A 55,776-nucleotide genomic window follows, 5' to 3' on the forward strand; every position below is an offset into this window, starting at 1 on the left:
CGCCATGTGCTGGACCGTCAGAAGCCCCCGTGGGGCCGGTACCGGCACCGTGATGCCTGCCCAGCGGGATCACCGGCGGTGTACCGCTCATCGGGTCGGTCGTGATCCGGCAGCGCAGCCCGAACACAGGGCCCGGTCGGCAGGGCGTCACACAACTCGGCGTCGGTGGCGTCGGGTCGCGCGGGCCGCAGATCGTCGCGGAGGGTCCCGGCGAAGACGCGTCGGCCTCCACCACTTGCCGCTCCTTGACCATGTCGGCGACCGCTTTGACCACATGGTCGAACGACGGCAAGGCCAACCTTCGTACTTTCTGCTGGTGTGAGCGGATCAGGCATGGACACCGCCCGCGGGGAAACCCGGAGGAGCATGACGAGTGACATGAGCAGACCAGGCGACGACGGCCCCGCCGGGCGTGACGAATCGCCGAAGGAGCGCGCCGACCGGCGCTGGGCGGAACTGCTCCAGGAACTACGTGTGGCACAGACCGGGATACAGCTCCTCTTCGGGTTCCTGCTCACCGTCGTCTTCCAGACGCGCTTCACCAAGCTGTCGGACACCGACACCAACATCTACGTGGCGACGGTCGTGCTCGGCGCCGTCACCACGGGCGCGCTCATCGCACCGGTGTCCTTCCACCGGATGGTCACGGGGCGGCAGTTGAAGCCCGAGGCGGTCGAATGGGCGTCCCGGCTCACCGTCCTGGGGCTGGTCCTCCTGCTGTGCACCATGGCCTCGGCGCTGCTGCTGATACTGCGCGTGGCGCTGCACAACGCCGTGGCGCTGTGGATCGTGGCGGGACTCGTCGTGTGGTTCGTACTCTGCTGGTTCGTCCTGCCGGCCTGGGCCCTGCACAGCGACAACAGGCGCTGACGCCCGGACCCGAAGCCAGGGGGCGGATCATTCCTCGGTGAAGACCCCGCGGGCCCGGCGGGTGATCTCCTCCGGAGTCAGGTCCTCCAGGTGCGTGAGGAAGACCCAGACGTGACCGAAGGGGTCCCGCAGCATCGCGGTGCGGTCGCCGTGGAACTGGTCGGCCGGAGGCGACAGCAGCTCCGCCCCGGCCGCGACGGCCCGCCGCGTCAGCGCGTCGACATCGGCGACGAAGACATGCAGCCCCACGGTGGTGCCGCCGAGTACGGTCGGCCCGCCGAACAACGGCCCCTCCGCGTCACCCAGCATGAAGACGGATCCCTCGATGCCGACCTCGGCATGCACGACGCGTCCCTCCGGGCCGTCGATGCGGAACAGTTCCTCGGCGCCGAACGCTCTGCCGTAGAAGTCGATCGCCGCGTGGGCGCCGTCGACCATGACATGGGCGATCACGGAGTGACGGTAGTGCTCGGGAACGGTGTGCGTGCTCGTGCTCGTGGTCATGCGAACTGCCTCCTCGTTCGGCCGCTGCCGGTGACCACGAACGTAGAAGCTGAACCACGGTTCAGGTCAAGCCCGTCCCCGCAGGATCACGCCGGGCGGTCCTGGAGCACGGAGAGCGTGTTGCCCGCCGGGTCGGTGAACCACGCGATGTACGGGCCGTCGAGCCGGAAGATGCCCCGGTCGTCGGTCTCCATGCGGGGGTAGCGCTCGAAGCTCACGCCCCGCCGGACCAGGTCGTCGACAGCCTGGTCGATGTCCTCCACGGGGAAGTTGAGGATCGTGTACGTGGCGGGGACATGATCCGGCTTCGGGTAGACGAGCACCTCCGCCCCGCTCCCGAGATGCAGCCGCAGCATGCCGTTCGCCTCCGTGACGTCCAGGCCCAGCGTCTCCTCGTAGAAGACACGGGCCCTCGGGATGTCGTCCACGGCGAAACCGCTGAACGCCTTGCTTCTGCCGAGCATGGCTGCTTCCTCTCGTGCGGCGGGGTCCTGGCACTCTTCCCGACCGTACAAGGAGGACCTCGCCCCGGCAGCCCGGCGATGCCGGGCGGAGGCCCGCCGTCCGGGCCGTCACACCGGGTGCGTAATACTCTCGCCATGATCACGCGTATTACCGCGGCCGGTCCCGCGGCAGCCCGCCGGAGGGCGGGCCGTTCCGCCCCCGCCGTCACCGTCCGGCGGGCCACCGCGCGCGACGCCAGGCGGCTGACCCGGCTCATCCAGGCGTCCCGCGCCTACGAGGGCCCGTACGCGCCCATGATCGCCGGCTACCGCGTGGGGCCCGACTACATCGAGACACACCGGGTCTTCCTCGCCGCCGGTCCGGACGACCGCCTGCTCGGCTTCTACGCCCTGCTGCTCGACCCGCCCGAGCTGGACCTGATGTTCGTCGCCGACGCCGCGCAGGGCCTCGGTGTCGGGCGGCGGCTGGTCGAGCACATGAAGGGGGAGGCGCGCGACGCCGGAGTCGCCGCCGTACGCGTGGTGTCGCATCCGCCCGCCGAGGGCTTCTACCGCCGCGTGGGCGCCGAACGCGTCGGGGCGGTGGCGGCGAACCCGCCCGCGGTGATGTGGGACCGCCCGGAGCTGGTCATCAGGGTCGGCCCCGCCGAGACCGCCGCGCCCTGACCGCGCGCCGGCCACGGCCGACCGGGAACGCCACCCGCACGGTTGGTCGGCTTCCGGAGGCCCTCCGATCCGCGGCCGGATGTGGTCGGACGGGATGCGGTCCGCACCATTGACCGAGCCCCACGAGAGACGCGACGCTGTCGCACATGGCTGAACGCCGGACATTCATATGAATGAGCGTTCGGTGATCGGCACCGTGTGTCACCGATAAGTCAATCCTGAATCACTCCTGACCCCCACATCTCAGGAAGGCAGGCAACGGCTCATGAAGGACTCACAGGAATCGGCGCAGGAGCCGACGGACGGCACGATCAACACCATCAACTGGCAGACCCCCGAGTTCACGGTCGTCGAGACCGCGCTGGAGGTCACCGCCTACGCCCTGACCGACCGGTAGACCCCGCCGCCATGCTGCCGCAGGTGCTCGGCACCGCGGCGGGCGGCGGGCTGCCCCAGTGGAACTGCGCGTGTCCCGGCCGCGCCGGGGCACGCGCCCACCCGGACGGTCGGACCCCGGACTGTCGGCGCCCTCGGCGCGATGCCCCCGGCGCCCCCGTACATCTACCGGGATCACCCCAAGGACCACGGAGCCGCACCCGGTCACCCTTAGAACTTTCTTTCCCGCGGCCCCCCATGGCCGCACCACGCGCACCTCCCGCCCCCCACTCCATCCGGAGGAATCCATGCACGGCAGCAACCCGACGAAGACCCCTGCCAGGACGGCGGCGGCCGCGGTCGCCGCGGCGGCGCTCGTCGCCGGACTCGTCCAGACGGCGAGCGCGGACGAGCCCCGCGCCGCCGCGGCCGGCGAGCCGACCGACATCACCACCATCTCGACCGGCTACTCGATCCCCTGGGGCATCCACTGGCTGCCCGACAACTCCTCGGCACTGGTCACCGAGCGCGACACCTTCAAGGTCTTCAAGGTGACACCGGACGGGCGGCGGACCGAGATCGGCTCCGTCCCCGAGTCCCAGACCACCGGGGGTGAGGGCGGCCTGATGGGCGTGGCCGTCGACCCGGACTGGGCGACCAATCACTTCGTGTACTTCATGCACACCTCGTCCGAGGGCAACCGCATCGCCCGGATGACCTACGACGGCACCCGACTCACCGGCTACACCGCCCTGTTGAAGGGCATCGCGAAGAACAGGTACCACAACGGCGGCCGGCTCGCCTTCGGCCCCGACGGCTATCTCTACGCATCGACCGGCGACGCGCAGAACACCGCCCTCGCCCAGGACAGGAACTCGCTCAACGGCAAGATCCTGCGGATGACGACGGACGGCGAACCGGCGCCCGGCAACCCGTTCGGCAACCACGTCTTCAGCCTGGGCCACCGCAACCCGCAGGGCATCGCCTTCGACCCGCAGGGCCGTCTCTGGGAGGCGGAACTGGGCGAGAACGCCCGCGACGAACTGAACCTCGTCAAGGCCGGGAACAACTACGGCTGGCCCGTCTGCGAGGGCAACTGCTCCACGGCCGGGATGACCAACCCGAAGGCCACCTGGACCACCGCCGAGGCGTCGCCCAGCGGGATCGCCATCGTCGACAGCGCCGTCTACATGGCGTCGCTGCGCGGCGAACGGCTCTGGCAGATCCCGATCAACGCGGGCAACGAGGACGTCGGCACACCGCGGGCGCACTACGTCGGCACGTACGGACGGCTGCGCGGTGTCACCAAGGTGCCCGGCACCGACGCGCTGTGGCTCTCCACGACGAACGCGGACGGCAACGGCGGTGAGCCGGCCGGGTCGGACAAGATCTTCCGCGTGACGATCGGCTGACCCGGCGCGCGCCCCGCTCACGAGCGAGTCGCGCACCTCCCCGGTACGGCCGCTGCCCCGCGTGGAACTCCCCTTCCACGCGGGGCAGTCGGCCCGCTCTCGCACGTGCGGTCGCGGCGGCGACGGCGAGCGCGGTCGCGTACTCCGAGCGGCTTACCACGGTTTGCCCCCGTCCCGGACGCTTCTGGGGGCCGCGGCCCTCGTAGGGGGGATTCCCGGGGGACCTTGGCGCGAATGCGGTGCGAACACGTCCGGTCACGGTGTGTACTGTGCGGGTCCGTCTCACTGCTTCTCCTGGACCCGCCCGTCCCCGATCCTCCCGAGGTTCGTCCGATGATCGAGATAACGGTTCCGGCCGCTGCCGGCCTGTCCGCCGGGACTCTGCTCGCTCTCGTCCTGGGAGGGTTCCTGCTCCGCTCACGGCGTGACCGGTCCGGCCTTCGCGAGGAGATCGCGTGCCTGCGGGAGCGGCTCGACGACACGCGGGCGAAGGCCGCGCGCGCGTCCGACGACCTCATCGCCGAGATCGCCCATCTGACCGAGAAACGCATCCCCGCGGTGGCGACCCGCGCCGCGCACCCGCACGCCCAGGTGCCCGGACCGCTCAGCTCCGACTTCGCCCGAACCCGGCCCGGCGCCGGTCTGGAAGGAGTGCTCGACGGCCTGCTGGGCGTCATGACGAAGGAGCGCAAACGGGTCGACGCCGCGGCCCGTGCGGGCATGCGCGGCACCACCCGGGAGATCCAGGCGGGGCTCTACCGGCTCCAGGACGTGCTCCGAGGACTGCAACAGCAGTACGACGAACCCGAGTTGGCGCAGACCCTGTTCGAACTCGACCACGAGAACGAGCAGTCGCTGCGACGCGCGCAGGTCGCCGCCGTGGTGTGCGGCGCCTGGGTGGGGCTGGCCCGTGAGGAGTCGCACCTGGTGGACGCGGTGACGGGCGGCCAGTCCCGGCTCGTGGGATACCACCGCGTCCGTGTCAACAACCATCTGGAGTCCGGGACCGCACTCGTCTCGCACGCCGTCGAGCCGGTCGCGATCATCGTCGCCGAGCTCCTCGACAACGCGCTGCGGCACTCCTCACGCGACTCCGACGTCACGGTGAACCTGGAACGCGCGCACCACGGGGTCGCCGTCACCATCGACGACGCCGGAGTGGGGATGTCCGCCGACGAACGCGCCTACGCGCAGCGGATGGTGGCGAGCAGCGAACCCATCCTGCTCTCCGACCTCGGCGACCCGCCCCGGATGGGACTCGCCGCGATCGGCCAGCTCACCCGGCAGTTCGACCTGTCGGTGGATCTGTCGACCCCGTCCCCGTACGGCGGTGTACGCGCGGTGCTGCTGGTCGACAACCATCTGCTCAGCCATGTCGACCCGGTGGTCAGACCGCCGGCCGCCGCCGCACCGCGCTCCACCCGCGAGGCCGATACGCCGGAACCGCCGGTCAGGCAGGAGACGAGGGGAAAGCTGCCCGTCAGGACCGGCGGGTCCGCGAGGACCCGCAAGGTGACCGGGTCCCCGGCGTTCACCGCCGCCGAGATCCTCACGCGAACCAACTTCTCCCGCGTCGAGGACTCTTACCCCGAAACCGTCCCCGACCCCGGCACCGCGCCCGACGACGACCTGCCGCAGCGCAGGCGACGCCATGCCCGGCCCGGCGCCGAAGCGGCGGTCCCGGCGGCCCGGCCCGTTCCGGAGCAGGCCCCGCCGCCCGCCCGTACTCCCGAAGACTCCGCAGCGGCGCTCGGCGCGCTCCAGACCGGCACCGCAGCGGCACGATCCTCCGCCGAACCCGAAGGGAACGACCCGCGATGAAAAGCCGCGACGCCGGCGAAACGGCGTGGGTGCTCGATCCGATCCTGGAAATCCCGCATGTGCGGGCAGCCGTCCTCCTGACCAGAGACGGTCTCGTCTCCGGTTACACCGAGGCGCTGAGCCAGGCATCCGCCGAACGTACGGCGGCGATCACCAGCACCGTGCAGGGCGCGTGCCGAACGGCCGCCGCCGCCTTCGCCGACAGGGACGACGCGGAGATCCGCCAGATCGTCATCGAGTCCGACCACGGCTACATCCTGGTCGCGCCGACCTCGCACGGCACCTGTGTGGCCGCGTACGGGGGGCCCGAGGTACGCCTCGACCTGCTCGCCCACCGCGTGCACTCGCAGGTCGCCAGACTCGGCGAGAAGGCGATGACGGCCGCACCGCGCGCGGGCGAGGGTGGCATCCCGGCATGACCGGCCGCAGAAGCGGCCGTCCACTCGTTCCCGCCTATCTGTCCACCGGCGGGGTGGCTCGGCCGCGCCATACAGAGCTTGAGCGGCTTTCGCTGCTGACCGGCGGGGCCGGGCCCGCTCCCGACGGACTGCCCGCCGCACGGCACGCGCTGTACGACGTGCTCGACGGCGGAACGCTCACCCTGGTGGAAGCCGCCGCCCTGCTGGAGCTGCCGGTCTCCGCCGTACGCGTACTCGCCGCCGAACTGGCGGAGCAGGGGCTGGTGAGCCTGCGTCCGCCGGTACCCCCGGCAGCCCTGCCCGCGTCCGACCTGTTGAAGAGAGTGGCCGATGGCCTCCGCGCCCTCAAGCAGTAGCACCAGCGCCGACGGGCTCCACCTGCCCGACACCACCCGCGAGTTGGTGAAGATCCTGGTGGCAGGCCCGTTCGGCGTAGGCAAGACGACGCTGATCGACTCGGTGTCCGAGATCCGTCCGCTGCACACCGAGGAACACCTCAGCGAGGCGTCCGTGGCCGTGGACGACCTCGCGGGGGTCCGGGAGAAGACCACCACGACCGTCGCGATCGACTTCGGGCGGATCAGCCTGGAAGCCGGCATCGTCCTGTATCTGTTCGGCACACCCGGCCAGGAGCGTTTCCGCTCGCTGTGGGCGGACATCGCCCACGGCGCGCTCGGCGCGCTCGTCCTGGTGGACACGCGCCGTATCGACGACTCCTTCGACGTGCTCGGGCTGGTCGAGGAGTCGGGGCTGCCGTACGCCGTCGCGCTCAACACCTTTCCCGACTCACGCCAGTACACCGTCGAGCAGTTGCGCGGCTCGCTGGATCTGGAGCCCGGCACACCGATGGTCGTCTGCGACGCGCGTGACACCAACTCCTCCGTCGACGCCCTGCTCGCACTGGTCCAGAATTTGTTGGCGGGCCAGGCCGCCGACGGTCCCGCCGGAGCCGGGGCCGTGCCTGAGGCCGTACCTGAGGCCGCGACCGAGGCCACGACCGAGACCGAAGCCCTCGCCGGCGCCGTCGAGAGCGGCGCCGCGCCCACCCCGGAAGCACGGTGACCCGGTGACCTCGTACCCCGCCCCCGCGCAGGCCTTCTCCCTCTCGGCGCCCGTGCGGCTCTGGGACGAGGGCTTCGCCGCCGATCCGCACAGCCGGTACGAGGCCCTCAGGGCACAGGGCCCCGTCGGCTGGGGTGAACTCGCCCCGGGCGAGCCCGCGTACATCGTCACCGACCGCCGGGCCGCCCTCGACATCCTCCACGACCCCGACACCTGGTCCCACGACTCCCGGGAGTGGGAGTCCACCGCCGCCCCCGACTCACCGATCCTCAGCATGCTGAAGTGGCGCCCCAATCCGCTCTTCAACGACGGTGCGGCGCACGCCCGTTACCGCACCGCGCTCATCGACGGGTTCGACCTGGTCGAGCCGCACGACCTGCGCGAGCGCGTGCACCGCGCCGTCGACCTGCTGGTGGGCCGGTTCGGCCCGGTGGGCAGCGCGGACCTCGTGGACGACTTCGCCCGCCCGCTGATGACGCTGATCTTCAACAACCTCTTCGGCCTCCCCGACAGCGAGAGCGTCCGGCTCCACAACTCGATCGGCCGGCTCATGGAGGGCGGTGACGAGGCCGCCGCCGGTGAGCTGGAGTACGGCCGGTACGTCACGGAACTCGTCACGGCCAAGACCCTCAAACGCGGTGACGACCTGACCAGCTGGCTGATCGACCACCCGGCGGACCTCACGTACGAGGAGGTCGTCTGGCAGGTCTTCATCACGATGGCCGCCGGCCACGAACCCACGGCGAACCTCGTCGCCAACGCGCTCTCCAGGATTCTCGGCAACCCCGTGTACTACTCCACCCTCACCAGCGGGTCGCGCCCCGTGATGGACGCGGTCGTCGAAGTGCTGCGCCACGAGACGCCGTTGGCGAACTACGGCATCCTCTACGCCCGGGAGTCGCTGAGCTTCCACGGGGTATGGGTGCGCAAGGCGGTGCCTGTCATCGTCAGTTACGGATCGCTCGGATACTTCTCCGAACAGGCCGCGGCCGGGGCGCCCCACCATCCGCACGACGCCTCGCATCTCTCCTGGGGGGCGGGAGCGCACAAGTGCCCACTCAAGCAGCAGGTGCTGCTCATCGCCACCGAGGCCATCGAACGCATCACCCAGTGGCTGCCCGACTTGGAGCCCGTCATGCCGCGCGACCAACTCGCCTGGCGGCCGGGCCCGTTCATCCGCTCCTTGAAGTCGCTGCCCGTCCGCTTCACCCCCCGTACACCGGACACCGCCGTCGCCACCCCATAACGACGTCCCGCGCGCGGCTGCGCGCACCGCCGTCGTTCATGGCGTCCGGCCGGCAGGAGATACTGATACTCCTGCACAGGGAGTGACGGAGCGTCAGGTCGTGGCGGAGGGCCGGGGAACGAAGTGATCGACGGGCTGAGCCAGGGGCTGGGCGGCGGTGGGATGGCGCTCCTCGCCGCCGTGGTGGCGCTCGCCGCGTTCGTCCAGGGAACGAGCGGCCTCGGCTTCGCCCTCATCGTCGCGCCCGTGGTCGGTATGGTCGACCCCGGTCTGCTGCCCGTGTTCCTGCTGGCCTCGATGATCCCGCTGAATCTGTACGTGGCGTGGCGCGAGCGCGCCAGCCTCGACATACGCGGAGCCCGCTGGATCTCGGCGGCCCGCCTCGCGGTCACCCCCGGGGGCCTGGCGCTGCTGTGGGCGGTTCCCGAACGCCACCTCGGCGTGGTCGTCGGCGCCGCGACGGTGCTGGCCGTGCTGGTGAGCCTGCTGGCACCCGTTTTCACCCCCGGCCGGGCGGCGTACGTCGGCGCGGGCGCGGTCACGGCCCTCACCGAGACGGCGACGGGCGTCGGCGGCCCGCCGCTGGCGCTGGTCTACCAGCACCGGCCGCCGGCCGAGCTGCGCTCGACGGTCGCGGTCTGTTTCCTCGTCGGCGAGGTCGCCTCCCTGGGGCTGCTGTTCGCCACCGGCCAGGGCAGCCCCGGTCAGGCGTCGCCCGCGCTGCTGCTCCTGCCGGCCCTCGCGCTCGGCGTCTGGCTCAGCCGCCTCGCGCACCACCGTGTGGACGCGGCGAAACTCCGGGTCATGGTCCTGGTGTTCGCGGCGGTGTCGGGTGCGGTGCTGATCGCCGGGCGGTAGCGCACGGCGACCGACAGGACGGTCCTGTCACACGTCACCGATGCCGGAGATGCTCTCGGTGTTGGCGCCCCCGCCGACGGGATCGGGCTGCCGCGCGGGGCCGGGCGACACGGCGAGCGTGAAGGAGTGACCGGCGGGGTCGGAGTACGTCCGCACGTCGCGCGGCCCGCTGTTGTTCTTGGCCTCCACCGGTCTGGCACCGAGGCCGACCGCCTCGCGCTCGGCCTCGTCCATGTCACCCCGGTTCACGAGGATGCGCACATGCGCCTGCTGGGAGTCGTCGGGCCGGGGCCAACTGGGCGGCGCGTAGCCGTGATCGCGGTGGATCGCCAGATGGACGCCGTTGTTGCCGACGACCTCCACATAGTCGGGGTCGCCCCACGGGCGGATCTCCGCGTCGAGCAGACCGGCGTAGAACTCGGCCAGTTCCATCGGTTCGGCACAGTCCAGGACAAGGACAGTCGTCTTCTCAACCATGCCCTCGCGTGTACCCGCTGCCATCGACGGCATACGGTCTCGCGGTGGGGGCGCCGGAATGCGCTGGCGGCGCCGGCCGTCGCCCCGGCATGCTGGGTCCATGCTGATCAGGGAAGCCACCCGTGAGGACTGGGCCGCCATCTGGCCGTTCTTCCAGCGGATCGTGGCGGCGGGCGACACGTTCACGTATCCGACCGACCTCGGTGAGCGGGACGCGAGCGAGTGGTGGCTGCTGGCCCCGCCGAACCGGACCGTCGTCGCGGTCGACGACGCGGGCACGGTCCTCGGCACCGCCAAGATGAACAACAACCACATGGGCAACGGCTCGCACATCGCGAGCGCCAGCTACATGGTCGATCCCGCGCACACCGGCCGGGGCGTGGGCCGGGCGCTGTGCGAGTACAGCCTGGAGTGGGCGCGTACGGCGGGATTCCGGGCGATGCAGTTCAACGCCGTCGTGGAGACCAACACGCACGCGGTGAAGCTCTACGAATCACTCGGCTTCACCGTGCTCGGCACGCTCCCGGAGGGCTTCCGCCATCCGGTGCGGGGCTATGTCGGCCTCCACATCATGCACCGCGCGCTCTGAGCCGCCTGTCGCCGGCTATGTGCCGGGGCGGCCCTGAAGGCGGGCGGCGCGTTCGCGGATCCGGGGGAGTGCCTCGTACAGAGCGCCGCCCGGACAGCGCGTCGAGTAGCCGTCCCGGTGGCCCGAGACCGTACGGAAGATCTGCCGGGTGCCCTTCTTGTACCGGCTGCCGTCGTTGGTGGACACCAGCCTCGTCGTGCCGCGCGGGTCCACCCCGTACAGTCCGAGCTTCCACGCGATCAGCCGGGCGAGAGAGTCGACCATGGCCTCGGGCACCGTGGCGCCGTCGCTGAAGTCGCCTATGGCGGCGATGCCGACCGTGCCCACGTTGAACCCCAGTGTGTGCGCGCCGACGACGGGGTTCTCGATGCCGCCCGCGCGGCCCTCGTAGATGACGCCGCCCCGGTCGACCAGGAAGTTGTAGCCGATGTCGTCCCACTGCCGGTTGTCGACGTGGTCGACGGCGAAGGTACGGATGAGATTGGGGACCTCGGGGCGCGTGTAGTCGTTGGGGCTGATGGTGTGGTGGATGAACACGGCACTGACCGCGTCGGCGGTACGTTCCGGCTTCCGCCGGGGCGGGGGTTTCTCCTGCCAGAACGTCCGCGGCTCGACGGCGGGCGCGGCGCTGCCCCAGCGGAGCGCCCGTTCCGGGCGTGCCTGCGGGCGCGATGGAGGGGCGGACCCGTCCTCGCCGGCTCTCCCGGCGGCGTCGGCGGCCAGGGTGAGGCCCGCGCCCGCTGCGGCGGCCCAGCCCATGCCACGAAGCAGCACGCGCCGGTCGATGCTCATGGGGATGAGCGTATGGCGACACGCCGCGATTCGCCTCCCCTCCCAGGCGCCTCACGCGTGTCTTTTAGGAGGTCGTGCGGGGTCCCTCCGGGCCGGTGACCGAAATCGAACAGTTCGCCCGGACGGAGGTCGTACCGGCCTCAAGAGCTCAGTCGTGCGAGGGGCGGCCGTCGAGCTGGTGATCGGCCAGGCTCAGCGCCTCGTCGATCACGCGCCGCAGATGGCCGTCGCGGAGGCTGTAGACGACCCGGCGGCCCTCCTTGCGGGTGACCACCAGACCGGCGAGCCGGAGCTTGGCGAGATGCTGGCTGACGGCGGGGCGGGCCGCGCCGCACATCTCGGTCAGCGTCGTCACGTCCGCCTCGCCGCCCGCCAGCCCGTGCAGGAGGACCAGCCGCGTGCGGTCGGCGAGGACGGCGAAGACCTCGGCGGCGAGTGTGAACTGCTCCTCGCCCGGGATGGGCGGGTGCGCATCATGCGCAGGTGACAGTTGCATGCGTGCGTTCATATGCACATAATGACGAACGGGGTACGCCGCTGTCCACCCCACCGCTCCTCCCTGCCCGGTCCCACCGCCCGAGCGTCGGAAGGCCACCGCCATGAACGACCCGCACGGACACGCCCACCCTGACGGGCACCCTCACGGAGCCGGGCACCACTCCCATGGGCACTCCCACGGGCACCCCCACGGCCCTCACCCGGCTGACGCCCGCGAGGCGGTGCGCGGCGGACGGCTCGCCCGCCGGCGGCAGAAGGCCGGTCACCTCCTCACCCCCCACTCCCACGAGTCGGCCGACAAGATCGACCCCGCCCTCGAATCGTCGGCGAAGGGCATGCGTGCCCTGTGGGTCTCGCTGGCCGTGCTCGGCGTGACCGCGCTCGCGCAGCTGGTGGTCGTCATCCTGTCCGGTTCGGTGGCGCTGCTCGGCGACACCGTCCACAACGCCGCCGACGCGCTCACCGCTCTGCCGCTCGCCGTCGCGTTCGTCCTGGGCCGGCGTGCCGCAACCCGCGGATTCACCTACGGGTACGGGCGGGCCGAGGACATCGCCGGCATCGTCATCGTGCTGACCATCGCCGCCTCGGCCGTGTTCGCCGCGTGGACCGCCGTCGACCGGCTGCTCGACCCGCAGCGCGTCAGCCATCTGCCGGCCGTCGCCGCCGCCGCCGTGGTCGGCTTCGCCGGCAACGAGTGGGTCGCCCGCTACCGCATCCGCGTGGGCCGCGAGATCGGTTCGGCGGCCCTTGTCGCCGACGGGCTGCACGCCCGTACCGACGGTTTCACCTCACTCGCCGTCCTCCTCGGCGCGGGCGGCGCCGCGATCGGCTGGCGGCTCGCCGACCCGATCGTCGGTCTGCTCATCACCGCCGCGATCGTCCTGGTCCTGCGCGACGCCGCCCGTGAGGTGTTCCGCCGCATCATGGACGCCGTCGATCCCGCGCTCGTGGACGCCGCCGAGCTGGCCCTGCTGGACGTCCCCGGCGTACAGGCGGTGGGGGAGCTGAGACTGCGCTGGATCGGTCACCGGCTGCGCGCCGAGGTCGCGGTCGTGGTGGACGGCGATCTGACTGTACGTCAGGCGCATGACGTCTCGGTGGCCGCCGAGCACGCGCTGCTGCACGCCGTACCCCGGCTGACCGCCGCCCTGGTCCACGCGGACCCCGCCGCCACGGCGGACGAAGCCGACCCGCACGCGGCGCTGACCCACCACGCGCCGAGCCGTGGCCACCGTCCCGCCCCTGCCCATGTCCCCTGACCCGCCGGCTCTTTGACGATCTGTCAGGGCCCTCATGCCCACGGGGAGATCTCTCCCTCCCTGGGCTCTTGCCGGTGGACTCTTGTCGGTTACATGACACCCTCACTAGCGTGTGCCGGGTTCCATCCCCCACACGAGGAGACCGGCATGAAGGACCGAGCGAGACCCACGTACCGACGTCGGATCACCGCGGCCCTTTCTCTACTCGCCTGCATGGGTGTGGCCGTCGCCACGCCACCGGCCGGAGCGGCCGACGGCCAGAAGTCCACGCGCGTAGCATCCTCGCCGGTCTCCTGGTCGGCGGATCTGTCACGCATCACCTCCGACGACGTCAACGTCCGCTACGCCAAAGGTGCGTTGAGCGTCCGGAGCACCGCTTTCCGTCCGGCGTCGGCGGAGGCCGGCCAAGGCTACGGCACCCAGGTGCTCGCCCCCGAGGAACTCGACGGTCCGGTCAACCGGGTCAGCGCCGAACCGGTCGCCGACACGCCCGCGGACGCCGGAGCCGAGGTGGTCGTCGACGTGCGCGGCCGCTCCGCCGGGGGCAGCTGGACCGAGTGGATTCCGGCGGACCGGGGCCCCGCTGTCCTGCCCCGCGCCGTCACCACCGTCCAGGCCCGGATCACCCTCTGGGACAAGGAGGGCGAGGTACGCGTCCGGGGCCTGCGGCTCTCCGCGGAGAAGGGCGCCGCGCCCCGCGCCGCCGCGGGCGCGAGCGCCGTCACCGCCCGGGTCTTCGCCACCCGTGAGGGTCTCGTCGGCCGTACGACCGCCAACGGCCATGTCATCCAGCCGAACGACCACTTCGTCGCGCTGCCCTCGCGACGGGGCCTGTCGCCCAACGGCAGCGGCCAGTACTCCGTGCAGGTCTGCGGGCCCGCCCGCTGCGAGACGGCGCCGGTGTGGGACGTGGGGCCCTGGAACACCAAGGACGACTACTGGAACCCCTCGCCGACCCGCGAGATGTTCAAGGACCTGCCCCAGGGCAAGCCCGAGGCGCAGGCCGCCTACGAGGACGGCTACAACGGTGGCCGGGACGGTTCCGGCCGTGTCGTACTCAACCCGGCCGGTATCGATCTCGCCGACGGCACCTTCTACAACGTCGGCCTGGACGACAACGGCTGGGTGACCGTCACCTACCTCTGGACCGGCGACCAGACGGGCACGTCGTTCCCCACGTGGGGCACGGACGTCCGCATCCGCCAGCAGGCGACCACCGCCTCGGCCGAGGTGGCGCGGCTCCCCGGTCCGACGACCGTCAACGTCAAGTGCCAGGTCCACGGCCAGCGGATCACCGTGGACGGCATCACCAATGACGGCTGGGCCTATCTGCCCGCCTTCGGTGGCTACATCTCCAACATCTTCATCGACGTGGTGGAGTCCTGGCTGCCCGGCGTACCGAACTGCTGAACCCGCGGGGGCACTTGGGGGCCGTACGACAACTGCCCCAAGTGCCCCCGCGCGTCGGGCGCTTCCTCCTAACCGACCACGGCCAGGCCCCGCTCCGTCGTGTTGAGCCGCCGGCCGCCGGTCTCGGTGACCGTCACGATGTCCTCGATACGGACGCCGAAGCGGCCCGGCAGATAGATGCCGGGCTCCACCGAGAAGCACATGCCGGGTACGAGGGGCAGCTCCTCGCCCTCGACCATGTAGGGCGGCTCATGGGTGGTGACGCCGATGCCGTGGCCGGTGCGGTGGATGAAGTACTCGCCGTATCCCGCGCTGTCGATCACCGCGCGGGCCACCCGGTCGACCTCCTGGCAGGCGATACCCGGCCGTACCGCGTCGCAGGCGGCCCGCTGCGCCGCGCGCACCACGTCGTGGACGCGCCGCTCCTCCTCGGTGGGCTCACCGACATGAACGGTACGGGAGGTGTCGGAGCCGTACCCCTGGCAGAGCCCGCCGAAGTCGAGCACGACCATGTCGCCGTTCTCGATGACCCGTTCACCGGCCTCATGGTGCGGGTTGGCCCCGTTGGGGCCCGAGCCGACGACCGTGAAGTCGACCTGGGAGTGGCCGGATCCGCGCAGCAGACCCGCGAGATCCGCGGCGACGTCGGTCTCCCTGCGGCCCGCGAAGGGCACCTTCTTGATCTCCTCGTACGCGGAGTCCGCCGCCGCCCCCGCCGCCGCGAGCCGCTCCACCTCCCGCGCGTCCTTGACCGCGCGCAGCATCGGCAGCGCGTTCGTCAACGGCGCGTAGGAGGTGCCTGGCAGCGTCTTCTGGAGGCCGATGAGATGCAGGGCCCAGGTGTTGTCGCTGATGCCGTAGCGGCCGCCGGCGGTCAGCGCGGGCGCGGTCACGGCGTACGGGTCGGCGCCGTCGGTCCAGTCCCGCAGGGTCAGCGCGGGCGCGCCGACGGACTTCGCGGCGTCGGGCGCCTCCAGCTTGGGCACGACGAGGACGGGGCCGGTGTCCGGGGTGAGGACGAGCAGGGTGAGCCGCTCGGTGTCGGCGGGCGGCTGATAGCCGGTGAGCCAGACCATGTCGGGTCCCGGCGCCACGAGGACGCCGGCCAGCCCGGCGGCCGTCGCGTCCCGCACCGCGCGCTCCATCCGGGCGCGGTAGTCGTCGGCGGTGAAGGGGGCCGGGGCCGCGGGAGCTCCGGCGGCCGGTTGTGGGGTGGATGCGTCGCTGCCAGTCATACGGCCATCCTGCCGGGGCCCCGAGCCGCCCGCGACCCCCCGCCCGCTCGTGCGGCTGGTGCCGGACGGACGGGCGCCGCCGGACGGGGACCTGATGTCCCGTCCGGCGGCGCGTGCGTCGGAGCCCGCCGTTCGGCCGAGCCCGCCGTTTGGTCGGACGGCGGGGTCGTCGCCCCCTTCCACCGCATGATGGGCGCCCTGTTCACCCACCGGCACCGCAGGCTCGTCCGCAACTACGCGCACAACGGCGCCACTTCGGCCGGCCCCGGCACCTCGTCCACCTCGCCCACCGACGGCGGCCGGCATGCCTGAGCAGCGGCGACAGCAACACCGCCTCCCCGCGCCCGCGATCGTCTGGGAGCCCGGGATCCAGCGCGCCATGCGCGACTTCTCCGTGCAACAGGCCCACCAGACCCTGCGCGGCCTCTTCAAACCGCGGCTCGCCGTCTACTGGGCGGACTTCCTCTGCAGTTACCTGGTCGCCGTCGCCGCCTTCTGGGCGGTGGGCCCGCTCGGCGGCCTCACCGTCGCCGGCGTCGCCGCCTTCGTGGTGTCGGTCCTCGCGGTCTTCCGCTGCTTCGCCTTCATCCACGAGATCGCGTACTTCCGCGCGAAGCGCTCCTTCAACCGCTTCCGCACCGGCTGGAACATCATCTTCGGTATCCCGATGCTGGTCCCGGTCTTCATGTACGACTGCCACGGCGAGCACCACAACCGCCGCTTCTACGGCACCGGCGAGGACGCGGAGTATCTGCCGCTCGCCCGTATGTCCCTGTGGAGCAGCGCGCAGTTGCTCGTACTGCCCCTGATGCTGCCGCTCTTCGGGCCGTACCGGTTCGGGGTCGTCACCCCGGTCTCCTGGTTCGTCCCCCGCGTGCGCACCTGCCTGTACCGGAACCTCTTCTCGCTGAAGATCGACCTGGAGTACGAGGGCCGCCTCCCCAAGCCCGAGGAGAAGCTCAACTGGCGCCTCCAGGAAGCCGCTTGTCTGCTCTGGATGGGGGCCGTCGCCGCGCTCGTCGCCACCGGGACCGTCTCGGCCGGCCGGGTCTGGCAGTGGTGCGCGCTCTTCGCGGCCGTGGCAGTCCTCAACTCCGCCCGGCTGCTCGCCGCCCACCGCTACGTGGGCAACGAGGAGGAGATGTCCGTGGTCGAGCAGATGATGGACACCGTCAACCATCCGCGCAACCGCCCGCTGGCCGAGCTGTGGGCCCCGGTCGGGCTGCGGCTGCACGCGCTGCACCACCTCATGCCCGGACTCCCTTACCACAACTACCTGGCGGCGCACGACCGGCTGGTGAGCGCGCTGCCCCCGGACTCGGCCTACCGGCTCACCGAGAGCCCCGGCCTGGTGGCGTCCCTGGGCCGGCTCGTACGCGAGTCCCGCGCGCACCAGAAGGCAGGAACCCTCCTCCCCGCCAGGGCCGCGAAGCCCGCCCGGGGCGTCCGAAGCGATGAAAGGGCCGTCCGATGACCGCCAGTACCGCCCCCGCGAGGGCGACCACCACCCAGGCGCCACCGCCCCAGGCCCCCGGCTCCTCGCTTCTCCTCGGCCACGCGCGGGAACTCCAGAAGGACACGATCACCGCCCTGGCCGGACTGTCGGAGGCCGCCGCCGACGGCGTGGCCGGCTTCCGCATCGGCCCCGGCCGGGCGGTCGTCGTCTCCACCGCCGCGACCGTGCGCGAGGTTCTCATCGAGCGTGCCGCCGACTACGGGCGGGGCAAGCGCCAGACACGGGCGCTGGAGCCGCTGATGGGACAGGGGCTGCTGGTCGGTGAGGGCGAGACGCACGCGCGGCAGCACCGTATCGTCCTGCCGCACCTCTCGCCCCGCCAGGTGCCCAAGCACGCCGACACGATCGTCGCCGAGGCGGAGCGGTTCCTGGCCCGCTGGTCGGAGCCGGCCGAGGTCGACCTCGTCGCCGAGATGAACTCCCTGACGATGGACATCGTCACCCAACTGCTCTTCAGCGCCTCGTCGCGGGACAACCGCGCGCTGGCCCGCGCGATCACCGAGGCGTTCGCGTGGGAGATGCACGCCATCACCAGCGTGGTGGGTCTGCCGCTCTGGGTCCCCACGCCCAGGAACCGCCGCGCCCGCCGCAACATCGCTCTCATCCGCCGCTGGATCGCCGAGTTCATCACGCAGCGGCGGGCGTCCCCGGACCGGGCGGAGACGGTCGACCTGCTGACGGACCTGATGAACACCCGCTACGAGGACGGCAGCGGCATGGCCCGACGGTCTGCTCTTCGACGAGGCACTGACCGCGTGGGGCGCGTCCCAGGAGACCTTCGCCGACGCGCAGGCCTGGACGCTCTACCTGCTCGCCACCCATGACGCGGTGCGCGCGCGGGTCCTGGAGGAAGTGGACTCGGTCCTCGGCCGCCGTACGGTCACCTTCGGGGACCTGGCCCTGCTCCCGTACTGCATGCAGGTCTTCAAGGAGGCCATGCGGCTCTACCCGCCGGCGTCGATGATCCCCCGGCAGGCGGTCAGGGACACGACGGTGGGCGGCTACACCATCAAGGCGGGCACGATGGTCTTCATCAACGCCTACAGCCTGCACCAGCGGGCGGAGGTGTTCGAGGACCCGGAGACGTTCGACCCGGACCGCTTCGAACGCTCCCGCGAGAAGGCGCTGCCCAAGAGCGCGTATCTGCCGTTCGGGACGGGTGGGAACGTCTGCCCCGGCAGCCATCTCGCCATGATGGAGGGGCACCTGCTCACCGCCGTCATGGCGCAGCGGCTCCGTGTCGAGCTGCTGCCCGGTCAGCGGATCCGCCCGCAGCTGCTGGTCAATCTGCGGCCGAGTCCGGGGGTGCGGGCCCGAGTGGCCCTCCGGGACTGACGCGCGCGCGGCGAGCCCGGTGAGAGCGGTCTGGCCGTCTCACCGGGCTCTGCGGTCACAGCGCACCCGCGCGGCTAGGACTTCGGCTGGGTGAAGCGGATGTTGTTGCCGAACGGGTCGCGGAGCCCGCAGTCGATGCCGTACGGGCGGTCGGTGGGCTCCTCGGTGAACTCGACACCGCGCGACTTCAGCGTCTCGTACGTCCCACGGCAGTCGTCCGTGGTGAAGATGAGCGAGCCGCCCGTCGCGCCCTTGGTCACCAGTTCGCGGACCTGCTGCGCGGTCTCCTCGGACATCGCCGGAGGGCCCGGCTTCTCCAGCAGGATCTGGCGGTCGGGGTGACCGGGGACGTTGACGGTGAGCCAGCGCATGAAGCCGAGGTCGGCGTCGGTGTTGACCTCCAGGCCGAGGGTGCCGACGTAGAAGTCGAGTGCTTCGTCCTGGTCGAGGACGTAGATCTGCGAGTGCGTGATTGCGTTGAACATGGTCATCACGCTACGGCCCGGACCGGACGAAAACTTGTCCAGAACTGCTCAGTCGCCGGGGGACGGGGTCAGGTGCTCGGCCGTGTCCACGCCTTGGTGAAGCACGTCGGTACGTATCCGGTGGCCGCCACCGTCTCCCTGCGGTACGTCCTCGGCGGCCGGCCCACGATGTCACGGAAGGTGCGGCTGAAGGTCGCGGGACTGCCGAAGCCGACCTCGTAGCAGATGTCCGTCACGCTCCGGTCCGTCTCCCGCAGCAGGAACATCGCGCGCTCGACCCGTCGGCGCTGGAGGTAACGGTGCGGGGTCTCGCCGAAGGTGGCACGGAAGGTCCGTGTGAAGTGCGCCTGCGACACATGCGCGATCCGCGCCAGGGCAGGCACGTCGAGCGGCTGCGCGTAGTCGCGGTCCATCGCGTCGCGCACCCGCAGCATGCGGCGATTGCTCTCCTCCACGGCGCGGCTCACCGGGCCATCACATCACGGTCGAACCGGCTCCCGCGCCGGTGCCCGGCTACGCGGTCGCGGCACCGTTGTCCGCGTCCGTAGCGCCGACTCCGCTCCTCTCCGCGAGCACCGCGATACGGCGGCTGACCACCACGGTCGCCGCGGCCGCGCTCAGCGCGAAGGCGGCCATCAGGACGGCCGGCCGGTCCAGCGTGTGCTCGGTGAAGTGGTCGAGCGAGTAGCGCCCCGGCCCGGTGACACCGAGAGCGGCGGCGACAAGGCCGACGAGAGCGGGGTGCTCGAAGCCGCCCGAGTGGGAGAAGAAGCCGGCGGGAGCGTGCACGGAGACGGCCCCCGACATGGCACCCGCGGCGGCGGCGCCCGCCACCGGGGTCGCGAATCCGAGGGCGAGGAGGGTGCCGCTGGCCGTCTCCCCCACGCCCGAGGCGATCGCGCTCTCCCGGGGCGGGATGAAGCCCATCTGATCCATCGCCTCGGTCGTGCCCCGGATACCGCCCCCGCCGAACCAGCCGAAGAGCTTCTGCGAACCGTTGGCGATCAGGACACTGCCGACTCCGAGTCGGAGGGCGAGCAGCCCGATGTCCCTGCGCTGGGTGAAGGACATGAGGTCCGGCCTTTCCGTGGGCGTGAGAAGCGAGGTCTGCTTCCCAGCTTCAGGCGGCGCCACGCATCGCGCACGCGCTGGGCCGCCGCCGGGGGCACGCTTCAGGGCGCGTCCTCGGCAGGGCCCGCCGCGTGGGTGTGCAGCCGGGCCCAGAACGTGGTCGAGGCTCCCCCCTCGTACCCGTGGGCCTGGGCGAGCGCGGCGACGATGGACAGACCCCGGCCGCTCTCCCCGGCGTGTCCCAGGTCCTGCTCGGGACCGCTCGGATAAGGGATGTGGCCCTGGTCGGTGACGCTTATCGTCAGGGCGCCACGGCCCCGATGGAGCCCCCGGTGGAGCGCGACGCGCACCGGACTTCGACCGTGGCGGAGCGCGTTGGTCACCAACTCGCACACCACGAGGACGGCGTCGTCGACGGTGGCGCGCGGCAGCCGCCACCGCCGCAGCACACCGGCCGCCCTCCGGCGGGCGTGAGCGGCCCCCGTGAGATCAGTGTCGGGCAGACACCAGACGTGCCGGTCCTCGGCGGCGGGCGGGCTGGGGGCAGCGCGCTGAACGGCCAAAATCTCCATGGTCCTCTCCTGGGAACGAAAATCTCCACGACCCACACAAACGCCTGCCGCCACTTCGGGGAAGGGTGTGATGGTGACCGGACGCCCCGGTGTCCGGTCTCCCGGCGCGCCGCCACAGCCACGGAGAGGCACGATGGAACGGGTGTACCGCCCCGGCGTCGCCGGTGGCCCGTGCCCGGAGGTGGCGAGATGGGGAAAGCGGAGCTGCCCCCTCAGTCGGACATGCAGAAGATCATGCGTACCTGGCGGGCGCGCCGGGATCTGGAAGACGTTCCCGGAATGAGGGATCTGCCCCGCCACCGGCACCGCCGCGGCCGGCTCACGCAGTCGATCATGGCCGATCTGCTCGGAGTGGACGAGCGCCACTACCGTCGCCTCGAACACGGCGAGGGGCGGATCAGCAAGGACCTGGTCAGGGACTGCGCCCGGATTCTGGACCTGAACCCGGCCGAGGCGTCCGCCCTGTACGTGTGGTCCGGTCACCAGCCGCCACGCACCGTCGTCCCGGAGCACCCCGACGTCCCGGACGACCTGCTCGGCCTGCTGCACCGCATCGGCCACGGTGCCTACTGGAGCGACGACACCTACACCGTTCTCGCCTACAACTGCCGCGCGGCCTGGCACTGGCCCTGGATGCAGCGCCCCGGCGCCAATGTCATGGAGGAACTCCTCGCCCCCTCCTCCCAGGGGCGCGAACAGTGCCGGCAGTGGGAGACCCGCTGGGCGCCCTACATGGTCGCCGAGCTGCGCCGCAGCTCGATCGTGGACTCGGAGCACGACCCGATCCAGCGCGTGGTGCGCCGGGTCCGCCGCTCGGCCGAGGTGCGGCGCCTGTGGGACGGCGACGAACGCGCGGAGATGAGCCTGCACCCCTACGGCACGGTGCGCCCGATGGTCCTGCCGCTCACCGGCCGGGTCCATGTCTCGGTCCAGGCACTGGCCCCGCTGGCCCACCCGGGCCTGCGGATGATCGTGGGCATCCCGGTCGACTTCACGGAACCGGACCTCCCGGTGGGCCCACCGCCCCCGCCACGGCCGACGGACGCGGAGCATTAGAAAATGGGTGGCGGGCACGGTGGGGGAGGCGCTAAATTCCCACGTGTTCCGAGGGACCGGTGGGGTCCCGTCGGCCGTGTGTGTGAACCGGGAGGTGTGTACCGATGGCTGTCGCCGCGATGGGCCTTGCCCGCAATCAGCTGATCGTTCATGTCACCTCCGTGGTCTCCGGCTGACCTTTCTCTCTTCTCGCGCCTGACCGGCGCGTACGCCGGGGCCGCCCTTGTGAAGGGTTCCCCCTTGTCTTTCTCTGCTGCCTCATCCGAGGCTTCCTCCACCGCTCATCCGCTCGCCCCGTACGGCTGGGACGAGGGCTGGGAGGCGGAGTTCACCCCGTACGCCGCGCAAGGCCTGCTGCCCGGGCGGGTCGTGCGGGTCGACCGGGGTCAGTGCGATGTCGTCACCCCCGGCGGCCCCGTGCGGGCCGACACCGAGTTCGTCGTGCCGCGCGACCCGCTGAAGGTCGTGTGCACCGGGGACATGGTCGCGGTGGACCCCGGCGGTGATCCGCGGTACGTGCGGACGCTGCTGCCGCGCCGTACCGCCTTCGTACGGTCCACCTCGTCCCAGCGCTCCGAGGGCCAGATCCTCGCGGCCAACGTCGAACACGCGATCATCGCCGTATCGCTCGCCGTCGAGCTGGACCTGGGGCGGATCGAGCGGTTCCTGGCCCTGGCCTGGGAGAGCGGTGCGCAGCCGCTCGTCGTGCTCACCAAGGCCGACCTCGTACCGGACCCGACGGGGCTGTCGTATCTCGTCGACGATGTCGAGACCACGGCGCCCGGTGTGCGGGTGCTCGCCCTCAGCGCGACCACGGGGGAGGGCGTCGATGTGCTGTCGGCCGTCGTCTCCGGGAGTACGAGCGTGCTGCTCGGTGCCTCGGGCGCCGGGAAGTCGACCCTCGCCAACGCCCTGCTCGGCGAGGACGTCATGGAGGTCCAGGCCACCCGTGACGTCGACGGGAAGGGCCGGCACACCACGACCACCCGCAATCTCCTCGTGCTGCCCGGCGGCGGCGTCCTCATCGACACCCCTGGTCTGCGGGGTGTCGGGCTGTGGGACGCGGGGCAGGGCGTGGGACAGGTGTTCGCCGAGATCGAGGAACTGGCCGAGGGCTGCAGGTTCCACGACTGCGCCCACGGCAGCGAGCCGGGGTGCGCGGTGCTCGCCGCGCTGGCCGACGGTTCGCTGCCCGAGCGGCGGCTGGAGAGCTACCGCAAGCTGCTCAGGGAGAACCAGCGCATCGTCGCCAAGACCGACGCCCGGCTGCGGGCCGAGATCCGGCGTGACTGGCGGCTCAAGGGCGCGGAGGGCCGCGCGGCCATGGAGGCCAAGCGCGGCCGTATCCGGTAGCCGTACCAGCTGATCGGGGCCGGACTCCCGAACGGGGAGTCCGGCCCCCGGCCCTGCCCCAGTTCCATGTCCGAATACCGCGAGTGGAGCCGCCGGACGCGACGCACACTGGACGGTGTGATGGACGAAGAGACCAGGTACGAGGCGGTGGCCAGCCGCGACGCGCGCTTCGACGGCGCGTTCTTCTTCGCCGTCGAGACCACCGGCATCTACTGCCGGCCGAGCTGTCCGGCGGTCACCCCGAAGCGGAAGAACGTCCGCTTCTACCCCACCGCCGCCGCTGCCCAGGGCAGCGGCTTCCGCGCCTGCCGCCGGTGCAGGCCCGACGCCGTGCCCGGGTCGGCGGAGTGGAACGTACGCGCCGATGTCGTCGGCCGTGCCATGCGGATGATCGGCGACGGGGTCGTGGACCGCGAGGGTGTCCCCGGACTGGCCGGGCGGCTCGGCTACAGCGCCCGGCAGGTCCAGCGCCAGCTGGCCGCCGAACTGGGCGCCGGGCCCGTCGCCCTCGCCCGCGCGCAGCGCGCCCACACCGCCAGGACGCTGCTCCAGACCACTGTCCTGCCGGTCACGGAGATCGCCTTCGCAGCCGGATTCGCGAGCGTGCGGCAGTTCAACGACACGATCCGGCAGATCTACGCCCGTACCCCGAGCGGCCTGCGCGCCGAGTCCGGCAACGGCATGAGCGGCATGAGCGGCAGAAGCGGCACGAGCGGCAGAAGGGGCATGAACGGCGGGAGGAACAGGAGCGGCACCAGCCGCACGAGTACCACCGGTGAACGCCTCCCCACCGCGCCCTCCCTCGCCGGTATCCCCCTGCGGCTCGCCTACCGCGGCGCCTACGCGGCCCGCGAGATGTTCGACCTGCTCGCCGACGAGGCCGTCCCCTCCGTCGAGGAGGTCATCGGCGAGCCCGGCGCCCGCGCCTACCGGCGTACGCTCCGCCTGCCGCACGGCCCCGGAGTCGTCTCGGTCGACGAATCCCTCCCGGCGACGGGCGCCGCCGCGGGCGCCCGCTCCGGCTGGCTGGAGGCCCGGATCCACCTCACCGACCTGCGCGATCTCACCACCGCCGTTGGGCGGCTCCGCCGGCTCCTCGACCTCGACGCCGATCCGTACGCCGTGGACGAACGCCTCGCCGCCGACCCCCTCCTCGCGCCGCTCGTCGCCGCCCGCCCCGGACTGCGGGCGCCGGGCACCGCCGACCCCGAGGAGTACGCGCTGCGTGTCCACGTCGGTCCCGCCGAGGCGCGGCGGCTCGTCGCCGCGTACGGGGAGACGGTCGAGCGCCCCTGCGGCGGACTCACCCGGCTCTTCCCCGCGCCCGCCGCCCTGGTGGACGACGCCGTGGCCGGCCCGCTCGCCACCGCGCTCGCCGCGGGCACCGTACGGCTCGACGCCGGAGCGAGCCGCGACGAGGCCGAGCGGGCACTGCTCACCGTGCCCGGAGTGACGGCCCGCACGGCTGCCCTCGTCCGGATGCGCGGCCTGGGCGATCCGGACGTGGCACCGCCGGCACCGGACGGCGGTCCGGGCCGGGCGGCGTGGCGGCCGTGGCGTTCCTACGCGGCCTGGCATCTGAAGGTCCGGGCCGGTCAGGCCGTTTCGTCCAGCCCCCAGCTGTGAATCTTCCGCGGATGGATCCGGATCAGCTCCTCGCTGAAATGCGGCCCCAACTCGTGGGGCCCGGTGAGCAGTTCGGCCTCACCCCGGATGTCCACGCCCCGCACCTTCCAGGGCTTGAGGCTCACGATGTCGTCCACCACCAGTGCCACCAGGGGGTTGGCCCGGAGGTTCCGCCACTTCTTGGTGGTGCCCAGCGCGTAACCGCCGACCAGGATCGTGCCGTCCGCCTGCGGGAAGAAACCCACCGGGTTGGCCTGCGGCTGGCCCTTCGGGTCGACGGTGGCCAGCCGGCCCAGCCGCTGGGAGGAGAGATAGAGGCGCTCGGCCTCGCTGAATTCGGTCATGCCTCCAGCCTCACACGCCGGTAACTCCGCCCCGCTAGAATCCGGGCCCTGACCGCACAGGCTTTCCGGGGGAGTCCAGAGTGCTGCGAGTCGATCTCCGTGGACGGGAGCTCAACCGGCTGCGCGTGGCGGACGGAGCGGACGCTCTGTGGGAGGCCGCGCTCAGCCTGCACCTGCTCCAGAACCAGCACGTACCGCCCGCCTTCGCGCCCTGGCGGCGCGAGGTCCGCACCGCCCTGGAACGCGCCGGACTCGCCTCGGCCGTAAGGGAGTTGATGGTGCTCTGCCCCTCGGCCGCGTACTTCCCCGACTTCCTCACCCCCGGCCGGGGCGAGCTGGACCTGGACATCGGTGTGGACCGGCTGCTGTCAACTCCCCGCCGCCGACTGGTCGCCGATCTCGCGCGACTCTACGCGCGCAGATCCGGGCCGGTCCCGGCCACCGTACGGCGGCTCGCCGAGGGGGACGTGGAGGCCCTGCGCTGGCTCGGCTCGACGCTGCGGCGTTACTACTCCGTCGCCGTGGCGCCGTATCTGCCCGCGATCCGGGCCCAGGCCGCGGCCGACCGTTCCCGCCGCGCGGAGGCCGCGCTGGGCGGGGGAGCGGAGGGGCTGCTGGCCAGTTACGAGGAGATGCCCGGCTGGCGCTGCGAGGAGGGGATCCTGCGCACGCCGTATCCGGTCAGCCGCGAACTCCAGCTGTCCGGGCAGACGCTGACCCTGGTGCCGGGTTTCTTCTGCGTCGGTACGCCACTGGCCCTGGTCGACGACGAGCTTCCCCCGGTGCTGGTCCACCCGCTCTCCCCGGCCCCCGGCTGGCTGGTGCGCTCCCGGCTGGGCGAGGCGACCCCGCCGGTGGCCCAGCTGATCGGCACCTCGCGCGCCAGGCTGCTCGAACTGCTCGACCGGCCGATGACGACGACGGGCCTGGCGGGGGCTTTACGGATGGCGCCCTCCACGGCGAGCCGTCACGCCTCCGTGCTCCGGGAGGCGGGTCTGCTGACCTCGCGCCGGCACGGAAACCGGATGATGCACCACCGCACCCAGCTGGGCAAGGCCTTGCTGGACGGCCCTGCGCCCTGAGGGGCGGTGGTGCATCAGCGGTGCTGCGTGAACGATGTCGCGTCAACGGTGCTGCGCCGGCGGTGGTCCCCGGCGCGTGTTACGTGGTGCGCCTTTACGTGGTGCGCCGCCCGGTCAGCAGGTGGGCACGCCCGGCAGCCACGAGTCCGAGACATCGATGAAGATGTTCGAGATGTAGCCGCCGTAGTCCGGCAGATAGGACCAGGCGTCGTTGCTGTAGCCCTGGTAGTTGACCAGCTGTCCGCGCTTCTGGCACTGGACCCTGACCGATGTCGGCCCCGCCAGGCTGGCGACCTGCGCCGAGGTGGTCGTCGCCTCCTGACGGATGCTCACGCCGGTGCCCCACGTGGGGAACGAGGTGCCGGGGCCGGGGCCCGGGTCACCGGTGCCGCCGTTGACCAGCGACATGTAGTAGGTCCAGTTCCAGTTAGCCCCGGGGTCGCTGTGGTCGTTGCCCGGTACCTCGCTGTGCCCGACGACGCCCGTGCGGGTGCGCGGGATGCCGTACTTCGCCGTGAGGTGACGGGTCAGCGCGGCCGACGAGCGGTACATCGAGTCGGTGAACCAGGACGGGTCGGCGACGAAGCCCTCGTGCTCGATCCCGATGGAGCTCGGGTTGCCCGACCGCGCGTGCCAGGCGGTGTTGGCGTCGCGGACCATCTGGGTGACCTGGCCGTCCGAGGAGCGGACCACGTAGTGCGCGCTGACCTTGGAGGACGGGTTCTGGAACCAGCTGATGGTGCCGGCGTACGACCCCTGTGTGACGTGGACGACCACCTTGTTGATCGCCGCCGTACGGCCGGTCTGGTAGTTGGACGTGCTCGCCGGGACCCAGAGGGCCGCCGGGTAGTCGTCGCTCAGCACACCGAGGTCGGAGGCGATGCTCGCGTACCTGCCGCGGTCCGGCGTCACCTTGCGGGCCTTGAGGAGGATCTGCTCGTTGCCGGCGGCCTGTGCGCGCAGCCCCTTGTTCAGCAGGTCGTACGCGGTGTCCGCGTACAGCCGCGCGGTCCGGTCGTTCGTCGCGGCGCCGTACTCGGCGGCGACCGGGTACCACTCGGCGAGCGAATCGCGGTCGGTGGCGTCCAGGCCCTGTTCGTCGGCGACGGCGCGCAGGACCGCCGCGGCGCCGCGGATGTTGGTGGCGGTGTCCTTCTTCAACTCGGCCACCGACTCGCCGGTGAGCTTCGCGGCCCGCTCCAGGGTCTTGTGCTCCGGCTGGCTGACCAGGTGCATCACGCCGTAGCCGTTGGCCTGACTGGGTCTGCCGCCGTGACCGTCGAGGTGCGTCTCGCCGTATCCGACGGCGATGAGCAGATCACGGGGTACGTCGTACTCGGCGGCGGCCTTCGAGAACGCCGTGTTCATCACGCCGGCGCCGGTGTCCGGGCCGGCTCCGTCGCCGGGGTACGGCGCGGCCCCCGCCGGCTGGCCGGTGAGGGCCAGCGACGCGGCGACCACGGTGCCGAGGAGTGCGGCCCGGCCGCGCTTCCAGCCTGTCATCAAGGTCATCGGTCTTCTCTCCGCTCTGTCGTGCGCGGGTTCTGGACCAGCGCGCACTAGTGGGGGCAAGGCGGGTGAGGAACTGTCAACTCCGCAATGGTGGAGTGCCGACTTGTCAGGAGCAAGACATTTCATCTCCGACGAAAGGCGCCGTCCAGTCGTTGTGACCCAGGGCGGCCGTCGCTACTTTTGCCGGGTCTCGCAGCGGTCGTGGCTCGCCGCCCGACCGGCTGCAACCCCCACACCCGGGAGCGTTCGTGACCCGTCTCAGACGTCTATCGACCACATTCGCCGGTATGCTCCTCATACTTGTCGGGATGCTGACGGTACCCGCTGGAGCGGCCGAAGCGGCCGAAGCGGGCGCCTCCGACACGGCCGCCGTGGCCGCGGCCCCCAACTTCAAGGCCCCCTACCCGTGCGGCCAGCGGTGGACCTACAGCCACCACTCTGCCGAGGTCCGCCGCGCGCTCGACTTCGTACGCGCCGACGGCGGCACCACCAACGGCACCCCGGCCCTCGCGTCGGCCGCCGGCACCGCGACCCGGCACAGCCAGCCGAGCGGCGCCGGCAACTACATCTCCATCGACCACGGCGGCGGCTGGAAGACGTACTACTTCCACCTGGGCTCCTACTCGGTGGCCAGCGGACAGTTCGTCAACCAGGGCCAGCAGATCGGCACCACCGGGTCCAGCGGCAACTCCTCCGGCCCCCACCTGCACTACGAGCAGCTGCTCAACGGCGTCGGCCAGAACATCGTCATCAACGGCGGCGGCCTCCCCTACCCCGGCAGCTACAACCAGTCCTTCCTGACCAGCGACAACGGCTGCGGCGGAGGCGGCGGCACCCCCTTCATGACCTGGGGCACCGGCGTCAGCGTCCGCGCCGACGCCCGGCTGAACGCGGCAGTCGTCACCCGGCTGCCCGGCCCCACCAGCGTCCACGTCGTCTGCCAGAAGCAGGGCGACACCGTGAACGCCGAGGGGTACAGCAACAACTGGTGGAGCAAGCTGCGCGACCAGGGCGGCTTCATCTCCAACATCTACATCGACCACCCTGCGGCCCAGCTCCCGGGCGTGCCGATCTGCTGACGGTACGTCGGCGAACTCGGCACACACGCGGACGAACGGACCGGCGGCTCAGGAGGGCAGACCCCACCGAGCCGCCGGAGCGTTCGGTTCGACCGGCCGGACGCGGAGGGAGGGCCGGTCACCGGCAGCGGTGATCAGCGCCGCGTCCCCCTTGCGCAGCGGAATCCGCAGGGCCCCGCCGGGGGCCTCCTCGTACGCGATCGGCCTGCCCCACCGGTCACGCACATCGACCGGGCCCTCGACCCCGTGCTGTACGACGCACGGCGCGCCCGCCTCGCTGGTGATCCTCACCCAGCGGGTGCGGCCCGCCTCGCGGACCGCGCTCAGCAGGAAGGCGCCCTGCGTACGGAAGTCGTGCAGCACCAGTTCACGCCACTCGGCGGGTACCGCAGGGAAGACCCGCACCACACCGCCCCACGACTGGCAGAGCATGTCGTGCATCGACTGGGCGGCCGACAGGGGGGTCTCGATGACCGGGCCCGATTCCTTGTACATCGTGTTGGGCTGGATGAAACGGTCCATCAGCTCTCCCAGATGCCCCAGCGCGTCCTCGCCCTTGCCGAGCAGCGCCGACATCGAGGCGGCTCCGGTGAAGGTGTAGCCCTGGAGGGCGCCCTCGAAGCTGATCCAGTGCGCGAGAGACGTCTCGATCAGCGCGCGCTCCTCGGGCGTGCGGCCGGTGATCTCGTACAGCGGATAGACCGCGAGCAGATGCGAGTAGTGCCGGTGCGACTTGGCGAACGGCACCTGCGCGCCGATCATGAAGCCGTTGCCGTCCGTCGGATACGGCACGAGCCTGGCCAGGACCTCCTGCCAGCGCGGCGCCAACGGGTCGTCGACGCCGAGGATTTCGGCGGAGTCGAGCAGCGTCCGGCAGCCCCAGCGCAGCAGCATCAGGTCGTAGTTGCAGTCGGTCGAGTTGACCCCGTACTCGGGCGACGACGTCGCCGGCAGATGCAGTTTGCCGTCCGGTCCGGGGGTCAGGAAGTGCAGGTAGTAGTTGACGGCCCTGCGCAGCAGCGGGAACAGGACGTCGCGCAGGATCGACTCGTCCATCGTGTGCCGGTAGCTGAGCCAGACGTTGTGCAGCGCCCAGGTGAGATTGCCGACCTCGGGCGTCGGCGGCTCCTGGCCGGGGATGCCGACGCCGAAGCCCTGATCGGGCGGGGTCGCACCGCCGTTGACCAGACCGGCGTCGGTGGTGCGCGGGACGGCGGCCGAGTCGCTCCGGTACGGCGCCGGGACCTCCGCCGTGAGCCGGTCCCGGAACTCGCCCAACGCCCTTGTGACGGCGTCGAGTTCGAGATGGTTGGAGCCGTGGATCAGCCAGTACTCCAACTGCACGTTGAGATTCCACCAGGTGGCCGGCCAGGGCGTGCTCTCCAGCCAGGGCCCGCACGTCGCCATCACGGGCGCGTCCTTGCGGGCGGCGGAGGCGATCTTGTAGAGCTGGATCCAGTAGAAGCCCTGGAGCCGCGCGTCGGGCAGCGAGAGGAAGCTCTTGCGGTAGTAGCGCTGCCACCACACGCGGTGCGGCAGGACGAAGAGGTCGTACGGCGCGAGCGCGGCGCCCCGCACCGTACGCAGCGCCTGGTCGCGAGCGGTCGTGCGCGGGTGGGAGTGGGCCACCGCCACGTACAGGGTGCGGCCGCCGCGGCGTTCACGGTCGCGCCAGGCGGTGACGTGCTGGCCGCCCGCGAGCAACGGCTGTACGGCGGCTGTCAGTTGACCGAGCGCGTCGCCGTGGTCCTCGATCACGGCGGGCGGATTGGCCTCGTACCCCTCGGGTACCGGTTTATGCGCGGCCCGCGGGCTGATCGACTCCGCGGGGTGGAAGACCCAGCGGAAGTCCCGCTCGCCCCGGCTCGGGGTGACCTCGACCGCCAGGACGGACGTCGAGGCGTGGACGAACGCGCGCAGCCGCAGCGTGCCCCGGTCGGTGGTGAGCGTGCCGGTCAGCTCGGCGTCGCGGAGCCGCAGCCGCCAGTCGACCCCGGCGATCGTGCCGACGGGCTCCAGGGTGAAGTGCCCGACCGGCAGCCGGGCGAGACCGAAGAGCGAACCGAACTCCGGCCGGTGGTCCTGCACCTCGGAGTGCTGCACAGTGAAACGGACCGCGTTCCCGCCCGGCTCGGCGTAGATGCCGGAGCCGAGGAAGCCGTTGCCGATGAACGGTCCCTCGAACCAGGTCGTGGGCAGCTTCCGCCAGACCGGGTCGGCGTCGTCGAGGACCCGGCGCCAGCTGTCCTGCGCCGCGCGCGGTTCGACGGCGGCGGCCGGTGGCGCGGGTGCCGCCGTCAGGGACGCGCCCGCCGCCTGGGCGGGGACGGCGGCCACGCCCCCGGCGACGAGCGCGCCGCCGATCGCGGTGCCACCGGCGAGTACGTCTCTTCGCGACGGGGTCGTTGCCATGGCGCCTCCCGGCAGTTTTGACCGCTCGGACTCCACTGACGCATTGATTCATCCGAGCTATTCACTGACGGAAGGTAGAGGTGGGGCTGAGGTGCGTCAACACGGTGGGAGAGATCCGATGTGTAGAAGGGTGGATGGCGGTCACCCCGCGGCGACACCATGGCGCGGCGGGGTGACGTCGTACGTTCAGCCCCAGACCGTCGCGCCGAGCCATGTGCCCATCACGAGCAGACAGCAGAACAGCTCGACCAGCACCGGGTAGCCCGCGCTCCGCATCACCGTGCGCGTCGACGCCCAGCCGTCCCGGTGGCTGCCCAGCCGTACGCGCTCAACCCCGTAGACGCCGCCGACGAAGCCCACCACCGCGCCCACCACCGGCACCACGAAGAAACCCACGATCCCCGCGAGCCCACCCGCCAGCAGCGTGCGCCGCCGGGTCCCCGTCTCGCGCGTGCGTCTGGACGGCAGCAAGGGTCTGAGCGCCTGGTTGAGCAGCAGCAGCGCCGTGGACCCGATCAGTACCGCCCACGCGGTCCCCGAGGTGTCGCTCAGCGCCCACCAGACCACGGCGGCCCAGACGATGGCGGGTCCCGGCACGCCGGGGATCAGCACGCCGATGACGCCCAGCAGCATGACCAGAGCCACCAGCACGAGCTGCCACACGTCCATCTGCCCAGGGTGCAGGATCCCGGGGGGAGTGGCACGCGGACGGGGACCCGTGGGCCGGGCCCCTCCGGCGGATTCACGGGGTCCGCCTCGCGGTCGCACGCGCCGGATGCCACGTGCCCGGCTCTGACGCCGCGTGCCCCGCTCTGTGGGCGGGCGGTGCCGTTTGTCGGGCAGTCCCGGCCGGGGCCGATCCGCCGGGTCGGGTCCGCTCAGGCGCGCAGGTCGCGCGCCACCCAGCCCTTCTCGTACGCGTGCCAGCCCAGCTGGAGCCGGGTCGTCACGCCCGCCAGCTCCATCAGGCCCTTCACCCGGCGCTGTACGGTCCGCAGCCCCAGATCCAGCTGTTTGGCGACGCTCGCGTCCGTCATCCCCGCGAGCAGCAGCGAGAGCACCTCCAGATCGGTCTCGTCCGGCCCGGCGGCCGCGCCCTCCGTCACCGTCGCCCCGTCCCGGCCGGCCCCGTCCGCGCCCGGCACCAGCCGCAGGGGCAGCGCGTCGCGCCAGACCGCCTCGAAGAGCCCGGACAGGGACTCCAGCAGCCCGCTGGCGTGCACGACCAGGGCCGCGGGCTCCGCGTCGCCCGCCGTCAGCGGCACCATCGCCAGGGCCCGGTCGGCGATCATCAGCTTCGTCGGCACCCGGTCGACGACCCGTACCTGCTCGTCACGGCCGAGAGCCGCCGACAGCTCGGTGATCCCGTCGGGCAGCGAGAGCACCTCGCGTTCGATCACCACGCGGTAGCGGACGCCGCGCGTCACCACCCGCTCCTCGGACTCGTTCTCCACCCCCGACACCACCACCGGCCTGCCGGTGACCAGTGCCCGGATCTCCTCCGCCGCCCCCAGCTGGAGCTGGTGGAAACGGTGCGCCACCGCGCTCGCACCCGTCACCACCTCGACCAGATCGTGCACGGCCGGCCCCGCCGACTCGGCCCGGTACTCCTCCGCGAGCAGCACGGCCGCCAGTTCGGCCCGCTCCAGCTCGTGCCGCTGCTGGGTGAGCAGCGCGCCCAGCGCCACCGCGGGTGGCGCGGCCACCCAGCGCCCCGTGCGGGCCGACGACTGCGCGGCCAGCCCCTGCTGCTCCAGCCTGCGCAGCGCGCGCTCGGTGTCCTGCTCGGGTATCGCGAGCCGGTGTGCCAGATCGGCGGCCTCGGCGGCGCCCAGTGCCACCAGCGCCCGATACGCCGACTCCTGTCTCTCGTCGAGACCTATTGCTCCCAGCACCCCTCGAACCCCTCCCCGGAGTTACGTTCAAACCCGGCCACCGGTGGCGGATACCGGCCACGGCGTAAACCCGCCGCGCACATCATCCCCGCATCATGCGCCACTCTGCCAATGTGGCGACATTGCCGGATCAACAGGCCCCAGGCATATGCCCGGTGCCGGGCGGGTGGGCCGGCCTTCGTATGCCGGATAAGCTGACTACCCGGACGTTCCCGTCGAACCCCGACGAGTCGCTACGATTCGAATCGGCGTACGGTCGCCGTACGGTCGTTTTCCGGCCCCGAATCCTGGTCGGCGCACCTGGTGCGCTCCGACCTGCCGAACGTCCGCCGGGCGTCCTTCCCGTGGGGGGTGGGGCCGCCCGGCGGACTTGGGCCGCCCGGCCCCGACGTCATCGACGCCTGCCTCTTATTTTTCGTGCTGTCCCGTTTTCTGACGCCCCGTGCGGTCGACAATAGGAGCATGAGCCAGCAGGGGGACCGGCCCGCCACCGGCGACGACTGGTGGGGCCGGCTGTACGACGAGTCCGCACCCGACACCGGTCCCGCCGAGACGCGGGACGACACGATCGACGACCGTTTCGACTCGGCGACGGACACGCTCGGCGGGCGGTACGGGCAGGCAGTCGACGCCCTCGACGTGGACGACGAGGAAGACCCGGGAGACGAGGACGACGAGGACGTGGGGGCCGTCGGTGGCGGTCCCGTCTCGCGGCCGGCGGCCTGGTGGGAGGCGCGCGGCGCCTACCCGGTGATCCAGGCGCCCGAGCCCCCGCCCACGCGGGCGCCCTCGCCCCCGCGGCCCACGATGGCGGACGTCCCCCTCGCGCCCCCGCCGCCGCCCCCGGCAGCGAACCCCGCACCGCCGCCGCCCCGGACGCCCCGGCCACGGGCACCGTGGGAGCCGCCGCCCCCGGCCTTCAACCCCAGCGACGCCAGACCGCTGCCGGGCGCCGCCGACCCGGCGCCCCCGCCGGCCGCCGCTCCTCCCGCACCTGCTCCCACGCCCGCTCCCGCCGCCCCCGCGCCGAAACCTCCCGCCCCGGCCGCCGACCCGGCCCCGCCCCGGGACCCGCGGACCGCCGCCGCCCATGAGCCCACGCCGCCGGTCGCGTCCGCGCCGACACCTGAGCCCCCGCCCGCTCCCGCCGCCCGCCCCGGCCATATCGGCGACAGCCCGCCCACCTACGACCCCGAGCCCACCACGCTGCCCACGAGCCAGGCCGACGCCCTCGGGCGACTCGTCGCCGACACCGTGCTCGACGGCGCCCGGTACGGCACGTACACGCTCCGCGCCGCCTCCATGCGCGGCGACTCGGCGCGCTATCGGGGCGAGCCCCGGAGAGACGCCCTGCTCACCGCCCGCTTCGGCACCGGCCCGAGCGCCCTCGTGCTGGTCGCCGTGGCCACCGGCGCCCGCGCCACCGAGGGCGCGCACCTGGCCGCCGCGGACGCCTGCCGTTGGATCGGCGGCGCCGTGGGCCGCAGCCACAGCCGGCTCGCCGAGGACATAAGAGCGGGCCGCCGGGGCGACCTGAAGTCCGGTCTGCACCGGCTCACCGACCGCAGCTACGGCAAACTACGGGCCCGCGCGGGCGAGTTGGGCCGTGAGCCGGACGAGTACACCGCGAGCCTGCGCTGTCTGCTGCTCTCCGCCGACCCCGACTGCCGCACCCGCGTCTTCTTCGGCGTCGGAGGCGGCGGGCTCTTCCGGCTCAGGGACGGCGCCTGGCAGGACCTGGAGCCGCTGGTCCCCGAACCCGCCGACATCACGGGCGCCCCGGTCCTCGGCTTCGGCTCCGCGCGCGCCGACGCCCCGGCCGAACAGACCCCCGAGGGCGACCGCCTCACGATGGACCTGGAGATCACCAAGCCACCCGGTCCGCTCGTGGAGGCACCCGTGCCGCCCCCGCCGGAGCCGTTCCGCTTCCGCGCCTCCGTGGCCCGTCCGGGCGACACGCTCCTGCTGACCAGCGTCGGTCTCGCCGAGCCGCTGCGCGGTGAACCGGGCCTGGGCGACGAACTGGCCGCCCGCTGGGCCTCCGGCGAGCCGCCGGGGCTCGCCGCGTATCTGGCGGACGTGGGCGTGCGGGTGAAGGGTTACGCCGACGACCGTACGGCCGTGGCGGTCTGGGAGGCGTAACGGCGCGGGGCGTGGGTTGATGGACAGCGGGTACCGGAGGGGCCCCGGGCCGAGACCACGCGCCCCGGCCCCGGACAGCAGAAGGGCACGCTTCCATGGCCAAGCAGAATGTGGCGGAGCAGTTCGTCGGCATCCTCGCCCGCGCGGGCGTGCGGCGGCTGTACGGAGTCGTCGGCGACAGCCTCAACCCCGTCGTCGACGCCATCCGGCGCAACGCGGCCATCGACTGGGTCCAGGTCAGGCACGAGGAGGCGGCGGCCTTCGCGGCGGGCGCCGAGGCCCAGATCACCGGCAGGCTCGCCGCCTGCGCCGGCTCCTGCGGCCCCGGCAATCTGCACCTGATCAACGGCCTGTACGACGCGCACCGCTCGATGGCCCCGGTTCTCGCGCTCGCCTCGCACATCCCCACCAGCGAGATCGGTCTCGGTTACTTCCAGGAGACCCATCCCGAGCGGCTGTTCGACGAGTGCAGCCACTACAACGAGATGATCACCAACCCCCAGCAGATGCCCCGGCTGGTCCAGACGGCCATCCAGTACGCGGTCGGCCGGGGCGGTGTCAGCGTGGTGACCCTGCCCGGCGACATCGCCTCCCAGCCGGCCCCCACGAAGGCGATCGAGCACGCCCTCGTCACCTCCCGGCCGACGGCGCGCCCCGGCGACCTGGAGATCGACAAGCTGGTCGACATGATCGACGACGCGGACCGCGTCACGCTCTTCTGCGGCAGCGGCACGGCCGGGGCGCACGCCGAGGTCATGGAGTTCGCCGAGCGGATCAAGTCCCCGATCGGCCACGCCCTGCGCGGCAAGGAGTGGATCCAGTACGACAACAAGTTCGACGTCGGCATGAGCGGACTGCTCGGTTACGGCGCCGCCTACGAGGCCACCCACGAGTGCGATCTGCTCATCCTGCTCGGCACCGACTTCCCGTACAACGCCTTCCTGCCCGACGGCACCGACGTCAAGATCGTCCAGGTCGACGTCCGCCCCGAGCGGCTCGGCCGCCGCTCGCAGCTGGACCTCGCGGTCTGGGGCGACGTACGCGAGACACTGCGCTGTCTGACGCCACGGGTACGGGTGAAGAACGACCGACGGTTCCTCGACAAGATGCTCAGGAAGCACGCCGACGCGCTCGAAGGCGTCGTCAAGGCCTACACCCGCAAGGTGGAGAAGCACGTCCCGATCCACCCCGAGTACGTCGCGTCCGTGCTGGACGAAGTGGCGGACGAGGACGCGGTGTTCACCGTCGACACCGGGATGTGCAATGTCTGGGCCGCCCGCTATCTGACGCCCAACGGGCGCCGCCGCGTGATCGGTTCGTTCAGCCACGGGTCGATGGCCAACGCCATGGTGCAGGCGATCGGCGCGCAGTTCGTGGACCGGGAGCGCCAGGTCGTCTCGATGTCCGGCGACGGCGGCTTCACGATGCTGATGGGCGACTTCCTCACCCTTGTCCAGTACGAACTGCCCGTGAAGATCGTCCTGTTCAACAACTCGTCCCTCGGCATGGTCGAGCTGGAGATGCTGGTGGCCGGTCTGCCGTCGTACGGCACCACGAACCACAACCCCGACTTCGCCGCCATGGCCCGCGCCGCGGGGGCGTTCGGCGTCCGGGTCGAGAAGCCCAAACAGCTCGGGGGCGCGTTGAAGGACGCCTTCAAGCACAAGGGCCCGGCCCTGGTCGACGTCGTGACCGACCCGAACGCCCTGTCCATCCCACCGAAGATCAGCGCCGACATGGTGCAGGGCTTCGCGCTCTCCGCCGGCAAGATCGTGCTGGACGGAGGGGTGGGCCGCATGGTGCAGATGGCGCGCTCCAACCTGCGCAACCTGCCCCGGCCCTGACCCCTCCGCCGGGACCCTTACGCGGGTGTGAACCGCAGCGTCAGGATCTGGAACGGCCGCAGCGCGACCCGCAGACCGCCCGCCCCCGTCCCCGCCTCGTGGAGCGGACGCTCCAACAGGTCGGTGACATGCGCCTGTACGACCGGGAATCCGGTCCGCAGCATCGCCGACGCCCGGTTCCCGGCCGACTCGTAGAGCCGTACCACCACATCACCGCTGCGGTCCTCGGCGAGCTTCACCGACTCCACCGTGATCGCCGGGTGATCGACCGAGACCAGCGACGCCGTCGGCGGCGCGACCGCGACCCGCAGCGGCAGATTCAGCGCCAGGCCCTCCCGGACCGCGTCCGTCACCTCGGCGCCCGGCACCAGTGCGTAGCTGAACTTGTGCGTGCCCAGATCCGTCTCCGGGTCGGGGCTGTGCGGCGCCCGCAGCAGCGTCAGCCGTACGGTCGTCCCCACCCCCTCGTCGTGCGCGGCCCGGGTCACGTCGTGTCCGTACGTGGAGTCGTTGACCACCGCCACGCCGTACCCGGGCTCGGCGACCCGCAGCCAGCGGTGCGCGCAGATCTCGAACCGGGCCGCGTCCCAGCTGGTGTTGGCGTGCGTGGCGCGGTGCACATGCCCGAACTGGATCTCGGCGGTGGACCGTTCGGCCTGCACGTCCAGCGGGAAGGCCGCCTTGAGCACCTTCTCCGACTCCTGCCAGTCGATCTCGGTGACGACGTCCACGCGCCGGCTGCCCGCCGCGAGCCGGATCTCCTGCACGATCCACGACGAGCCGAACGTACGGACCACCCGGACCGTCGCCCGCAGCGGACCCTGCTCGACCAGTTGCACGGACTCCGCCTTCGTGAGGTCGGTGTGCCGGCGGCGGTAGTGCCGGTCGATGTCCCAGGCGTCCCACTGGTTGGGGTGGTCCGGATGCAGCTGGAGCAGATTGCCCCGGCTGCCCGGCGCCAGGACCTCACGGTCCGCCGTCAGATCGCGCACGGAGGTGAGCAGGCCGTCGCGGTCGACGGTGACCCGCAGCAGCCCGTTGTCCAGGGTGATCACGTCCGAGCCGCCGGAGCGTGTCGTGACATCCGTGGTCCCGCCCGCGGGCTCGGCGGCGGCCAGCCCCGTCGCCCCCAGCGCGGGCACCCGCACCGCGACGGCCGACCGCCCATGGTCGTTCAGCGCCTGCACCGCGCTCCCCTCGGGGATGTCCGCCGTGTCGGCCTCGACGATCTCCGTCCGCTCGTACGGCGAGGTGTTGAGCACCGCCGTACCACCGCCTCCGAGCGCCGCGACGGCCGCCGCCGTGATCTCCGTCAGCTCCTCCCGCACCGCCGCGTAGGTGTCCCTGGCCTCCCGGTGCACCCAGGCGATGGACGAGCCCGGCAGGATGTCGTGGAACTGGTGCAGCAGCACCGTCTTCCACAGCCGGTCGAGATCCTCGTACGGATACGCGTACGACGGGGTCCGCAGCGCGGCGGTCGCCGCCCACAACTCGGCCTCCCGCAACAGGTGTTCACTGCGGCGGTTGCCCTGCTTGGTCTTGGCCTGCGTCGTGTACGTCGCCCGGTGCAGCTCCAGATAGAGCTCGCCCGACCAGACCGGGGCCTTCTCCCCGTACTCCTCCTCGGCGGCGGCGAAGAACGCGGCGGGCTTCTCGATGTCGACGCGCGGCGAGCCCTCCAGGGACTTCAGCCGGCGCGCCTTCTCCAGCATCTCGCGGGTGGGACCGCCGCCGCCGTCGCCCCAGCCGAACGGGACGAGCGAGCGCGAGGCCCGGCCCTTGTCGGCGAAGTTCCGCTCGGCGTGCGCCAGTTCGGACGCGTGGAACTGCGCGTTGTAGGTGTCGACCGGCGGGAAGTGCGTGAAGACACGACTGCCGTCGATCCCCTCCCACCAGAAGGTGTGGTGCGGCATCTTGTTGGTCTGGTTCCACGACAGCTTCTGGGTGAGGAACCACTTCACGCCCGCCAGCTTGGCCAGTTGGGGGAAAGCGGCCGTGTAGCCGAAGGAGTCCGGCAGCCAGATCTCCTCCGTCTCGACCCCCAACTCCTCCCGGAAGAAGCGCGTTCCGTGCACGATCTGCCGGGCCAGCGCCTCGCCGCCCGGCATGTTGGCGTCCGACTCCACCCACATCGAGCCCACCGGCGACCAGTTGCCGTCCGCCACGGCCTTCTTGATCCGCTCCCAGATGTGCGGCTGGTGCTCCTTGACCCACGCGTACTGCTGGGCCTGCGAACAGGCGAAGACCAGCTCCGGGTACTCCTCGGCGAGGGCGGTGACATTGGCGAACGTCCGCGACGCCTTCCGTACGGTCTCGCGCAGCGGCCACAGCCACGCCGAGTCGATGTGCGCGTGACCGGCCGCCGACACGCGGTGGGCGCTGGGCGACGCGGGGCGGGACAGGACCTCGGCCAGCTCGGCGCGGGCCGCCACCGCCGTGCCCGCCACGTCGTGCAGGTCGAGGGCGTCCAGCATGTTCTCCAGGGCGCGCAGGATCTCGTGCCGCCGCGAGCGGTCGGCGGGCAGCTCCGCCATCAGCTCGGACAGCACCTCGATGTCCAGCACCAGATGCCATACGTTCTCGTCCAGCACGGCGATGTCGGCGGCGGCGAACGTGTACAGCGGGCTGTCACCGGCGGTCGTCACGTCCCCGAGGGCCGAGGGCATGAAGTCGCCCGGCATCGACGGGTTCGCCGCCGCTTCGAGGAGCAGATGGATCTCCTCCCCGCCCGTGGCCGGGTCGCCGACCGGGACGTGCCGGTTCCGCGGGTGGACCCCCTTGATGGGCACCCCGGCCGCGTCGTACACCATCCCCTCGGCCTGGAAGCCCGGACCCTCGCCGGTGAACCCCGGGTCGATCACGACCTCCACGCGCCGCCCCGCGTACGCGTCGGGGACGATTCCCTCCAGCCGGAACCAACTCGTCGACCAGGGCGGTCCCCACGGCGTACCCGTCTCGAACGGCGTGTACGCGCCCTGCAGAGCCTGCCCCACGGGCACCGGTTCCCCCGGCACCTCCCAGACGGAGAGGAGCAGCGGCGTCCTGGCCGCGTACTGCGCTGGGCGGATGAACTGGCGCAGGGCGCGCTCCAGTCGGCCCTCCACCAGGGTGCGGTCGTCGTGCATCAAGGCTCCTCAGTTCTACGGCTCGGCCTTCCGGAACGGCAGACTCCAGGGGTCCGGCCGATCTCGCAACCCCTCACTTCCCAGGAGGGGCGCCGGGCACTCGCCGTGACACTGTCCCGGTCCTCATGCGTGGCCGGTGGTGAGTGGGGCATGCATCTCGGGGAGAGCGTTCAAGAGAGGAAGCCTGAACAGGCGGTAGCGGCATGGGGGGATGGGGGACATGAAAGGCACGGGGGAGCAGGCGCGACTGCTGCGTAAACAGTTGCTCCGCAGAGTGGAGGGTGCCGATCTCACGGCGGTGCCCGAGGTCAGGCACGCGCTGCGAGAGCTGCTGAGCCACTGGCGGGAGCGTGAATCGGCCGAGGTGGCCGAGCTGCTCACGAGCGAACTGGTCACGAACGCACTGGTGCACACCGACCACGGAGCGGTGGTCAAGGCCACCGTCGCCGATTCGCGGCTACGGGTGGAGGTGCGGGACTTCGTCGACGCACCGCCGACGCCCAACGAGCCGGACGTGGACGACGGGACGCACGGGCGGGGGCTGATCCTCGTGGAAGGGCTGGCCGACGCCTGGGGCGTGCGCTCGCAGGGGCTGGGCAAGATGGTCTGGTTCGAGCTGGACGGCGAGTCCGCCGCCTGAGACCGCTTGTCCGGCAGTCCGTTCCGTTCCGGGACGACGGACCGGCGCGACGGTTGTCCGTCGCGCCGGTCGCGAGTCGTTCACCCGTCGTGCCGGGGCCGGCGTTGACGCCGTTCCCCGGGGCGGCGCTCAGCCGAACTGCTGCTCAAGGTCCTTGAGCTTGCGCTCCAGCGAGTCGAGCCGCGGCAGCGCCTGGGTGTCGTCCTCGGCGGTCAGATCAACGGTGCGGCCCTCGGATCCCTTCACTGCTTGAAGGGAGGGCCGTGAGCGTACGGGCGACTGGTCCGGTTCGCGGAGTTCGGGTATGACGGGCTCCGGCGCGGCCGGACCCACCGCGGGGGTCGAGCTGACCGGCCCGCCCACGGCCGGTACGGGCGTCGCCCCCGGCAGCTCCACCTGGCGGCCACGACCGCGCCCCCAGGCCCGGTGCTGCCGGTTGAGCGCCTTGATCCTGGCCCGGCCCAGCTTCTCCTGCTCGCGCCGCCGGTGCTTGTTCTGCTCCTTCTGCCTGCGGTCCTCGCGCACCTCGTCGACCGCCTCGTCCAGCGTGCGTACGCCTTCGAGGAGCATCAGCGACCAGGCGCCGAAGGTCTCACGGGGCGCCCGCAGCCACCGTACGATCCGGATCTGCGGCAACGGACGCGGCACCAGGCCCTGTTCGCGCAGCGCGGCGCGGCGGGTCTGCTTCAGGGCCCGGTCGAAGAGCACGGCGGCCGAGAGCGACATGCCGGCGAAGAACTGCGGCGCGCCCGCGTGTCCCAGACCGCGCGGCGCGTGCACCCAGTTGAACCAGGCCGCCGCTCCGGCGAACGTCCACACCAGCAGACGCGAGCCGAGAGCCGCGTCGCCGTGGCTGGCCTCGCGCACGGCCAGGACGGAGCAGAACATCGCCGCCCCGTCGAGGCCGAAGGGGACGAGATACTCCCAGCCGCCCGTGAGGTTGAGGTTTTGCCGGCCGAAGCCGACGAGCCCGTGGAAGGAGAGCGCGGCGGCCACGGCGGCGCAGCAGAAGAGCAGTACGTAGGAGGCGGTCCCGTAGATCGCCTCCTTCCGCCGGCGGCGCTCCTCGCTGCGTTCCCAGGAGTCCTCGGGCACGGTCTTGACACCGGCGCGCTTTCCGCGCGCGATCATTGCCGTCGCCGCCAGGACCCCGATGAGCATCACGACGCCCGGAAGCAGCCAGTTGAGCGGTATGTCGGTCAGTCGCATGCGGTGTCCCTTGCATCGCAGTGGGGCGGTTCGGGCGCCATATTGGCCGAACCGCGACCCGGCTCCGAGGGTTTCGGGACAAGAGAACGCCAACGAGGCGCGGGGAGAAGCGAATAGGTGCGATCCGCTCGAACGGACGCCTGGACAAGGCGAGTTGCGTTCGATTCTGGACCACCCTCAAGCCACCTGGACGAGTGGCATGGTCCGGTGGACCGCGGGGGAGTGTCAGTTGCTGTTCGCGCTCAGCCGGCGGACGCGCTCGGAGTCGCAGGTACGCGGACAGGTCACGCACGTGTCCTCGGGCCGCAGCGTGTAGAAGAGGCAGCAGCTCGCCCGGTTCCGGGTGGGCAGCGATTCGCCGCCGGGGCCGACCAGTTCACGGAAGCCCGCCGTGCCGACGTACGGCTTCGTCGTCCCGGGCAGCAGCAGTTCCAGCTCGTCCATCGCGCGCCGCTCCTCGCCCAGCAGATGCGCGACGTACCAGAGGCCCTCGACGATCTCGTCCGTCGCCATGCCCCACAGGGCGCGGTCGCGCCGCCGCATGCGCGGCCCGAACGCGGCCAGCACCGGGCCGAGATGCTCGGCCACCGCGTCACGCACCTCGGCGCGCAGCGCCTCCTCGTCCGGTACGACCCTGGCGCCCGGCAGGGCGGCGGCGGGGTCACCGGCCAGACAGGCGAACTCGTCGACACGCACGGCCATCCGGCCCCGTGTCCGCTGGAAGGCGACGTTCTCCACCGGCACCCGGGGCACCCGGCGGCTCACGAACCACGGCACGGTGATCAACAGGCAGGCGGGCCAGGCGTAACGGTGCAGTCCGAACGTCGCGACGACGTCGGGGCGGGCCCGCTGTCCGTAGTCGCGGACCACCTGCGCGTCGTCCCAGGCGAGGAAGGCGTCGACGGCGGGGCCGCCCGCCGCGAGATCGGTGGCGCCGACCCAGCCCTCGTCCGCCGTCGGCCGTTCGCCGGCGGTGAGCTCGTCGATGCCCAGGGACGGGAACACCTCGGTCAGACGCCGGTAGGCGTCGGCGACCGGGGAGAACCGACCGGGCAGCAGAGCGGGCACAGACATCCTGGGAACCACCGAATCGCGCTCGTCTGAAGGTGAGGCTTACCTTACCCGACGCGATGAATGTTTGAACTGTTCCCCCGTCCGCCTATGGTGCTCCGGGGACCCCTGAGGCGCGAGCCGGGCCGGGAGCCGTGCGACCCCTCATCACCGCACGGGAGCCGGTCGGGCCCCGTAGCACCCGGGATGAGCTGGACGAACGTGACGGAGGGAGGAGGAGGCACCGTGGAGCAGAACAGGGCGCGCGACGACGCGGCCACGCCCTCCGCCCCCCGGGAGCAGGCCTCGTCGCCGGGAGGGACGCAGGTCGGCGGCCCCCCGCGGGTCCCCGATCAGGCGCGCGGCGAGCACACGCACGCCACGCCCCGCACCGGCCACGGCGACCGCCGGCGCCCCGCGTCCGCCGGCGCGGGCGCCCCCGGCGTCTCCCCGCCCCCCGCGTCAGCTCCCTCGGCCGAGCCCGGCGTGCGCCGCACCGTGCGGCGTCACTCCGTACGCGGCCAGATCCTCGACGCGCTCCGTACCGCCCTCGTCAGCGGCGAGCTGGTACCCGGCCAGGTCTACTCCGGTCCCGCGCTCGGCGAGCGCTTCGGAGTCTCCGCCACCCCCGTGCGCGAGGCCATGCAGCAGCTCGTACTCGAAGGCGCCGTGGAGGTCGTGCCCAACCGCGGCTTCCGTGTCGCCGAGCGCACCGCCCGCGACCTCGCCGAGCTGGCCGAGGTACGCGCGCTGATCGAGGTCCCGGTCATGCTCGGCCTGGCCCGTACCGTCGCCGCCGAGCGCTGGGCGGAACTGCGCCCGCTCGCGGAGGCGACCGTCGCGGCGGCGGCGTGCGGCGATCTCGCCGCCTACTCCGGGCACGACCGCGCCTTCCACGGCGCTCTCCTCCGCCTCTCCGGCAACCACCAGCTGGTCCTGGTCGCCGACGAACTGCACCGCCGCGCCCAGTGGCCGCTCGCCGGCGCACCGAGGACGATCCGGGCCGCGATCGTCGCGGACGCCGCCGAGCACTCCGCCCTGCTGGACGCCCTGATCGCCGGGGATCTGCCGGTCGTGCGCTCACTCGTACAGGAGCACTTCCGGGGCGGCGCGGGCTGACCGCCCGCTCGACCAGGGGCCCGCCTTCCGGATCTTCCCGCCGTCGCCGGATCGCGCGCCGTGCCCCCGCTTTGGAGTCGCGCGCGTGTACGGGTAGCGTCACCCAGTCTTCATCTTCCGGCCATCACCCACACCACGGGACGTCATGCGCGCCAGCAGTGCTCGTCAGCCAGTCACCACCGCGGACCGGTCAGGTCTGTCCGGCCGGGACCGGCTGCCGTCCCTCACCGGTCTGCGGTTCTGGGCCGCGTTGCTCGTGGTGCTCTACCACCTGTCCCGGCAGGTCGGCGAGATCCCCGGCCTCAGCCAGGCCACCTGGTACGGGCGCAGCGGCGTCACCTTCTTCTTCGTCCTGTCGGGCTTCGTGCTCGCCTGGACCTACGACGGCCAGCGCGTGCCCGCCAAGGTCTTCCTGTGGCGGCGCTTCGCCCGCATCTGGCCCCTGCTCGCGGTGACGTCGGCGGCCTCCGTCGCCGTCTGGATCGCCATCGGCAAGGAGGTGTCCACCAAGGCCGTGCTCGCCACGCTGCTGATGGTGCACGCCTGGTCCCCCGACACGGTCGTCCAGAAGGGCGCGAACCCGGCGGCCTGGTCGCTCAGCGACGAGGCCTGGTTCTATCTGATCTTCCCGCTGCTGATGATGCTGCCGCTGCTGAGGACGGGCAGGGGCCGCCTCTGGGTCATGGTGACGATGAGCGTCGCGCTCGTGGGCCTGTGGTTCGCCAGTGCGCTGATCGAGACCGGCGCCACCCGCGTATGGCTGCTCGACTACTTCCCGCCGACGCGCATGCTCCAGTTCGTGATCGGTGTGGCCGCCGGACTGGCCGTCAAGCGCGGCCGGACCTCGCCGGTCGGGCTGCCGACGGCGATCGGCCTTGTCGTCCTCTGGCATCTGGCGCTCGTCCCGTGGCACCGGGCCGTCCCCGACAGCCTCTGGTACAGCCCGTACAGCGCCTCCCAGTTGCTCTCCGCGCCGATCTTCGCCCTGCTGGTGTGCGCGGCGGCCCAGGCGGACCTGCGGGGCAGCCGTACGGGCCTGGGCGGGACTTGGGCGGTACGGCTGGGGCACTGGTCCTTCGCCTGGTACCTGGTGCACGAGATCGTCATCCGCTCCCTGCTCGCCCGCTACGGCCGCACGGAGTCCCTGGTCACCACCGCGGGCTTCTGGCTGCTGGCGATCGTGATCAGTCTGGCCGTCGCGGGGATGGCGTACCAGTGGGTGGAGCACCCGCTGGAGCGGCTGTTGCGCAGGGCGGGCCCGCAGGCGCGCAAGAGTCCGGCGCCGGGCGACCAGGACCCGGCGGGCGTGGGGGCCGGCGGCCCCCACGCGGCGACGTCGGGTCCCGGCACACCGCGGTGAAGAGCCGCGGTGTGCCGGGCTGCCGTGCTCAGGCCGCGGTGCTCGGCGCGAGCTGGGCCGCCAGCCAGGTGGGGACGCCGTCCAGCAGCCGGAACAGCCGTCCCGCCTCCGCGCGCAGGCGCGTCGCCTCCGGTTCCGGTTCGGCGTCGGCCAGCGCGGCGAGCGCCGGAGCCGTACCGACCAGATAGCCGAGCTCCTCACGGATCCGCAGCGACTCGCCGAAGCCGTGCCGCGCCTCCGCCAACTCGCCCTCGCGCAGGGCGAGTCCGGCCAGATGGCGCCAGGTGAAGGAGAGCAGCAGGGTCTGCCCGTGCGCGGTGGCGCCCGCGTGGGCGCGCCGGTAGGCGGCCAGAGCCGACTGCGGGGAGTCCGAGAGGTGTTCGGCGATCAGCCCCCGGCGGAAGTCGAGCAGCGGCCGGGCGAGCGCCGTCGGCGCCAGCAGCGCGGCGGCCCGGCCGAGCGCGGCACGCGCTTCGTCGGCGCGGTCGCGCACGCCGAGGATCGTGGCCGCGTACGCGAGATGACCGCGCTCGCTGGCGGCGCCGCCCCGTTCGTCGTCCTCACGGGCGGTGGCCTCCGCGAGCCGGAGCGCGTCCTCGGCCTCCGGCCAGCCCTCGCCGGTGAACAGACACCGTTCCACCAGCAGTGACGCCCGCTGGAGAGAAGGCGCGGCGCCCGGATGGGGCGCGAGCAGGGCGGCCGCGTCGGTCCAACAGCCGCGCGAGCGCAGCCGCCATACCGCGGTCTGGAGTGGGTCGTCCCCGGTGATGGATCCGGAACCAGACATGGCGGTATCCGCCACATTGCCCTCCCCGAGCGCGCCATTGTGCTGTTGAGTTCTCCCGCATCTCAGCACGGATCGGCACGCCGGGCCAATAGCCCAGGTGAAAAAATTCACAATGCCTTGGTCAATAAGGGGTCGACAAGGGCTGATCCGACGCTCCGTCAGAGGGCCGGTGAGCCCCCTCCGAACCGGTCCTTGCCGACGCGCCCACCCCGGCTGACCAGCGACGGACTCCCGCCGCCGGGCGGTGGGCGGTTCATCGCCCGGGCGCCCACGGGCCGGTCCGCGTCAAGCAGTTGGATCTCCCCGTGACCGGCACGGGTGACAGCGGTCAACCTGGCACCGGGTGACGCGTTTCCCGGCGCGGCTCGGCCCGCCGCGCCCCGAGCCGGCCGTCAGCTCATCCGGAGCGCCAGGAAGAAGTCGAGCTTGTCCTCCAGGCGGGACAGATCGCGGCCCGTCAGCTGCTCGATGCGCCCCACCCGGTACCGCAGCGTGTTCACATGCAGATGCAGCCGGGCCGCGCAGCGCGTCCAGGAGCCGTCGCAGTCGAGGAACGCCCCGAGTGTCGGGACCAGTTCGGCGCGATGGCGTCGGTCGTAGTCCCACAGCGGGTCGAGCAGCCGCGCGGTGAACGCGCGCCGGACGTCGTCCGGGACGAACGGCAACAGCAGTACGTGCGAGGCCAGTTCGTGGTGTCCGGCGGCGCACACGCGGCCGGGACGCGCCGCGGCCACCCGGCGGGCGTGCCGGGCCTCCTCCAGCGCGCCGCGCAGGCCCTCGGCGGAGTGCACGGACGCGCTGACGCCCAGGGTCAGCCGGCCGTCGTCGGCGAGACCGGCGGCCAGTGGTTCCCGTACGGAGGCCAGCAGCACGTCCGCGCGGAGGCCGCCGTCCGCGGGCGTGGCGTCCCCGCCGCCCTCGTCCTCTCCCCGCGAGGCCGCCGGCGCCGGCATCGGCAGCAGTGCGATCGCCTCGCCGCCCGTGTGCGCCACCGCGATCCGGTCGCCCGACTCCATGCCCGCTGTCGCCGGATCGACCAGGATCTCCTCCAGCAGCGACTGGGCGACGGGCCCCGATCCGACCGCCCCTTCCGCGCCTTCCGCGGCTCCGGTGCCCTCGCCTCCGTCCGCGTCGCCCCCCTCCTGCCGGTCGACGCGCGCCACCACGATCTGCCAGTGCGGGGCCGCCCCCTGACCCGGCAGCAGCACCGGCGCCGCGACCCTCAGACGTGCGGAGATCTCGGCGGGCGGGGCGCCCGCCTGGACGAGTTCGAGGATCTCCTGGGCGAGCCGCCGCCGTACCGTACGCGCCGCGTCCCGCCGGTCCCGCTCGACCGCGATCAGCTGGGTGACCCCCTGGAGCAGATCCAGCCGGGGCGCCGCCCACTCACCGGCGTCCGCCTCCACGGCCAGCAGCCAGTCGGACAGGACGCCTTCCCGTACGTCGGCGCCGACCCCGCCCGCCGTCGCCGCGCCGCGGCCCGGCCGGCGTACGGGGAACAGCGAGTACGTCGTCCCGTCCAGGGCCACCCGGTGCGGCGCCCGCCGTCCGGCGCGTGTCGCCGCCAGATGCTCCGTCGCCAGCGCCGCGCCCGCCGCCACCGACAGCTTCTCGCTCGCGCCCGCGATCCGCCGCCCGGTGGGCGAGAGCACCCAGGCCCGCAGGTCGAGGTCGGTCCCGAGAAGATCCAGTACGACCTCCGGCCCGCCGCCGGTCGGGCCCGATGTCATCAGCCTGCGGTGCCGGTCGACGACGGCGGCCAGATCCCCGGCGCGCTCGCCGGAGACCTGGCGCACCACGTACTCGGTGATCGTCGCGAACGCGACGGACTCGTTCACCGCGAAGAGCGGCAGCCGGTGCCGCCGGCACGCCCCGACCAGGTCGTCCGGGATCGCGCCGAGCTCGGCCTCACCGGCCGCCAGGCCCACGACCCCGGCGCCCGCGAGGAGCCGTACGAAAGGCTCGGAGTCCTCCGGCGTACGCCGCCAGGCAAGACCGGTCAGGACCAGCTCACCGCCGGACAGATAGCGGCTCGGGTCCCGCAGGTCGGTGGTCATCACACCGCGTACGGTCCGGTCGAGCTCGTCCTGTCCGCCGAGCACTCGCAGGCCCAGCGCATCGGTCTCCAGCAGTGCGCGCAGCCGCATCTCGTCGCCGCCGATCTCTCTCGTCGTGCCGGGGAGGGCAGGGGTGGGGAAGGTGAACGCGCGGCGTGCCGCGGGCGTTCGCCGCGTCGCCATTTGTTCGAATCTACAAGACCCGGAAGCCGCCCAGACAACTCCTTCAGTGTTTCGGTGACTGCACCGGACGGGGCACGGCCGGTGTACTTGGGCCACACAGCGTTAACAGCTAGTGAATATCCGCGTGAGACAACCGGAGCCAACCGGTCACGCGGCCCGTCGCGTACAGATCAGCAGCCGAGACTCCGGCCGTCCCCGGGCTCCAGTGAACGACCGATCACGAATGAAGAGAGCCACTCATGGACTTCCTTCGCCCCGCCGCCTGGGAGGAGGCGCTCGCCGCCAAGGCCGAGCACCCCACCGCCGTCCCCATCGCGGGTGGCACCGATGTCATGGTCGAGATCAACTTCGACCACCGACGGCCCGAGTACCTGATGGACCTCAATCGCATCGGCGAACTGAGCGAATGGGCGGTCGGCGAGGAGCACGTCAGGCTGGGCGCCTCCGTCCCGTACACCCGGATCATGGAACACCTGCGGACCGAGCTGCCCGGACTGGCGCTCGCCTCGCACACCGTCGGCTCGCCCCAGATCCGTAACCGGGGATCCGTCGGCGGCAACCTCGGCGCGGCCTCGCCCGCCGGGGACGCGCACCCCGCGCTCCTCTCGGCGGGTGCCGAGGTGGAGGTGGAGTCGGTACGCGGCGTCCGCCGCATCCCCGTCGAGGACTTCTACACGGGCGTCAAGCGCAACGCCCTGGCCCCCGACGAGCTGATCAAGGCCGTCCTCATCAAGAAGGCGTCGGGACCGCAGCAGTTCTCCAAGGTCGGCACGCGCAACGCGATGGTCATCGCGGTCTGCGCGTTCGGTATCGCCCTGCACCCCGACACCCGCACCGTGAAGACCGGCATCGGCTCCGCCGCGCCCACCCCGCTGCGGGCCCGCGCCGCCGAGGACTTCCTCAACGCGGCGCTGGAGGAGGGCGGTTTCTGGGAGAGCGGCAAGGTCATCACCCCGTCGGTCGCCAAGCAGTTCGCCGCCCTCGCGTCCGGCGCCTGCAATCCGATCGACGACGTGCGCGGCACCGCGAAGTACCGCCGCCACGCGGTGGGCATCATGGCCCGCCGCACGCTCGGCTGGACCTGGGAGCAGTACCGGGCCACCGGCACCACGCTTGAAGGAGCTGCGTAACGATGCGTGTGAACTTCACGGTCAACGGCCCTCCCCAGGAGGCCGACGACGTCTGGGAGGGCGAGTCCCTGCTCTACGTCCTGCGTGAGCGCATGGGCCTGCCCGGCTCGAAGAACGCCTGCGAACAGGGCGAATGCGGCTCCTGCACGGTCCGCCTCGACGGCGTGCCCGTCTGTGCCTGCCTTGTCGCGGCCGGCCAGGTCGAGGGCCGCGACGTGGTCACCGTCGAGGGCCTGGCGGACTTCGCCAAGCAGCGCGAGGAACACGGTGGTTGTGCGTCCGCGGGCTCCGGAGCCCGCGGTGCGTCGGGCGCGCCCGAGGCGTCCGGCACCCCCGGCACCTCGCTCGACGAGGCCAGGGGCTGGGCCGCCAAGGGCACCGACTCGGGGACCGGCGAAGGCGACGAGCTCTCGCCGATCCAGCAGGCGTTCATCGACGCGGGAGCCGTGCAGTGCGGCTTCTGCACCCCGGGTCTCCTGGTCACCGCCGACGAGATGCTGGAGCGCAACCCCTCGCCGTCCGACGCGGACATCCGCGAGGCACTGTCCGGCAACCTCTGCCGCTGCACCGGCTACGAGAAGATCCTCGACGCGGTCCGCCTCGCGGCCGCCCGGCAGTCCGAGGCGGTCTGACCATGGCAACCACCGGTACACCCACCGACATCACGCAGGGCTCCAGGACCAAGGGCGGCATCGGCGAGTCCACGCTCCGCCCCGACGGCACCCTCAAGGTCACCGGCGAGTTCGCGTACTCCTCGGACATGTGGCACGAGGACATGCTCTGGGGCCACACCCTGCGCAGCACCGTCGCGCACGCCGAGATCCGCTCGATCGACACCGCCGAGGCGCTGGCCACCCCCGGCGTCTACGCGGTCCTCACCCACGACGACCTGCCGACCGAGGTGAAGCGGTACGGCCTGGAGTTCCAGGACACCCCCGTCCTCGCCCACGGCAAGGTCCGCCACCACGGCGAGCCCGTCGCGATCGTCGCCGCCGACCACCCCGAGACCGCGCGCCGCGCGGCGGCCAAGATCCGGATCGACTACGCGGATCTGCCCGTCGTCACCGACGAGGCGTCCGCCACCGCCGAGGGCGCGCCGCTGGTCCACGAGCACCGCGACGACCACCACGCGGACCATGTACCGCACCCGAACATCGTGCACCGCCAGCCCATCGTGCGCGGCGACGCCGACAGGGCCGCCGAGCGCGCCGACGTGATCGTCTCCGGCGAGTACGTCTTCGGCATGCAGGACCAGGCGTTCCTCGGTCCGGAGTCCGGCCTCGCCGTGCCGGGCGAGGACGGCGGCGTCGATCTGTACGTCGCCACGCAGTGGCTGCACTCGGACCTCCGCCAGATCGCGCCCGTCCTCGGGCTGCCCGAGGAGAAGGTCCGTATGACGCTCTCCGGCGTCGGCGGGGCCTTCGGGGGCCGGGAGGATCTGTCGATGCAGATCCACGCCTGTCTGCTCGCGCTGCGCACCGGCAAACCGGTCAAGATCGTCTACAACCGCTTCGAGTCCTTCTTCGGGCACGTCCACCGCCATCCGGCGAAGCTCTGGTACGAACACGGGGCCACCAAGGACGGCAAGCTCACCCATCTGAAGTGCCGGATCGTGCTGGACGGCGGCGCCTACGCCTCCGCGTCCCCCGCCGTCGTCGGCAACGCCTCGTCCCTCTCCGTCGGCCCCTATGTCGTCGAGGACGTCGACATCGAGGCGCTGGCGCTCTACACCAACAACCCGCCCTGCGGCGCGATGCGCGGCTTCGGAGCCGTACAGGCGTGCTTCGCCTACGAGGCGCAGATGGACAAGCTCGCCGCCAGGCTGGACATGGACCCGGTGGAGTTCCGCCGTCTCAACGCCATGGAGCAGGGCACGCTCCTGCCCACCGGCCAGCGCGTCGACTCGCCCGCGCCCGTCGCCGAGTTGCTGCGCCGCGTCAAGGCCCGACCGATGCCGCCGGAGCGGCAGTGGCTCACGGCGGGGGAGGCGGCCGACGTACGGGCGCTGCCCGGCGGTCTCTCCAACACCACGCACGGCGAAGGCGTCGTACGCGGCGTGGGCTACGCGGTCGGCATCAAGAACGTCGGCTTCTCCGAGGGCTTCGACGACTACTCCACCGCCCGGGTGCGGATGGAGGTCGTGGGCGGCGAGCCCGTCGTCACCGTGCACACCGCGATGGCGGAGGTCGGCCAGGGCGGCGTCACCGTCCACGCGCAGATCGCCCGTACCGAGCTGGGCGTCGCGCAGGTGACGATCCAGCCGGCCGACACCCGTGTGGGGTCCGCCGGTTCGACCTCCGCGTCCCGTCAGACGTATGTCACGGGCGGCGCGGTCAAGAACACCTGCGAGCACGTGCGCGAGCAGGTCCTGGAGATCGGCCGCGCCAAGTTCGGTACGTACCACCCCGCCTGGGCCACGGCCGAGCTGCTGCTCGAAAGCGGCAAGGTCGTCACCGACGGCGGGGAGGTCCTGGCCGACCTGGTGGACGTCCTGGAGAGCGAGTCGGTCGACCTCGAACTGCGGTGGCGCCACCGTCCCACCGAGGCCTTCGACCTGCGTACGGGGCAGGGCAACGGCCATGTCCAGTACTCGTTCGCCGCGCACCGCGCGGTGGTCGAGGTGGACACCGAGCTGGGCCTGGTCAAGGTGATCGAGCTGGCCGTCGCGCAGGACGTCGGCAAGGCGCTCAACCCGCTGTCGGTCCTCGGCCAGATCCAGGGCGGCACCACCCAGGGGCTGGGCGTGGCCGTGATGGAAGAGATCATCGTTGACCCCAGGACCGCGAAGGTGCGCAACCCGTCCTTCACGGACTATCTGATCCCCACCATCCTCGACACACCGACGATCCCCGTCGACGTGCTCGAACTGGCCGACGAGCACGCGCCGTACGGGCTGCGTGGCATCGGCGAGGCCCCGACCCTGTCGTCGACCCCCGCCGTGCTCGCGGCGATCCGCGACGCGACGGGGCTGGAGCTGAACAGGACGCCGGTACGGCCGGAGCACCTGACCGGTACCTGACCGGACCCCCGGCCGCCGCACCGCTCGCGGCGGCCGAACGGCACAGAACGCATCACGCGAACGCACCACCGAAAACGCATTACGCGAACGCACCACCGAAAGCGCATCACCGAATCGCGACACCCATCCGGAAACAACCCAGTTCGCCTCGGGCCGTCCCCCGGGTCGTGCAGCCGGCGCACCATCCCAAATCCCGCATCTCGGTCTTCTCGCGGGTGCCCCTGTGAACCTTGGGAGTAGGCATCATGACCCAGCAGTCCGTGCAGCCCAGGACAACCGCCGAGGACGCCGGCCCAGGCTCGCGTCCCCCGGCCGGAAGGTCCTGGCTCGACCGGTATTTCCACATATCCCAGCGGGGATCCACCGTCGCGCGTGAAGTGCGCGGCGGCGTCACGACCTTCATGGCCATGGCGTACATCCTGCTGCTCAACCCGCTGGTCCTGGGCGGGAAGGACGTCGCGGGCAATGTGCTCAGCCAGCCCGCGCTGATCACCGCCACCGTCGTCGCCGCGGCGGTCACCACCCTGCTGATGGGCTTCGTCGGCAAGGTGCCGCTGGCCCTCGCCGCCGGGCTCTCCGTCTCCGGCGTGATCTCCACCCAGGTGGCGCCCGCCATGACGTGGCCGCAGGCCATGGGCATGTGCGTGATGTACGGCGTCGTGATCATGCTGCTGGTCGTCACCGGCCTGCGCGAGATGATCATGAACGCCATCCCGCTCGCCCTCAAACACGCGATCACGATGGGCATCGGCACCTTCGTCGCGCTGATCGGCCTGGTCAAGGCGGGCTTCGTGCACGCCTCCCAGGGCGGTGGGCCCGTCACCCTGGGCCCGGCCGGCGAGCTGGCGGGCTGGCCCGTCCTGATCTTCGCCGTCACCCTCCTTCTGATCTTCATGCTCCAGGCCCGCGACGTGCCCGGGGCGATCCTGATCGGCATCGTCGTCGGCACGGCCGTGGCCGCCGTACTGAACGCCGCCGGTGTCATCGGCGCCAGGGCCTGGGCGGGCGGACCGCCCGAGCTGACCGGCAGCGCCGTCTCCATGCCGGACTTCTCGCTCTTCGGCGACATCGAGTTCGGCGGCTGGGGCGAGGTCGGCGCCATGACGGTCGGCATGATCGTCTTCACGCTCGTACTGGCCGGCTTCTTCGACGCGATGGCCACCATCATCGGCGTCGGTACGGAGGCCGGGCTCGCCGACGAGAAGGGCCGTATGCCGGGTCTGTCGAAGGCCCTGTTCATCGACGGCGCGGGCGGTGTGGTCGGCGGTGTCGCCGGCGGCTCCGGCCAGACCGTGTTCGTGGAGTCCGCGACCGGTGTCGGCGAGGGCGCCCGTACGGGTTTCGCCTCCGTCGTCACCGGCCTCTTCTTCGCCGCGTGCCTCTTCTTCAGCCCGATCACCCAGATCGTCCCCGGCGAGGTCGCGGCGGCGGCCCTGGTGGTCATCGGCGCGATGATGATGCAGAACGCCAGGCATGTGGACTGGAGCGACCGCGCGGTCGCCGTCCCGGTCTTCCTGACCGTGGTGATCATGCCCTTCACCTACCAGATCACCGCCGGTGTCGCGGCCGGTGTCATCTCCTACGTCGCCATCAAGGTCGCCCAGGGCAGGATCCGGGAGATCGGCGCGTTCATGTGGGGGCTGACCGTGATCTTCCTCGTCTTCTTCGCCCTCCACCCGATCGAGGGCTGGCTCGGCGTGGGCTGACGCGCCACGACGCTCCGCACATCCGATACTGAGAACAGAGGAGGCCGCATGCTGGACATCGCCGAAGAACTGAACCGGTGGGTCGAGCAGGGACGTGACTTCGCCGTGGCGACCGTGGTGGCCGTCGGCGGCAGCGCGCCCCGGCAGCCGGGCGCCGCCCTCGCCGTGGACAGCGAGGGCACGGCGATCGGCTCGGTCTCCGGCGGATGTGTGGAGGGCGCGGTCTACGAGCTGTGCGTGGAGTCCCTGGACAACGGCGAGACCGTCGTCGAGACCTTCGGCTACAGCGACAAGGACGCCTTCGCCGTCGGGCTGACCTGCGGCGGTGTCATCGACATCCTCGTCACGCCCGTACGCGCGGACTCTCCCGGCAGGGAGGCGTTCCGCGCCGCGCTCTCCGCCGCCGCCCGGGGGGAGGCGGCGGCGGTCGCACGGGTCACCGACGGGCCCGCGGACCTGCGGGGCCACGCGCTCCTCGTACGCCCCGGCGGAGCGTACGAGGGGACCCTGGGCGGGCACCCTGAGCTGGACCGCACCGCCGCGGACCAGGCCCGCGCCCTGCTGGACGCGGGCCGCACCGGCACCGTCACGATCGGCGAGGACGGCTCGCGCTGCGGACGCCCGCTGACGCTGCTCGTCGAGTCGAGCGTGCCCGCCCCGCGCATGATCGTCTTCGGCGCGATCGACTTCGCGTCCGCCCTGGTCAGGGTGGGGAAGTTCCTCGGCTACCACGTCACGGTGTGTGACGCCCGCCCCGTCTTCGCCACCCGCGTCCGCTTCCCGGAAGCCGACGAGATCGTCGTGGACTGGCCGCACCGCTATCTGGAGTCGACGGAGACCGACGGCCGTACCGTGCTCTGCGTCCTGACCCACGACGCCAAGTTCGACATCCCCCTGCTGGAACTCGCCCTCAGACTGCCCGTCGCCTATGTCGGAGCCATGGGCTCCCGGCGCACCCATCTGGACCGCAACGAGCGGCTGCGCGGCGTCGGCGTCACCGAACTGGAGCTGGCGAGGCTGCGCAGCCCCATCGGCCTGGACCTCGGCGCGCTCACGCCCGAGGAGACCGCGCTGTCGATCGCGGCGGAGATCGTCGCCAACCGGCGCGGC

52 protein-coding genes and 1 pseudogene (1 of these 53 running past the window's edge) are annotated in these 55,776 nt (G+C 71.9%); 33 read left to right on the forward strand and 20 right to left on the reverse strand.

Annotation, left to right across the window (positions count from 1 at the left end; genetic code table 11):
* Positions 1 to 378: 378 nt before the first annotated feature.
* Positions 379 to 870 (forward strand): DUF6328 family protein, encoded by a 492-nt coding sequence (locus tag IEY79_RS08065; RefSeq protein ID WP_189106642.1) that lies wholly within the window; start codon positions 379 to 381, stop codon positions 868 to 870.
* A gap of 27 nt (positions 871 to 897) precedes the next feature.
* Here IEY79_RS08065 and IEY79_RS08070 read toward each other — a convergent pair whose 3' ends face one another.
* Entirely contained in the window at positions 898 to 1,374 is a 477-nt protein-coding gene (locus IEY79_RS08070; RefSeq protein ID WP_189106643.1) for a VOC family protein, read from the reverse strand.
* Positions 1,375 to 1,460: 86 nt separating this feature from the next.
* Positions 1,461 to 1,838, reverse strand: a complete 378-nt coding sequence (locus IEY79_RS08075; protein WP_189106644.1) for a VOC family protein — start codon at positions 1,836 to 1,838, stop codon at positions 1,461 to 1,463.
* A 135-nt stretch (positions 1,839 to 1,973) separates the two neighbouring features.
* Between IEY79_RS08075 and IEY79_RS08080 the strand changes: the two genes are divergently transcribed.
* The 10 genes and pseudogenes from IEY79_RS08080 to IEY79_RS08120 all read left to right on the forward strand — a co-directional run bounded on the left by IEY79_RS08080 (position 1,974) and on the right by IEY79_RS08120 (position 9,697).
* A complete protein-coding gene (locus tag IEY79_RS08080; protein WP_189106645.1) occupies positions 1,974 to 2,504 on the forward strand; it encodes a GNAT family N-acetyltransferase in 531 nt (176 codons plus the stop codon).
* Positions 2,505 to 2,769: 265 nt separating this feature from the next.
* Positions 2,770 to 2,901, forward strand: coding sequence for a pyrroloquinoline quinone precursor peptide PqqA (pqqA, locus tag IEY79_RS08085; RefSeq protein ID WP_189106646.1), 132 nt, complete (start codon positions 2,770 to 2,772; stop codon positions 2,899 to 2,901).
* A gap of 11 nt (positions 2,902 to 2,912) precedes the next feature.
* A pseudogene (locus IEY79_RS38180) lies at positions 2,913 to 3,014 on the forward strand (pyrroloquinoline quinone biosynthesis protein PqqB); the annotation flags it as partial.
* 173 nt (positions 3,015 to 3,187) lie between these two features.
* Positions 3,188 to 4,291: a PQQ-dependent sugar dehydrogenase gene (locus IEY79_RS08090; protein ID WP_189106647.1), complete on the forward strand. Its 1,104-nt coding sequence runs from the start codon at positions 3,188 to 3,190 to the stop codon at positions 4,289 to 4,291.
* Between the two features lie 333 nt (positions 4,292 to 4,624).
* Complete coding sequence (locus IEY79_RS08095) at positions 4,625 to 6,112, forward strand: ATP-binding protein (RefSeq protein ID WP_189106648.1); 1,488 nt, start codon at positions 4,625 to 4,627, stop codon at positions 6,110 to 6,112.
* Entirely contained in the window at positions 6,109 to 6,531 is a 423-nt protein-coding gene (locus IEY79_RS08100) for a roadblock/LC7 domain-containing protein (protein ID WP_189106649.1), read from the forward strand. Before IEY79_RS08095 ends, IEY79_RS08100 begins: the two co-directional genes overlap by 4 nt.
* Positions 6,528 to 6,887 carry a DUF742 domain-containing protein gene (locus tag IEY79_RS08105; RefSeq protein WP_189106650.1) on the forward strand — a complete coding sequence of 120 codons (360 nt, stop codon included), beginning with the start codon at positions 6,528 to 6,530 and terminating at the stop codon, positions 6,885 to 6,887. The genes IEY79_RS08100 and IEY79_RS08105 overlap by 4 nt, the downstream gene beginning before the upstream one ends.
* Entirely contained in the window at positions 6,862 to 7,593 is a 732-nt protein-coding gene (locus IEY79_RS08110) for a GTP-binding protein (protein ID WP_189106651.1), read from the forward strand. Before IEY79_RS08105 ends, IEY79_RS08110 begins: the two co-directional genes overlap by 26 nt.
* Positions 7,594 to 7,597: 4 nt before the next feature.
* Entirely contained in the window at positions 7,598 to 8,839 is a 1,242-nt protein-coding gene (locus IEY79_RS08115) for a cytochrome P450 family protein (protein WP_189106652.1), read from the forward strand.
* Positions 8,840 to 9,001: 162 nt separating this feature from the next.
* A complete protein-coding gene (locus IEY79_RS08120; RefSeq protein WP_189106801.1) occupies positions 9,002 to 9,697 on the forward strand; it encodes a sulfite exporter TauE/SafE family protein in 696 nt (231 codons plus the stop codon).
* A gap of 27 nt (positions 9,698 to 9,724) precedes the next feature.
* Here IEY79_RS08120 and IEY79_RS08125 read toward each other — a convergent pair whose 3' ends face one another.
* Positions 9,725 to 10,174 (reverse strand): VOC family protein, encoded by a 450-nt coding sequence (locus IEY79_RS08125; protein WP_189106653.1) that lies wholly within the window; start codon positions 10,172 to 10,174, stop codon positions 9,725 to 9,727.
* Positions 10,175 to 10,274: 100 nt separating this feature from the next.
* On the opposite strand from IEY79_RS08125, the gene IEY79_RS08130 reads away from it, so the two are divergent.
* The gene (locus tag IEY79_RS08130) at positions 10,275 to 10,763 is read left to right on the forward strand and encodes a GNAT family N-acetyltransferase (RefSeq protein WP_189106654.1); all 489 of its coding nucleotides are present in this window, start codon (positions 10,275 to 10,277) and stop codon (positions 10,761 to 10,763) included.
* Between the two features lie 15 nt (positions 10,764 to 10,778).
* Here IEY79_RS08130 and IEY79_RS08135 read toward each other — a convergent pair whose 3' ends face one another.
* Positions 10,779 to 11,555, reverse strand: coding sequence for a peptidoglycan recognition protein family protein (locus IEY79_RS08135; protein ID WP_229700739.1), 777 nt, complete (start codon positions 11,553 to 11,555; stop codon positions 10,779 to 10,781).
* 148 nt (positions 11,556 to 11,703) lie between these two features.
* Positions 11,704 to 12,063 (reverse strand): ArsR/SmtB family transcription factor, encoded by a 360-nt coding sequence (locus tag IEY79_RS08140; RefSeq protein ID WP_189106655.1) that lies wholly within the window; start codon positions 12,061 to 12,063, stop codon positions 11,704 to 11,706.
* A gap of 91 nt (positions 12,064 to 12,154) precedes the next feature.
* On the opposite strand from IEY79_RS08140, the gene IEY79_RS08145 reads away from it, so the two are divergent.
* Entirely contained in the window at positions 12,155 to 13,312 is a 1,158-nt protein-coding gene (locus IEY79_RS08145; RefSeq protein WP_189106656.1) for a cation diffusion facilitator family transporter, read from the forward strand.
* 147 nt (positions 13,313 to 13,459) lie between these two features.
* The gene (locus IEY79_RS08150) at positions 13,460 to 14,722 is read left to right on the forward strand and encodes a DUF8814 domain-containing protein (protein WP_189106657.1); all 1,263 of its coding nucleotides are present in this window, start codon (positions 13,460 to 13,462) and stop codon (positions 14,720 to 14,722) included.
* A 68-nt stretch (positions 14,723 to 14,790) separates the two neighbouring features.
* On the opposite strand, the gene IEY79_RS08155 is transcribed toward IEY79_RS08150, so the two are convergent.
* The gene (locus tag IEY79_RS08155; RefSeq protein ID WP_189106658.1) at positions 14,791 to 15,957 is read right to left on the reverse strand and encodes an aminopeptidase P family protein; all 1,167 of its coding nucleotides are present in this window, start codon (positions 15,955 to 15,957) and stop codon (positions 14,791 to 14,793) included.
* 186 nt (positions 15,958 to 16,143) lie between these two features.
* Here IEY79_RS08155 and IEY79_RS37985 point away from each other — a divergent pair, with 186 nt between their 5' ends.
* Genes IEY79_RS37985 through IEY79_RS37995 form a run of 4 tightly spaced genes read left to right on the forward strand, consistent with a single transcriptional unit; the run spans position 16,144 to position 18,808 of the window.
* Positions 16,144 to 16,269 carry a hypothetical protein gene (locus tag IEY79_RS37985; protein ID WP_268240582.1) on the forward strand — a complete coding sequence of 42 codons (126 nt, stop codon included), beginning with the start codon at positions 16,144 to 16,146 and terminating at the stop codon, positions 16,267 to 16,269.
* Positions 16,262 to 17,431 carry a fatty acid desaturase family protein gene (locus IEY79_RS08160; RefSeq protein WP_189106659.1) on the forward strand — a complete coding sequence of 390 codons (1,170 nt, stop codon included), beginning with the start codon at positions 16,262 to 16,264 and terminating at the stop codon, positions 17,429 to 17,431. Before IEY79_RS37985 ends, IEY79_RS08160 begins: the two co-directional genes overlap by 8 nt.
* The gene (locus tag IEY79_RS37990) at positions 17,428 to 18,297 is read left to right on the forward strand and encodes a cytochrome P450 (RefSeq protein ID WP_189106660.1); all 870 of its coding nucleotides are present in this window, start codon (positions 17,428 to 17,430) and stop codon (positions 18,295 to 18,297) included. Before IEY79_RS08160 ends, IEY79_RS37990 begins: the two co-directional genes overlap by 4 nt.
* Positions 18,221 to 18,808, forward strand: coding sequence for a cytochrome P450 (locus IEY79_RS37995; RefSeq protein ID WP_268240583.1), 588 nt, complete (start codon positions 18,221 to 18,223; stop codon positions 18,806 to 18,808). The genes IEY79_RS37990 and IEY79_RS37995 overlap by 77 nt, the downstream gene beginning before the upstream one ends.
* A gap of 74 nt (positions 18,809 to 18,882) precedes the next feature.
* On the opposite strand, the gene IEY79_RS08175 is transcribed toward IEY79_RS37995, so the two are convergent.
* From IEY79_RS08175 to IEY79_RS08190, 4 genes are all read right to left on the reverse strand, one after another.
* Entirely contained in the window at positions 18,883 to 19,293 is a 411-nt protein-coding gene (locus IEY79_RS08175; RefSeq protein ID WP_189106661.1) for a VOC family protein, read from the reverse strand.
* Between the two features lie 68 nt (positions 19,294 to 19,361).
* Positions 19,362 to 19,760 (reverse strand): helix-turn-helix domain-containing protein, encoded by a 399-nt coding sequence (locus IEY79_RS08180; RefSeq protein WP_189106662.1) that lies wholly within the window; start codon positions 19,758 to 19,760, stop codon positions 19,362 to 19,364.
* A gap of 46 nt (positions 19,761 to 19,806) precedes the next feature.
* Positions 19,807 to 20,364 (reverse strand): DoxX family protein, encoded by a 558-nt coding sequence (locus IEY79_RS08185; RefSeq protein WP_189106663.1) that lies wholly within the window; start codon positions 20,362 to 20,364, stop codon positions 19,807 to 19,809.
* 101 nt (positions 20,365 to 20,465) lie between these two features.
* Positions 20,466 to 20,936 carry an ATP-binding protein gene (locus IEY79_RS08190; protein ID WP_189106664.1) on the reverse strand — a complete coding sequence of 157 codons (471 nt, stop codon included), beginning with the start codon at positions 20,934 to 20,936 and terminating at the stop codon, positions 20,466 to 20,468.
* Between the two features lie 189 nt (positions 20,937 to 21,125).
* Between IEY79_RS08190 and IEY79_RS08195 the strand changes: the two genes are divergently transcribed.
* The 3 genes from IEY79_RS08195 to IEY79_RS08205 all read left to right on the forward strand — a co-directional run bounded on the left by IEY79_RS08195 (position 21,126) and on the right by IEY79_RS08205 (position 24,971).
* The gene (locus IEY79_RS08195) at positions 21,126 to 21,992 is read left to right on the forward strand and encodes a helix-turn-helix domain-containing protein (protein ID WP_189106665.1); all 867 of its coding nucleotides are present in this window, start codon (positions 21,126 to 21,128) and stop codon (positions 21,990 to 21,992) included.
* Positions 21,993 to 22,232: 240 nt separating this feature from the next.
* Positions 22,233 to 23,345 (forward strand): ribosome small subunit-dependent GTPase A, encoded by a 1,113-nt coding sequence (rsgA, locus tag IEY79_RS08200; RefSeq protein WP_229700740.1) that lies wholly within the window; start codon positions 22,233 to 22,235, stop codon positions 23,343 to 23,345.
* Positions 23,346 to 23,465: 120 nt separating this feature from the next.
* The gene (locus IEY79_RS08205) at positions 23,466 to 24,971 is read left to right on the forward strand and encodes a bifunctional transcriptional activator/DNA repair enzyme AdaA (protein ID WP_189106804.1); all 1,506 of its coding nucleotides are present in this window, start codon (positions 23,466 to 23,468) and stop codon (positions 24,969 to 24,971) included.
* Here IEY79_RS08205 and IEY79_RS08210 read toward each other — a convergent pair.
* Entirely contained in the window at positions 24,941 to 25,315 is a 375-nt protein-coding gene (locus IEY79_RS08210) for a PPOX class F420-dependent oxidoreductase (RefSeq protein ID WP_189106667.1), read from the reverse strand. The genes IEY79_RS08205 and IEY79_RS08210 overlap by 31 nt on opposite strands.
* An 80-nt stretch (positions 25,316 to 25,395) precedes the next feature.
* Between IEY79_RS08210 and IEY79_RS08215 the strand changes: the two genes are divergently transcribed.
* Positions 25,396 to 26,397 carry an ArsR/SmtB family transcription factor gene (locus tag IEY79_RS08215; protein ID WP_189106668.1) on the forward strand — a complete coding sequence of 334 codons (1,002 nt, stop codon included), beginning with the start codon at positions 25,396 to 25,398 and terminating at the stop codon, positions 26,395 to 26,397.
* 114 nt (positions 26,398 to 26,511) lie between these two features.
* Here the strand turns inward: IEY79_RS08215 and IEY79_RS08220 are convergent, their stop codons facing one another.
* Positions 26,512 to 27,909, reverse strand: coding sequence for an N-acetylmuramoyl-L-alanine amidase (locus IEY79_RS08220; protein WP_229700741.1), 1,398 nt, complete (start codon positions 27,907 to 27,909; stop codon positions 26,512 to 26,514).
* A 248-nt stretch (positions 27,910 to 28,157) separates the two neighbouring features.
* Between IEY79_RS08220 and IEY79_RS08225 the strand changes: the two genes are divergently transcribed.
* On the forward strand, positions 28,158 to 28,988 hold the full coding sequence (locus IEY79_RS08225; protein WP_373292493.1) for a M23 family metallopeptidase: 831 nt from the start codon (positions 28,158 to 28,160) through the stop codon (positions 28,986 to 28,988).
* A gap of 48 nt (positions 28,989 to 29,036) precedes the next feature.
* Here the strand turns inward: IEY79_RS08225 and IEY79_RS08230 are convergent, their stop codons facing one another.
* The 3 genes from IEY79_RS08230 to IEY79_RS08240 form a co-directional block, all read right to left on the reverse strand.
* The gene (locus IEY79_RS08230; RefSeq protein WP_189106670.1) at positions 29,037 to 31,400 is read right to left on the reverse strand and encodes a glycosyl hydrolase family 95 catalytic domain-containing protein; all 2,364 of its coding nucleotides are present in this window, start codon (positions 31,398 to 31,400) and stop codon (positions 29,037 to 29,039) included.
* A 186-nt stretch (positions 31,401 to 31,586) separates the two neighbouring features.
* Positions 31,587 to 32,069: a DUF456 domain-containing protein gene (locus IEY79_RS08235; protein WP_189106671.1), complete on the reverse strand. Its 483-nt coding sequence runs from the start codon at positions 32,067 to 32,069 to the stop codon at positions 31,587 to 31,589.
* Between the two features lie 209 nt (positions 32,070 to 32,278).
* Complete coding sequence (locus IEY79_RS08240; RefSeq protein ID WP_189106672.1) at positions 32,279 to 33,295, reverse strand: helix-turn-helix domain-containing protein; 1,017 nt, start codon at positions 33,293 to 33,295, stop codon at positions 32,279 to 32,281.
* A gap of 462 nt (positions 33,296 to 33,757) precedes the next feature.
* On the opposite strand from IEY79_RS08240, the gene IEY79_RS08245 reads away from it, so the two are divergent.
* Both IEY79_RS08245 and IEY79_RS08250 read left to right on the forward strand, forming a co-directional pair.
* Entirely contained in the window at positions 33,758 to 35,437 is a 1,680-nt protein-coding gene (locus tag IEY79_RS08245) for a protein phosphatase 2C domain-containing protein (RefSeq protein WP_189106673.1), read from the forward strand.
* A 95-nt stretch (positions 35,438 to 35,532) separates the two neighbouring features.
* Positions 35,533 to 37,281 carry a pyruvate dehydrogenase gene (locus IEY79_RS08250; protein ID WP_189106674.1) on the forward strand — a complete coding sequence of 583 codons (1,749 nt, stop codon included), beginning with the start codon at positions 35,533 to 35,535 and terminating at the stop codon, positions 37,279 to 37,281.
* Positions 37,282 to 37,298: 17 nt separating this feature from the next.
* Here the strand turns inward: IEY79_RS08250 and IEY79_RS08255 are convergent, their stop codons facing one another.
* Complete coding sequence (locus IEY79_RS08255) at positions 37,299 to 40,406, reverse strand: alpha-mannosidase (RefSeq protein ID WP_189106675.1); 3,108 nt, start codon at positions 40,404 to 40,406, stop codon at positions 37,299 to 37,301.
* A 220-nt stretch (positions 40,407 to 40,626) separates the two neighbouring features.
* Between IEY79_RS08255 and IEY79_RS08260 the strand changes: the two genes are divergently transcribed.
* Complete coding sequence (locus IEY79_RS08260; RefSeq protein WP_373292494.1) at positions 40,627 to 41,046, forward strand: ATP-binding protein; 420 nt, start codon at positions 40,627 to 40,629, stop codon at positions 41,044 to 41,046.
* A gap of 129 nt (positions 41,047 to 41,175) precedes the next feature.
* On the opposite strand, the gene IEY79_RS08265 is transcribed toward IEY79_RS08260, so the two are convergent.
* Positions 41,176 to 42,255, reverse strand: a complete 1,080-nt coding sequence (locus IEY79_RS08265; protein WP_189106677.1) for a DUF2637 domain-containing protein — start codon at positions 42,253 to 42,255, stop codon at positions 41,176 to 41,178.
* 225 nt (positions 42,256 to 42,480) lie between these two features.
* Positions 42,481 to 43,329 (reverse strand): (2Fe-2S)-binding protein, encoded by an 849-nt coding sequence (locus IEY79_RS08270; RefSeq protein ID WP_189106678.1) that lies wholly within the window; start codon positions 43,327 to 43,329, stop codon positions 42,481 to 42,483.
* A gap of 222 nt (positions 43,330 to 43,551) precedes the next feature.
* Here IEY79_RS08270 and IEY79_RS08275 point away from each other — a divergent pair, with 222 nt between their 5' ends.
* The gene (locus tag IEY79_RS08275) at positions 43,552 to 44,424 is read left to right on the forward strand and encodes a GntR family transcriptional regulator (protein ID WP_229700743.1); all 873 of its coding nucleotides are present in this window, start codon (positions 43,552 to 43,554) and stop codon (positions 44,422 to 44,424) included.
* 145 nt (positions 44,425 to 44,569) lie between these two features.
* Complete coding sequence (locus tag IEY79_RS08280) at positions 44,570 to 45,784, forward strand: acyltransferase family protein (RefSeq protein WP_189106680.1); 1,215 nt, start codon at positions 44,570 to 44,572, stop codon at positions 45,782 to 45,784.
* Between the two features lie 28 nt (positions 45,785 to 45,812).
* Here IEY79_RS08280 and IEY79_RS08285 read toward each other — a convergent pair whose 3' ends face one another.
* Together IEY79_RS08285 and IEY79_RS08290 are read right to left on the reverse strand one after the other, a co-directional pair.
* Positions 45,813 to 46,571 (reverse strand): hypothetical protein, encoded by a 759-nt coding sequence (locus IEY79_RS08285; RefSeq protein WP_189106681.1) that lies wholly within the window; start codon positions 46,569 to 46,571, stop codon positions 45,813 to 45,815.
* A 392-nt stretch (positions 46,572 to 46,963) separates the two neighbouring features.
* The gene (locus tag IEY79_RS08290) at positions 46,964 to 48,718 is read right to left on the reverse strand and encodes a PucR family transcriptional regulator (RefSeq protein ID WP_189106806.1); all 1,755 of its coding nucleotides are present in this window, start codon (positions 48,716 to 48,718) and stop codon (positions 46,964 to 46,966) included.
* A 332-nt stretch (positions 48,719 to 49,050) separates the two neighbouring features.
* On the opposite strand from IEY79_RS08290, the gene IEY79_RS08295 reads away from it, so the two are divergent.
* The 5 genes from IEY79_RS08295 to IEY79_RS08315 all read left to right on the forward strand — a co-directional run.
* Complete coding sequence (locus IEY79_RS08295) at positions 49,051 to 49,941, forward strand: FAD binding domain-containing protein (RefSeq protein ID WP_189106682.1); 891 nt, start codon at positions 49,051 to 49,053, stop codon at positions 49,939 to 49,941.
* A gap of 2 nt (positions 49,942 to 49,943) precedes the next feature.
* Positions 49,944 to 50,573, forward strand: a complete 630-nt coding sequence (locus tag IEY79_RS08300; RefSeq protein ID WP_189106683.1) for a (2Fe-2S)-binding protein — start codon at positions 49,944 to 49,946, stop codon at positions 50,571 to 50,573.
* A 2-nt stretch (positions 50,574 to 50,575) separates the two neighbouring features.
* Positions 50,576 to 52,960 carry a xanthine dehydrogenase family protein molybdopterin-binding subunit gene (locus tag IEY79_RS08305; protein ID WP_189106684.1) on the forward strand — a complete coding sequence of 795 codons (2,385 nt, stop codon included), beginning with the start codon at positions 50,576 to 50,578 and terminating at the stop codon, positions 52,958 to 52,960.
* Positions 52,961 to 53,205: 245 nt separating this feature from the next.
* Complete coding sequence (locus tag IEY79_RS08310) at positions 53,206 to 54,666, forward strand: NCS2 family permease (RefSeq protein ID WP_189106685.1); 1,461 nt, start codon at positions 53,206 to 53,208, stop codon at positions 54,664 to 54,666.
* A gap of 48 nt (positions 54,667 to 54,714) precedes the next feature.
* On the forward strand, positions 54,715 to 55,776 hold the 5' portion of the coding sequence (locus IEY79_RS08315) for an XdhC family protein (RefSeq protein WP_189106686.1). The gene runs 90 nt beyond the window's last position; the window shows 1,062 of its 1,152 coding nt (coding positions 1–1,062); the start codon lies at positions 54,715 to 54,717; its stop codon lies beyond the right edge, outside the window.

It is taken from the genome of Streptomyces camponoticapitis (assembly GCF_014646115.1).
Taxonomy (GTDB): Bacteria; Actinomycetota; Actinomycetes; order Streptomycetales; family Streptomycetaceae; genus Streptomyces; species Streptomyces camponoticapitis.

Coding starts and splice junctions, on each gene's coding strand:
- IEY79_RS08130 (WP_189106654.1), top strand. CDS start 10,275: ATGCTGATCAGGGAAGCCACCCGTGAGGACTGGGCCGCCATCTGGCCG.
- IEY79_RS08145 (WP_189106656.1), top strand. CDS start 12,155: ATGAACGACCCGCACGGACACGCCCACCCTGACGGGCACCCTCACGGA.
- IEY79_RS08205 (WP_189106804.1), top strand. CDS start 23,466: ATGGACGAAGAGACCAGGTACGAGGCGGTGGCCAGCCGCGACGCGCGC.
- IEY79_RS08175 (WP_189106661.1), bottom strand. CDS start 19,293: ATGTTCAACGCAATCACGCACTCGCAGATCTACGTCCTCGACCAGGAC.
- IEY79_RS08250 (WP_189106674.1), top strand. CDS start 35,533: ATGGCCAAGCAGAATGTGGCGGAGCAGTTCGTCGGCATCCTCGCCCGC.
- IEY79_RS08120 (WP_189106801.1), top strand. CDS start 9,002: ATGGCGCTCCTCGCCGCCGTGGTGGCGCTCGCCGCGTTCGTCCAGGGA.
- IEY79_RS08125 (WP_189106653.1), bottom strand. CDS start 10,174: ATGGTTGAGAAGACGACTGTCCTTGTCCTGGACTGTGCCGAACCGATG.
- IEY79_RS08090 (WP_189106647.1), top strand. CDS start 3,188: ATGCACGGCAGCAACCCGACGAAGACCCCTGCCAGGACGGCGGCGGCC.
- IEY79_RS08150 (WP_189106657.1), top strand. CDS start 13,460: ATGAAGGACCGAGCGAGACCCACGTACCGACGTCGGATCACCGCGGCC.
- IEY79_RS08305 (WP_189106684.1), top strand. CDS start 50,576: ATGGCAACCACCGGTACACCCACCGACATCACGCAGGGCTCCAGGACC.
- IEY79_RS08095 (WP_189106648.1), top strand. CDS start 4,625: ATGATCGAGATAACGGTTCCGGCCGCTGCCGGCCTGTCCGCCGGGACT.
- IEY79_RS08110 (WP_189106651.1), top strand. CDS start 6,862: ATGGCCTCCGCGCCCTCAAGCAGTAGCACCAGCGCCGACGGGCTCCAC.
- IEY79_RS08290 (WP_189106806.1), bottom strand. CDS start 48,718: ATGCGGCTGCGCGCACTGCTGGAGACCGATGCGCTGGGCCTGCGAGTG.
- IEY79_RS08245 (WP_189106673.1), top strand. CDS start 33,758: ATGAGCCAGCAGGGGGACCGGCCCGCCACCGGCGACGACTGGTGGGGC.
- IEY79_RS08185 (WP_189106663.1), bottom strand. CDS start 20,364: ATGTCCTTCACCCAGCGCAGGGACATCGGGCTGCTCGCCCTCCGACTC.
- IEY79_RS08075 (WP_189106644.1), bottom strand. CDS start 1,838: ATGCTCGGCAGAAGCAAGGCGTTCAGCGGTTTCGCCGTGGACGACATC.
- IEY79_RS08155 (WP_189106658.1), bottom strand. CDS start 15,957: ATGACTGGCAGCGACGCATCCACCCCACAACCGGCCGCCGGAGCTCCC.
- IEY79_RS08255 (WP_189106675.1), bottom strand. CDS start 40,406: ATGCACGACGACCGCACCCTGGTGGAGGGCCGACTGGAGCGCGCCCTG.
- IEY79_RS08300 (WP_189106683.1), top strand. CDS start 49,944: ATGCGTGTGAACTTCACGGTCAACGGCCCTCCCCAGGAGGCCGACGAC.
- IEY79_RS37985 (WP_268240582.1), top strand. CDS start 16,144: ATGATGGGCGCCCTGTTCACCCACCGGCACCGCAGGCTCGTCCGCAAC.
- IEY79_RS08135 (WP_229700739.1), bottom strand. CDS start 11,555: ATGAGCATCGACCGGCGCGTGCTGCTTCGTGGCATGGGCTGGGCCGCC.
- IEY79_RS08270 (WP_189106678.1), bottom strand. CDS start 43,329: ATGTCTGTGCCCGCTCTGCTGCCCGGTCGGTTCTCCCCGGTCGCCGAC.
- IEY79_RS08065 (WP_189106642.1), top strand. CDS start 379: ATGAGCAGACCAGGCGACGACGGCCCCGCCGGGCGTGACGAATCGCCG.
- IEY79_RS08160 (WP_189106659.1), top strand. CDS start 16,262: ATGCCTGAGCAGCGGCGACAGCAACACCGCCTCCCCGCGCCCGCGATC.
- IEY79_RS08195 (WP_189106665.1), top strand. CDS start 21,126: ATGGGGAAAGCGGAGCTGCCCCCTCAGTCGGACATGCAGAAGATCATG.
- IEY79_RS08230 (WP_189106670.1), bottom strand. CDS start 31,400: ATGGCAACGACCCCGTCGCGAAGAGACGTACTCGCCGGTGGCACCGCG.
- IEY79_RS08285 (WP_189106681.1), bottom strand. CDS start 46,571: ATGTCTGGTTCCGGATCCATCACCGGGGACGACCCACTCCAGACCGCG.
- IEY79_RS08190 (WP_189106664.1), bottom strand. CDS start 20,936: ATGGAGATTTTGGCCGTTCAGCGCGCTGCCCCCAGCCCGCCCGCCGCC.
- IEY79_RS08140 (WP_189106655.1), bottom strand. CDS start 12,063: ATGAACGCACGCATGCAACTGTCACCTGCGCATGATGCGCACCCGCCC.
- IEY79_RS08080 (WP_189106645.1), top strand. CDS start 1,974: ATGATCACGCGTATTACCGCGGCCGGTCCCGCGGCAGCCCGCCGGAGG.
- IEY79_RS08220 (WP_229700741.1), bottom strand. CDS start 27,909: ATGACCTTGATGACAGGCTGGAAGCGCGGCCGGGCCGCACTCCTCGGC.
- IEY79_RS08310 (WP_189106685.1), top strand. CDS start 53,206: ATGACCCAGCAGTCCGTGCAGCCCAGGACAACCGCCGAGGACGCCGGC.
- IEY79_RS08070 (WP_189106643.1), bottom strand. CDS start 1,374: ATGACCACGAGCACGAGCACGCACACCGTTCCCGAGCACTACCGTCAC.
- IEY79_RS08260 (WP_373292494.1), top strand. CDS start 40,627: ATGAAAGGCACGGGGGAGCAGGCGCGACTGCTGCGTAAACAGTTGCTC.
- IEY79_RS08100 (WP_189106649.1), top strand. CDS start 6,109: ATGAAAAGCCGCGACGCCGGCGAAACGGCGTGGGTGCTCGATCCGATC.
- IEY79_RS08265 (WP_189106677.1), bottom strand. CDS start 42,255: ATGCGACTGACCGACATACCGCTCAACTGGCTGCTTCCGGGCGTCGTG.
- pqqA (WP_189106646.1), top strand. CDS start 2,770: ATGAAGGACTCACAGGAATCGGCGCAGGAGCCGACGGACGGCACGATC.
- IEY79_RS37990 (WP_189106660.1), top strand. CDS start 17,428: ATGACCGCCAGTACCGCCCCCGCGAGGGCGACCACCACCCAGGCGCCA.
- IEY79_RS08280 (WP_189106680.1), top strand. CDS start 44,570: ATGCGCGCCAGCAGTGCTCGTCAGCCAGTCACCACCGCGGACCGGTCA.
- IEY79_RS08210 (WP_189106667.1), bottom strand. CDS start 25,315: ATGACCGAATTCAGCGAGGCCGAGCGCCTCTATCTCTCCTCCCAGCGG.
- IEY79_RS08235 (WP_189106671.1), bottom strand. CDS start 32,069: ATGGACGTGTGGCAGCTCGTGCTGGTGGCTCTGGTCATGCTGCTGGGC.
- IEY79_RS08295 (WP_189106682.1), top strand. CDS start 49,051: ATGGACTTCCTTCGCCCCGCCGCCTGGGAGGAGGCGCTCGCCGCCAAG.
- IEY79_RS08105 (WP_189106650.1), top strand. CDS start 6,528: ATGACCGGCCGCAGAAGCGGCCGTCCACTCGTTCCCGCCTATCTGTCC.